The organism is Vitreimonas sp., assembly GCF_036392335.1.
In the GTDB taxonomy this organism is placed as follows: domain Bacteria; phylum Pseudomonadota; class Alphaproteobacteria; order Caulobacterales; family Aquidulcibacteraceae; genus Vitreimonas.
Genome location: NZ_DASVYD010000021.1, coordinates 55071 through 109084, shown reverse-complemented (window position 1 = coordinate 109084; position 54014 = coordinate 55071). Strand labels below are relative to the sequence as shown.

Below are 54014 nucleotides of genomic sequence, written 5' to 3'. Positions count from 1 at the left end.
CGGCGCGGCGCAGCCCGGCCAACCCATCGGCGGCGACACAGTCATATATTTCGAACCGCGCGATTGGACCGCGGCCGAAGCAAAACTCGAACAGGCCGGCATCGCGTTCCTGCATCCGGCGCAAGTGCTGCAACACGCCCCGGGCCGCGAACTCGCATTGCGCGCGTTCAAAGACCCGGAAGGCCACTCTCTCGCGCTATTGGGCTGGCGTGCAATTTAGCGGTTCGCGCGAGCCGGTGGTTCAGTTCCATTTGGTTCCGGAAAAGATCACGGCGAGCAAGAACACGCCATAGAGCGCGCCGGGCGCTGCAAGGATTAGGAGCGGTACGCATGCCCAGGCAGTGTACCCCGCGCCGTGCAGTAAGTGCGCGCTCACGAGGATCCCGCTGACCGACACGAGAATGACGAACCAAATGCCGGCGTTGAAATCGGCGATCGAGCGTTTCGCCAAGCCGGAAATGAAGAAGTAGCCGATAACGGCCGCCAACACTAAATCGAAAACCCAGAGAATGTTGAAGATCATCCGCTGAACTCCGCGCGCGCGTTATCCCTTCGCCTTACGGCCAAACAGGCTCGACACGCTGAGTTGGTTCACAACACCGGCGCGGAAGATTTGCGACGCTAGCAGCAGGATCACAATAACGGCGCCAAACATCAACGCACCCATGCCAGCGATTTCGCTCCATGGCAGCCCGGCTGGGGCGCGGATCAGCAGCAGGAACGGCGTAAAGATCGGCACCCAGGAGGCCATCTCGATGATCGGCGCGTTGGGGTTATCGAGCGCTGGTGTGATTAGCATCATCGGCATGGCCAGTACGAGCGCGACAGGGCCGAGCAAGGTCTGCGCTTCCTGGATGGATTCACAGAGCGAGCCGAGCGCCAGGAAGATCGCGCCATACATCAGATAGCCGGCGACGAAGCCGATCGCGAAGGCGGCGATCAAGCGCGGCTCGATGAAGGCGGCGGCGATTTGGCCGACGAAGGAATCCGCCATGCTGGTCGCGGCCATCGACAGCAAGGTGCCGCCGAGCGCGCCCCAAAACAGGAAGAGCGTGGCGCTGACGCCGGCGACGCCAAGCAATTTGCCAATCAGCATTTGTAGCGGCGTGACGCTCGTCAGCAACGTGTCGAGGATCTTGTTCGACTTCTCTTCGATCACGCCGGTCAGCAGCATGTTCGCGACAGAGAAAACAACGCTCCAGAGAACGAACGCGAGCGCGAGTGCGGCAAAGCTTGGCGCGCGCTGACGCAGCGTGACTTCGCCCGTGCCGGCGCTGGGACGCGGATCAAGTTGTGCGACGCTCGGATCTAGCGCCTGCAGGCGCTCCGCCTCGCGCGGATCGACGCCCTGCGCCGTCAATGCTTCGCGCTGCATCTCCAGTCGCAGCGCGCGGCGTGCGATGTTGGACGGCTCGTCGTGACTGAGATTGACGCTCCAGTATTCAATACGCGGTGCGCCATCGACGCGGCGCAAATTGAGCGCGCCATAGAGTGTACGGCCGTCCGCGAGCCCCTGCCGGCCATCGAGATACGGCCGCATCGCCTCGATATCGGTCACGGGCGGGTCCACCAGAAGATAGCGCGGCGACGGGTTCGGAAACGCCGCCAGCGCGCGCGGGGCGCGCATCGACACGATATGCCGTGCGGCCTGTATGGCGGCGGCGCGGTTGGGTGCGCCGTCGAAGGCCGCCATCGCTTCATTTGCGATCGCGGGCGTCGCCGCTTGGACGTAGGCGTTCACCTCACGGCGCGCGTCGTCATACGCCATCGTATCAAACGCACGCGTCACCGCGCCGCTATCCTCGACGCGCTCGGCGAGCACCGTCAGCACCCGTGGCGGCTCAGCCCGCGCCAGCAGAATTGGCGCGAACATCAATATGGCGATGATCAGGGGCGCGGTGATCAGCGAGAGCCAAAAGCCCCAGGCGCCGACATAGGCGAGATAATCACGGCGAGCGACGAGAAGGATTTGGGACATAGCGCCTATTCCCCCGCGCCCGGCATGGCTTTGTCGCCGACCAAAGACACGAACGCTTCGTGCAGACTCGCCCGCGCCGGCTCGAACAAGGAAAGCGGGGCGCCAGCTTCGACGCAGGCGGCGAGCAATTGGCGCGAGCCCTTGCCGTTCTCCAACCGCGCGCGCCAGCGCTTGTTGCCGTGTTCCACGCCATCGAATTCAATATTGAAGCCGCGCGGAGCAAGAGCGGCTGCCAGATCGAATTCGCCATCCGTCTCCAACATCGCGACACTCGGCGCCAGCGCCAACGCTTCCGACACCGTGCCCTCGAATGCCTTCTGGCCGTGCGCGATCAACAGGATGCGATCGCAGAGTCGCTCAGCATGCTCCATCACGTGAGTGGAGAACAGGATTGTGCGCCCCGCCGCTGCTTGCGCGCGGATAGTGTCCTCGAGCACGCGCTGGTTCACTGGGTCCAAGCCCGAGAACGGCTCGTCGAAGATGATGAAGTCCGGCTCGTGTGCGATCGACGCCAGCACTTGGACCTTCTGCGCCATACCTTTCGACAGTGTCTTGATCTTCTTGTGCCGCATCTTGCCGAGGCCATGCGCCTCAAGCAGCGCGTCGGCGCGCTTGTAGGCCACGCTGGCGGGCGTACCCTTGAGACGGGCGAGATAGGCGATGGCGCCGCGCGCCGTCATAGAGCGGTAGAGGCCGCGTTCCTCGGGGAGGTAGCCCACGTGCTGCAGAGTCTGGCGCGAGATCGGACCGCCAAGCAGCGTGATTTTGCCGGCCGTCGGTCGCAACACGCCGACCAGCATGCGCAGAGTGGACGATTTGCCCGCGCCGTTCGGCCCAAGCACGCCATAGATCGCCCCTTGCGGGACGCTGAATGACAAATCCTGGACCGCGGTGCGCGCGCCGTAGCGCTTGACCAGGCCTTCTGCTTCAAGCGCGGCGTTCATGCCGGCCCGGTGTACGGGGCCGGCCTGGGTCAGATCAAGCCGGCTTCACCCTGGAGGTGCATCCGCCGCGCCAACATTTCCGTGACGGGAGCCGCGCGGGTTTTGGTAGCCATGCGTCATCGGGTCATTACATTGCCGCACAGCGATTTGCGGAGCCCTCATGGCCTATTGGTTGATCAAGAGCGAGCCGGACACATGGTCCTGGGATCAGCACGTGAAGAAGGGCGCGGACGCCTGGACAGGCGTGCGCAATCACCAAGCCAAGGCGCATCTGAACGCGATGAAGAAGGGCGACAAGGCGTTCTTCTATCATTCCAATGAAGGCAAGGCGATCGTGGGCGTGAGCGAAGTGGTAAAGGAGGCTTATCCCGATCCGACGGATAAGACCGGCGCGTTCGTGTGCGTGGATTTCCAAGCGGTGGAACCGGTGAAAACGCCGGTGACGCTGGCGACCGTGAAGGCGGAGCTGCCGGACATGGTGCTAGCAAAAAACTCGCGCCTTTCGGTGCAGCCAGTGACGGCGGACGAATGGAAGAAGGTGCGCAAGATGGCGGGGCTGAAATGACGAAACTTGATCCAGCACTCTTCTCTAACGACGCGATCCCGCCGGAAACGCGCAGTCTCAACGAAGCCATCGTCGCGGCCATGAGCAACATGGTCGAGTGGTGGGAGGTTGGTGCTCATGTTGTGCGCGAGGCGCGGGCGCGCGGTGAAGGTGTATTCCCTGCGCCGGCGAAATCGGAACGCGCACGCTGGATCGAGATCGACGGGCCGGCGGGAAAAATAAAACTGCGCGTGGTCGCGCCCGAAAAATCGCGCGGCGTGTATTTGCACATCCATGGCGGCGGGCACGTATTAGGCGCAGCGGATCAGCAGGATCGCCTGCTTGAGCATTTCGCCGACAGCACGCAGCTCACCGCCATTAGCGTGGACTATCGCCTGGCGCCGGAAAATCCTTACCCCGCTGGCCCCGATGATTGCGAGGCGGCTGCGCTTTGGGTGGCGGATCACCTCGGCGATTTTGGCGCCAAGCTCGCCATCGGCGGTGAGAGCGCCGGCGCGCACCTTTCGGCCGTCACCATGCTACGTCTGCGCGATAAGCACGGCCGCATGCCGTTCCACGCCGCCAACCTTGTCTTCGGCGTCTTTGATCTCGGCATGACGCCGAGTGCGCGCGCCTTTGGGGGCGAGCGCCTGGTATTGCGCACGATCGATATCGAGAAGTTCGGCGACGCGTTCCTGCCAGGGACAAGTCGCGAGGATCGCCGCGCGCCCCACCTCTCGCCGCTTTACGCCGATCTGCGCGGGCTGTGCCCGGCGCTCTTCACGATCGGCACGCGCGACGCATTGCTGGACGACAGCTTGTTCATGCACAGCCGCTGGGTCGCCGCCGGCAATGAAGGCGAACTCGCGATCTATCCCGGCGCCTGCCACGGCTTCGTCGCCTTTCCCTGCCCGCAGACGCTGCAATCGCTGCAGCAGCAGGCGGCGTTCCTCAACGCGGCGCTGGGCTGAGCCTGCGATACCCCAACACACAAAGCACGAGAAAGATCAGGTTGCCTGCCGCGTCGAGCAGGATCAGTTCATTGAACACCGGCTCGACAAAATAGAAGTAATAATTGAAGCCGAAGAACGGCAGCACGGCGACGCCGTAAGCAAGAAACGTCGCGCGTGTGAAGATCGAGAATGCGGCGAACAATCCGGCGAGACAGGCTTGCGCGCCAAAGCAGCCGACCAAGAGCGGTGCGATCGCATCGTCCGGACGATAGTCCGGACGGACAGTCAAATCGATCACGCTCTGTGGCGCGATCAAGCACCAGCCGCCCAACACGAAGAACACAGCCGCGATGGCGTATTGAATAGTTCGTGGTGTCATGCGCGATCCTCCGCGTGAGGCGTTCAACGCGTGCGCGTGTCGCCTCGTCTCAACCACATTGATTGCACGCGCGCGCTGAGGCGTCATGGCGACAAATACGCCAGCGCGTGATGCATGGCGGTCGCATCCCCCACCCGCGCGACCGCCCACTTGCACCACGCGACGGTTGGAGAGCGCGGGCGCCGAACCCCCAAAACCGGCCCGCGCTCTCGCTACCGGTTCATTGTGCGCCGAGCTCCGCAAGCAAGGCGCTCATACCGTAGACGTCGGCAAGCGCCATGCGAATTGCGGTCGCGGCCACGGTGACGGAGCGATTGAGGTCTTCGTCGTAGAAATACTCGCCGCCCAGCGAATGGATGTTGCCGTCAAACACGGCGCCGACGACGCGACCCTCGCGATCCAACAGCGGGCTGCCGGAATTGCCGCCGATCACGTCATTGCTGGTGGAGACGTTGAAAATGGTAGTCGTGTCGAGGCGCGCGCGTGCGTCGATCCATCGCTGACTGAGCGCAAACGGCGCGTGGCCGGTGGCGCGTTCGAACAAGCCGCCCGCATAGGTGAACGCTGGCACAATGCGGCCGCCTGGTTCCGTCCACCCCTCGACTTGGCCGTAGGAGACGCGCGGACTCATGGTTGCGTCTGGATATTGCTCTAGACCGAAAGCGCGGAAACGTGCGCGGGCAATGCGCTCATGGGCGCGCGCCACAGGCCCTTCGATCTGCGTCACGTAACGCTCGCGCACGCTGCGCGCGTCGGCATCCCATGTGCGAACGAAGACGATCATGGGATCGTCCGACGCAGCGACAGCGTCGGCGCCGCCTTCCCACAATTCGCGGCGATAGGCTGGATCGGCCAAGCGCGAACGCGACAATCGCTCCACCAAGACCTCAGGGCTTTCGTTGCCGAGTATGCGGCGTGCAACGGGGTCGTCGACGGTGAGATGCTCACGCAATTTCGACAGCCAGAACGCGAGGTGGATTTCCTCGAAATCCGGACTGACAGGGCGGCTGGCGGTGAGGCCTTGCACGACGCTGGCGAGCCGCGCCTCGGTGAAGCGCTGCAGCCGTTCCGCGTCGGGCCTCTGGCGCTCGGCGGCGCCGCGGACGATATCGCGCGCCCAGCCAAACAGCAGCGAGCGCTCGCCGGCGCGCGCTTCAAGATATTGGTAGTGATGGAATATGCCGCGATACGTTGATTGCGCCGCCGCGATCTCGCCCCAGGCGTTGCCGATCTCGCGCTGCGCGGCGCGATTACGGCGCACGCGCTGCTGCAGATCTTGCTCCGCGGCCGTGACTCGCCCGAAGCCCTCCGCGTCGGCCAAGGCCTGCCGGCGCCCAGACAGCGCCTTATAGGCGTTCTCCACGCTCTGCAGTGTGCTCGACGCGATGCGCGCCTGCTCTGGCCCCTCCGCCGCGTAGGCGATCAGCTGACCGCGGATTTCGGCGAGCGACGAGATTTGCCAGGGCAAATTGATATCGCGCTCAAACGACAATTCCGCGCTCGTGCGCAGACGCGACGTACGTCCCGGATTGCCGGCGATGAGGACGATTTCTTCTTCCTCGAGCGGGCGAAAGCTCATCGTCAGGTGGTTGGGCGTGGCCGCCGGGCGGCCGTTCTCATAGAGCCGCAAGAACGAGAAATCGAGGCAATAGCGTGGGAAGTTGAAATTGTCCGGATCGCCGCCAAACGCGGCCATGCGGTGCTCGGGCGCGAACACGAGGCGTACGTCGTCATAACGCTTGAAGCGATGCAGCGCATAACGGCCGCCTTGATAGAGCGTCACCACTTCGCAGCGCTGCGATCCTTGCGTGCATTCCGCTTCGATGCGTGCGATTTCGGCGTCGCGCGCGCGGGCGAAGCCCTCGACTGCCGCGCCGGCCGTCGCCGTGTTGATGCGCTCGGTGACATCGCTGATGCCCTGCAGCACTTGCACGCTCATGTTCGGGCACTGCCGCTCCTCCTCGCGATTGCGCGCGCCGAAGCCGTACTCGATGAAATTGTGCTCGTTGCTCGAGAGCGCGTTCACGCACGCGATGACGCAATGGTGGTTGGTGAGCACGAGGCCCTGGGCGCTTACGTTCGAAGCCGAACAGCCGGGCAGCCGTGCTGTGCCGGCCATGACCCGATCAAGCCAAGCTTGATCCGGCGCCCAACCGAGCTCGCTTTGCATGCGCGCGGCGGGGAAATTGTCGAAGGTCCACATGCCTTCCTTGGCTTGCGCCGTGGGCGCCGCAGCCAAACCGAGGATTCCAAAAGCGGCCGCAGCCGCGCGCACATTCTGGCGCATCTTGCCCCCAAATGATTCGATGTGCGCGCAGGAAACGCAAAGCCGCGCGCTGGGGCAAGCGCGCGGCGCCGCTTGGAACCTATTGTGCGGCGGCGGCGTCCGCCGGCGGCAAATTCAGCTCCGCCAGCAGCTGCGCACGCACCTCGCTGGAGAGTTCGTCCTGCTCCGCAATGAAGTCGCGCACGGCGTCGGCGTCGGCGCCGGTAATGCGGACATAAGCGCGGTCGTCGGCTTCGCCGGGGCCGCCTTCGTCGGCGTCAACGAGCACCCGCTGACCGGTTTCCCCGCCGACGGAGATGCGCACTTGGCCATTTTCGCCGTCAGCATCGTTGTTGTCGCCGGCGACGCGCATCTCAAAGCCTGGGAGGCGGATCGACATTTGCTCGGGCATTTCCTCGCTTTGGGGCGGGGGTACGGCGGCCAGGGCCTGGGCGCGGTTGCTGTCCATCAGCGCGGAGGCGCCATCGGCGGCGCGGGCGCCTACGGTGCGACCGTCGGGGGTCGTGATCAGATAGGTCTGTTGGTTCTCGCTGGCGCGGATTTCCATGGTGTAGCCGCCAGCTGCGCCGGATTGGTCGCCGCCCGAATTCACCGCGACACTGCAACCCGCCAGGCCCAAAGCCAAAACCCCAAGCAACCAACGCATCCTTGACCTCCCGTCCGGCCTGCACGGCCAGCGCTCGCGCGCCCATTCCTGAAAGAGATGCGCCCCCACCCCCAAATGGATGCGCCCAGTCGCAGTGTTGCAGCCGCGCACCGTATCCACAAGAACATTGGCCTATCCCCCAAACGAGGTCGCGGTCCGGCGACAGCGGCGTACACTCGCCGCCGCGAGAGACCCGCGCGTCAGGCGCACACAGGGGATTGGCCATGAAAAAATTGCTTGGGATCGCGAGCTTGGCGGCAATGATGGCGGGGGCGGCGTTCGCACCTGCGAACGCGCAAATGTATGTCGAAGGCAGCGCCGGCATCACCACGCAAGACTCGCTCGACTGGAACGGCGGCGCATACGACATGGACGACGGCTGGAACGCCGCCGTTTCGGTTGGCACGTCGATGTGGACCAATTGGGACGTCGAGGCGGAATTTTCCTATGACGAAATGGAATATTCCTGCTGCGCCCCCAACAACACGCATGAGTACCGGCTGATGGCGAACGCCACGCGCAATTTCGCGCTGGGCGGCTTTACGCCTTATGTGGGCGGCGGGCTTGGTCTGGCTTGGGTCACGTACGAGAATAGCGGCGGCGAAAGCGAAGGCGACGCGCAAGCCGCTTACCAGCTGATCGGCGGCGTGCGCGTGCCGCTGGGCGACCGCTTCTCGATTTTTGGCGAATATCGCTACCAAGATCTGTTCGAGGACGCCTCGGGCGATGGCGACGAATGGGAGCACAGCGGCCACAATTGGGCGCTGGGCGCACGTCTGAATCTGAACTGATTGCAGCGGCCAGATCGCGCATCGAGCCCCGCGATGAAAGTCGCGGGGCTTTTTGCTGCTAGCGGGTGCGTTCGAAGCGGATGACCTTTTGGTCGCGGTCGACGTAGGCGACGCGATAACCGGCGCGCATCCAAGAACGGGCGTGGCTGTGGTGATCCTGATTGTCATTGGCCCAGAACGAGCGGTGCTTGACCGCGCTCTGCGGCAGCGGTGCGCCAATGATTTGCTCAATGTCTTCGAAGGTGAGCATCTCGGGGCGCCCATTGCGCCGGCTGAGATGAGATTGCAGCGCCGCGTACTTGCGCATGTCCTTCCTCTCCCGCAGCGCATCGCGCGTATCGGCAACGCAACGATGCTAACGGAAGCAAACGATGGACTGATTTGCGACTTATGCACAGGGGGCGCGCAACGAGTCTTGCAGTCGCGCCAGCTCATCCTTCGGGATGATTGCGCATGCGCAAAGACCAGCCCAGATAGGAGCCCAGAGGAGCTCGCCCCATGAGAAATGTCGCCATCGTCAGTTATTGCCGCACCGGGATCGCGAAGGCGCAACGTGGCGCGCTGAACCAGACCCACGGCATTCCCCTCGCCGCGCACGTGATGAAGGAAGCGGTCGCGCGCGCGAAGATCGAGGCGGGCGAGATCGAGGACGTGGTGTTGGGCTGCGGCCTGCCCGAGGGCGCGACCGGCCACAACATCGCGCGCAATGCAGCACTCCATGCGGGCTTTGGCGTGGGCGTACCCGGCATCACCGTGAACCGCTATTGCGGCTCGGGGCTGAGTGCGGCGTCTTTCGTGGCGAACGCGATCGCGCGGGGCGAGATTGCGTGCGGGCTTGCCGGCGGCGTGGAGAGCATCTCGCTGGTGCAGTTCAATCTGAACTTCAACGGCTTCTTCTACGAGCCGCTGCAGCAGATGATGCCGGCCGTGTGGTGGACGATGAACCAGACGGCGGATTTCGTCGCCGAGAAATACAAGATCAGCCGCACCGACCTCGATGAATACGTGGTGATGAGCCAGGGCCGCGTCGCCGCCGCGCAAGCGCGTGGCGTTTATGCCGAGGAGATCGTTCCCATCACCACGAAGATGAAAGTGACGGATAAGGCGAGCGGCGAGAGCAAGATCGTTGACGTCACACTTGATCACGACGAAGGCCCGCGCCCGGATACGAGTCTGGAAAGGCTTGCGTCGCTGAAGCCGGTCTATGAGGGCGGGACGACGACGGCGGGCAATGCGTCGCAACTCTCCGATGGCGCGGCGGCTGTGGTGATGATGGATGCGGATTTGGCCGCGCAACGCGGCTTGCCGATCCTCGGGCTTTGGCGCGGGTTTGCGCTGGGCTCGGTGCACCCGGAAGAAATGAGCATCGCGATTACGCCGGCGATCCAGAAGCTGATGAAGCAGAATGCGGTGAACGCGGGCGATGTGGATCTGTGGGAGCTGCACGAAGCCTATGCGGTGACGACGCTCTACAATCAGCGCCAGCTCAACACGCCGTGGGAGCGCACCAATGTGAATGGCGGCGCGATCGCGCTGGGCCATCCTTATGGCATGAGCGGCATTCGCTATCTGGGCTCGACCTTGATGGAATTGGGCCGGCGCGATGCGAAGCGCGCGATAATCGGCGTGTGCACCGCAGGCGGCATGGCGACGGCGGCGCTGCTGGAGCGCTGAGACGCTCTTCTCGCTCTGTCGCATTTGCCCCACCCTCGCTCCCTCCTCCGCGCGATGCGCCGGGCGAGAGAGGCATGCGTCGCGAGCGGCGCGCTCCTTTCGCTGTGTTGACTGGCCCGCCTGCTCGCTAGTGGAATAGCGCGCGATCTATCCACGAAATCGCCGCCGATCTCCCCTTCTCCCTCGCGGAGAAGGGGCCGGGGGATGAGGGGCGACGACACAAATGCGCGGCGTGAAAGTTCGCGCGATCAAGGGTAACGACGCGCTAGCGGAACGCCCCTCACCCTACCCCCTCTCCGCCTCGGGATCGCGAAGCGATCCCGGCATCCTTGGATTCGCCGGTCGCGAAGCGGCCGGTGGGGAGAGAGGAAACGGCGCTCTTGCTACTTGCGCGCGCAGGTTGTTAGCTGGGCGCGGGTATCGGGAGGAAGTCATGGCGCTTACGGACGCGCAACGCGAAGCGATTTATCGGCTGCGGCTGAAAAAGCCGAACGCGAACGGGCTCTTCAAGCATCTGGCTGAAATGCAGCAGAGACGAAGCAAGACCTCGGTGAGTGTCGTTGAGGATTCTTCGGGTCTCAACCGGGCGCTGTCGCTGGAATTGATGCGCGAGATTGCGGAGACGGGTGTGGCCGCGATCCACGGCGGTGGCGGCGGCCAAGAAAGCTATCTGGAATGGGCCGACGGCGTCGATTGCCGCGAGATCGGCAAGGATACGGACACGCCGCTGCGCTAAGTCGCGTCCCGAAAACGGTGCATCTATGAAAGCGCTACTGCATTGGTTTTGGACCCCCGTTCGAGAAAACGAAAACTGGGCTCAAACTCTTGTCCGCGTAGGCGGTAATCTCTTTCGATCTTTACTCACCCTAGTTGTTCTTGGGGGACTAGCGATCGCGGCATCCATGCGCCTCAATCAAGAGGCACAGGAAGAAATAACGGATCAGCGCGAACGGATTAGCGTCACAGCGAATACGGACGCGACCAATCCATATTATCAGTGCAATGAAGAGTACCCGGTCTCGATCGCTGTCGTGAACAATTCAAATCAGACTTTGATGGGAATGGATATCGACATCAGTGCTCGAACCAGAAGCACCTCCACCAATATTCTTCCTTACAGCAATCGCACTCTTAGATGGGACCACATCGTTCCACCACAACACGCATTAGCCATGTGCTATAGGCTGGGCGACGCCATCGCACCCGGCATTGTTGTTACGGCCAGCGCACAACTTTATTCGATTGAACTCCGCCGAACCGAAGACTGGATGCTCTCGGAAACGAGCGCCTCTGTGCTGGCCCCGACCTGCACCAATGGATCAGCGAATTGTCCCCCTTGGGAGCGCGATTGGAGCGATAGCGCGCCGAGCGAAGGCGTGCACGTCACGGACGATAGCAAAATGCTTCTGGAGGCGCCGTAGTCTAACGCCCAAACTTCTGAAACTTCACCCGGCTTGGATGATCTCCGTCATCATTTTGTTCGTGCCGTAGCGGATCAATTTAGTCACCTGCACACCGAACAAAGAAGCTCTCGATACGCCCTAATTCTTCGGACGTAGCGGGTCGGAAGATGGTTGCTGGGTCGCCAGCGGCCAGAATGCCGGTGCGCCTGAATTCCTGCAACACCGGCGCAGACAGCGGCACACGAGCCTCCGCTTTCACGCCGGAATAAATGTCTTCATTGCGATGAGGCGTCGCCTCGAACTCGTTGCGCACTCGTTCGGATGAGAGGACGAGCCTTGTACCTTCTCCTTGAAAATCGAACGCCTCGGCATTGAGTTCGCCGTCGTTGGGCCGACATTCAAAATGCACGTAGATATTGTCGGATTCATCCGGCCCGAAATACAGCCAAGCTCTGCCGTCGCCCCCTGCTCCGGTGAGCCATTCGAAATTCGCCGGCCATTGTTCGGCCTGGGGCTGCTCGACTTCAGGAGTCGAAGGCGAAGGAGCCGATGGCACGTCGGGCGAGCACGCAGCGAGCCCGACGATTGCAACGGCCGCACGCCACATCAGACTAACGCCCAAACTTCTGAAACTTCACCCGGCTCGGAATAATCTCCGTCACGCCAAGTCTCCGCATCTTGTCCGCTTCGTAGCTGTCGAAATCGCCTTCGAACCATTCGACATGGCTATCGCCTTCAAAGGCGAGGATGTGCGTCGCCAGGCGGTTCAGGAACCAGCGATCGTGGCTGATGACGACGGCGCAGCCGGCGAAATCCTCGAGCGCGGCTTCGAGCGATTGCAGCGTTTCGACGTCGAGATCGTTGGTCGGTTCGTCGAGCAGCAGCACGTTGGCGCCGGTGAGCAGCGTCTTGGCGAGGTGGACGCGATTGCGTTCACCGCCCGAGAGCAGGCCGACTTTCTTCTGCTGATCCGAGCCTTTGAAATTGAAGCTCGATACGTAAGCGCGCGACGGCACATCGCGGCCATTGATGGTGAGAATGTCGAGGCCGCCTGAGATTTCCTCCCAGATCGTCTTCTTGTCATCGAGCGCATCGCGCGATTGATCGACGAAGCCGAGCTTCACGCTCTCGCCAATCGTGATCGAACCTTCGTCCGGCTTTTCCTGGCCGGTGATCATGCGGAAGAGCGTCGACTTGCCAGCGCCGTTCGGGCCGATAATGCCGACGATGCCGCCCGGCGGCAGCTTGAAGGTAAGCCCGTCGATCAGCAGCTTGTCGCCAAAGCCCTTCTTCAGCCCGTCAAATTGAATGACATTTTGACCCAAGCGCGGGCCCGGCGGGATTTGGATGGTGGCGAAGGTTTGCTTTTCGCGCTCGGCCTCGGCGGCCATTTCCTCGTAGCGCGCCAAGCGCGCTTTCGACTTGGCTTGGCGGGCCTTCGGCGATTGGCGCACCCATTCGAGTTCGCGCGCCAGCGCCTTCTTGCGTTCGGCGCTTTCGCTTTGCTCCTGCTCGGCGCGCTTGGCCTTGGCTTCGAGCCAAGCCGAATAATTGCCCTCGTACGGATTGCCCTTGCCGCGATCGAGTTCGAGCGTCCATTTCGTGACTTGATCGAGGAAGTAGCGGTCGTGGGTGACGAGGATCACGCAGCCTGGAAACGCTTCGAGGTGATGCTGCAGCCAGGCGACGCTTTCGGCGTCGAGGTGGTTGGTCGGTTCGTCCAGCAGCAACATGTCCGGCTTCGACAGCAGCAGACGGCAGAGCGCGACGCGGCGGCGTTCACCGCCTGAGAGCTTTTCCACGCCGCTATCGTCCGGCGGGCAGCGCAGCGCATCCATCGCCATGTCGATTTTGGAATCGATGTCCCAGGCGTCGGCGGCGTCGATCTGCTCTTGGAGCTTGGTCATCTCCTCCATGAGCTCGTCGGTGTAATTTTCGCCGACTTCCATGCTCACTTCGTTGAAGCGGGTGACGAGCTTCTTTTCCGCGCACCAGCTTTCGACATTTTCGCGCACATTGAGCTTCGGATCGAGCTGCGGCTCCTGCTCCAGATAGCCCATCTTGGTGCCGGCGAGCGGCTTGGCTTCGCCGGTGAAGTCCTTGTCGAGGCCCGCCATGATCTTGAGCAGCGTCGACTTACCCGAGCCGTTGACGCCGACGACGCCGATCTTCGCGTCCGGGAAGAACGACAGCCAGATGTTCTCGAACACCTTCTTGCCGCCCGGATAGGCCTTGGTGAGGCCCTGCATCGAGAAAATGTATTGCGCCGGCTGTTGCGCCATGGGTTCGCGGTCCTGTGGGAAATGAGAGCGCGGGATATAGCGACGCGCTTGGCGGGCGTCGAGGCGTAATTGCGGGCGATTCTTAACAGGAACTGGAACGGCGCAGTCGCGGTTAGGCCCTTACGCCCACGGAGGAAAAGATGGCCACACCGCAGACCCAATCCCGTAAATCCGCCCGCAAGACCGAAGCCGCGCCGGACGCGATCACCTTGCTCAAGAACGACCACCGCGAGGTCGAGGGCTGGTTCGACGAATTCGAGGAAACCAATAGCGGCGCCAAAAAAGGTAAGCTCGCGCGCCAGATCTGCATCGCCCTGAAGGTGCACACGCAGATCGAAGAAGAGATCTTCTATCCCGCCTGCCGCGCCGCCGGCGTCGAAGACGACATGATGGACGAAGCGGACGTCGAACACGACGGGGCCAAGAAGCTGATCGATGAGATCGAAGCCGGCAAGCCGGGCGACGACCATTGGGACGCGCGCGTGAAGGTGCTGTCGGAGATGATCAAGCACCACGTCAAAGAAGAAGAACAGCGCGACGGCATGTTCGCCAAGGCGAAGAAGGCCGATCTGGATTTGGAGGAACTCGGCGCGCAATTGCAGGCGCGCAAGGAAGAGCTGATGGCGCGCATGTAGACGCAAACAAAAAAGGCCGGCGATTGCGCGCCGGCCTTTCAGGTTTGTTTTTTGGCCGCTTAACGCGGCGTGCCAATATTCTCATCGAGGAACGTGTTCAGCTCACGCAGCATCTGCGTGCGCGTTTCCGCGTTCGAGAGCCAGTGGTCGTCGCCCTGCATTTCGACAAAGCGATGCGGCTTACCGGCCGCGCGCAGACGCTCGACCATCAGCCGCGATTGCTCAACCGGCACGACGGTGTCGTCGACGCCATGCAGCAGAAGGATCGGCACACGCACATCGGCCGCGCGGTTCGCGGGCGAGATCGAGCGCAGACGCTCAAGATCGTTGCGGCGGTCGCCGATCGACAGGCGCCACCAATCCGACGTCGAACTGCGCGTGCTGCCTGTTCTGGCGGTGGTGTCGTCCAGCATGCGGACGACATCGGACACGCCGGCGATCGACGCCGCGCAGCGATAGCGGTCCGGCGTGATCGTCGCGCCGGCGAGCGCCGCGTAGCCGCCATACGAGGCGCCGACAATGCAGACACGCTCGCGGTCCGCGATGCCGGCGCGGACCAGCGCATCGACGCCGTCTTCGACGTCGGTTTGCATGACGCCGTCGCCCCAGCCGCCGCGACCAGAATCGAACCACGCGTGACCGTATCCGGTCGAGCCGCGGAAGTTCGGTTGCAGCACGGCGTAGCCGCGTGAGGCGAGGAAGCTCGCCCACCAATCGAACGCGAAATTGTCCCGTGCGTGCGGCCCGCCATGGACGAGAAGCACGAGCGGGAGATTGCGCTGCGTGCCTTCCGGCAGCGTCAAATAGGCCGGGATCGACTGACCATCGCGCGCGCGGTAATTGATCGCTTGACGCACGCCAAGCGCCGCCGCGCCACGCAGCTCCGGGTAGGTTTGCGCCACGGCGCGCAAGCGATTGGCCTGGGGCTCGTAGATATAATAGGCGCCCGCGTCCGTGCTGGTTTCACCAAACACGACGAACCGGCTGCGATCGCGCGACCAGCTGGTGATGACCGCATAACCGTCCGAGAATTGCGCCGCCATGCGATCATGGACAGCTTGCATCTCCGGCTCAAAGAAACGCTGCTGCGGGAAGTCCTCCGTCCAAGCCGCGCCGATCACACGATGGGACCACGGATCGCGAATGGAGCGGCCGACATCGTATCGATCATGCTGAACAAGCACTTCGGTCGAGCCGTCGCGATTGACCGCATAGACGCGCGACCGCGGATCGTCGTTCAAGCGGTCGGCAATAACGAGGCGACCGTCTTGCAGGAAGCCAGACATATTTGGCGGTTCGCCAATGTCCGTGCTGCCCTGCATGACCTGCCGCGGCGCGCCCCCCTCATACACGAACAGGCGCCAAACATTAGTGCGCTCGTCGGCGTCCATGCGTGCGCCGAACGAGCCCGAATCGTTGAGCACGATGTCCCTCGTTTCCGGCGAACCAGAAGCGACCAACGTGTCGCGCCCTGTGTCCAAATGCACGCGATAGATGGCTTGGCGCGGCGAATCCGGCTGGCTCCAGCTGATGATGCGCGCGGAGTTTGGATCGCCCTCAATTGGCGCGGTGATGTTGGTCAGACCGACGCGAAACGCCGCGTAACGGTCGTCGCCAACGTTCAAGTATTGCACATTGCCGTTGCGCAGCGCGAGCACGCCCACACGCCAATATTCGATTAGCGCGGTGCGTAGCGCGCCTGCGGTGTGGGCGCCGGCCATGGTGTTGGGATTGCGGGTTTCGCTGGTAAAGAAGAAGGCGTGCTCGTCGCTGCCCCAGCCCACGCCGCGCAGCTTGTTGCCTTCGGGCGCCGCGAGCGTGTGCTCGACCGCGCCGGTTTCCAGATTGACGATGCGGAAGAAGCTGCGCCCTTCCGAGAAGCCTGATAGCGCGATGCGCTGACCGTTCGGCGAAATCGCGACGTCGCTGACGGCCGGCAACCGGCCGTACGCCTCGACAGGCGCCGGCGCCGTCACCGTGATCGGCGCGTTTTGCGCGGTCGCACTCACCGGCAAAAACGCCGCGACCGCCCACACGAGCGCCGTGTACCAAATTCCACGCATGTGAACCCCCACATTTATGCCCGGACCCTACGGGGCGGAGCCGCAAAATCAATCCCTGGCTGCAGGGTCGCAGGCGGAGCGCCCACGATGCAGACGCGCGGGCGCTGGGATTGCGGCCTAAACGAGAAGGGCCGGCGCGAGGCCGGCCCTTCCGCAATGGCTTGACCCGTTCGTCTTACGCCGGAACCCACGCACCGTTGGGCGTGCGGCAGAAGGTTTCCGGCGGCAATTGTTGATTGCCGTATTGCGGATCGCTGACGGTGGCGCTGACACGCCGGCATTCCGCGCCATAGCCCGGCGCCGCTTGCGGCGCGCTGACTTGCAGCGAGCGCGCTTGGCCTTGATCCGATTGCCAGGAATCGTTCACACCCTGCCCGCTATTGAGCGACTGATAATAGGCGTTCTCCACGCGCTGCTGTTCGCGCGCGGTGAGATAGCGGCACACGCCATAGGTGCCTGCGCCGACCACGGCCGCGCCCAAGGCGGCGTTTTCGGCGCGATTTTCGCGCGGACCTTGGGTGGCGCCCACAACCGCGCCGATGCCGGCGCCAATCAGGGCATTGCGCATGCATTGCGACAATTGCGTGCGACCGCTGCTGCCGTAACCACCGCCGTAGCCGCCCGTGGTTTCACACGACGCCAACAGCATCGCGCCAGCGAACACAGCGGCCATCATCTTTGTACGCATTATAAATCTCCGTTCATGTCGCAGCCGCCCCTCCAGGCCGCGCGCAACATATGGCTCAGACATTCACTTAGCAGATTGCGCGGCCGCGCGCAGCTATGGCGCAACGACCGTGCAAACCGCCTCGGCGGCGCCTGGCCTGTTCCAATATACCTCATTCGAACGGCCACGCAGCTCCATGCCGTTCGCCGAATAACGGAAGCCCGCGCCAATAATGCGCGCGGGCAATTCGACGGTTGTGTAGCCCTCTTGTGACACGCGTGCGACATCGGGGGCGCGAAGGAAGGTGACGCTCAGATCCGATCCGTCCTCGCAATGGAATTGGCGCGTCACCGGGCCGGTGTCCGGCGCGGGGCACGGGGTCTGACACGCCGCTAAGGCGAAAACGGCAAGAAGTACGGCGACGCGCATGCGAGAACTCCCAGACATCGTCGCTTCTTACGCCAGTTCCGCGCACGAGCGAAAGCCGCGCGAGCGCTTTGGCTTGCTCCGCGCGGCGCGTACACCCTAAGTTCCGCCAGTTTCCCGGGGGAGCGCGCATGTCGAATGGCTTTTTGATCGTGGCGGAAGCCGACCGGGCGGCCGCCTACGACCTCAGCGACGGATTTGGCCTCGATGTGATCGGCGCCGCCACACTGGGCGATCTCGACGCCACACTCGCCGCGCTCGCGCACGCCCCCAATGTGGGTATCGTGCTCTCCCACGCCGCGGCGCAGGAGGCCAACTTTGTGGCGTTGCTTCAAGCGCTGGCGCAACGCTTAGGCGGCGCGCAATTGATTGTCGTTGAGCCGGACGCGCGCGCCGCGTTTGCGTTCCTGCCCAGCGGGTGGCCGGAGATGAGTTTCGCGCTTGCGCATGAGCGCGCCAGCGAGCTCATGCGCCGCCGTCAAGCCAGCGACGGCGCGACCGAACCGCCGCATGCCGCGCCACTGCCGCCCACGCCGCCGCCGGAAGCGCCGCCGCCGGCTGTCGAGCCGGAGCCGATTATCGAGCCGGAAGCGGCGGCGCACGAACCTGCGCCGGAGCCTGAGCACTTTGAGCAACAACAACAGCAGCAAGAACAAGTCGCGCCAGTTGAGGAAGCAGCGCAAGACTCTGCGCCTCCACTAGCGGATGAGATTGAAGCAAAGAGTGAAGCGCCGGCGCCGGCTGACGAACCCGCGTCGGACGCAGAGGCGCTTGATCAGCTTGAACCATCGGGCGGCGATGATGCGGGGCTCGTCGGCGCGCCAGAACCTCAGGGCGAGCCTGAGGTGACGCGCGGCGGCTTCGAGGCTGAGGCGCCGGCAGAGCTGGAGCCTGAGGCGCCGGTCGCTGCTGGCGCGCCGCCGGTTTTGGTTGAAGAACCAGTGGCGGCCGCGCCGCCGCCAGCGCTGGAGGACGCGCCGCCAGAGCGGCCCGCGCCCGCGCCGGCCGCGCCGATCCCCGCGCCGCCGCAGCATTCCGCACCGTCGGCGGCGGACGCACCGCCCCCGCTGCAATCGCGCGCACCGGAAGAAAACGACGCCGCCGCGCCGCCGCAGAAAAAAAGCGCGCCTGCTGCGCGCAGCCGCGCAGCGGCCGCCTCCGCACCCGCCGACGCCACCGCATTCGCGCCGAAGAAAGTGCGTCGCGGCACGCCGGAATTGGTGCGCGTCGCCATCCACCAGCCAAAAGATTTGAAAGCAGTGATCAAAGCCGCACGGCAAATCGATCCGCGCACCGAGCCTGCGCCGCAAGGCATGAGCATCGGCGATGTCGCGTTGGGCGCAAGCGTCGGCGTGTCGCTTGAGGTGCGCGGCGCGGCGTGCGACGGCGCGGTGCAGCGGCGCACCTGGCGCGGCGATCCGATCGATTTCAATTTCTCGGTCGAAGCCGACGCCGATGTGAAGCAAATCGTCGTTCTAGCGCGCGTGTTCGTGGACGATGCGCAGATCGGCGTGCTGGCGTTCACGCGCCCGGTGATCGGGGCCGACAAGAAAGCGCAAGGCGACGGCGACAAGGTGCGCCTGAAACGCCACAAGCGTGTCTTCCTCTCCTATTCCAGTACGGACCGCGAAACGGTCGCCGCAATCGCCACCGCCTACGCGTCCGCCGGCGTCGAGCACTTCTGGGACCGCACGTCGCTGAAGTCGGGCGAGGAATGGAGCCCGCGCCTGCGCAAGGAGATCGAACGCGCCGATCTCTTCCATCTCTGCTGGTCGAAATCGGCGGCGACATCGGAATGGGTGGAAAAAGAGGCGACCTACGCGCTAACGCGCCGCCGCCGGGCCAAAAAGCCCGAGATCACGGTGCAGATGCTCGACGGCCCGCCCTGGGCCAAGCACCCAGACAGTCTCGACAGCATCAATTTCGACGATTTTGTCCGCGCGGCGATCGTCGGCTATGCGCGTGGCGACGGCGAGGCTTGACGGCGGCGCCAACCGCACGCACATGCGCGTCACGCATTGGGGCCTGTAGCTCAATGGTTAGAGCCGGCCGCTCATAACGGTCTGGTTGCAGGTTCGAGTCCTGCCGGGCCCACCATTGCCTCATGATCGCTGACGTGTAGCCCCACTGAGCCCCCTCAGTTTGCGGCGCGAACGCGCCTAGCCCTCAGCGAACACGGCGCGACGCGGGCCCATATAGCCGAACAGGAAGGCGCCGACTTTGCGCATCTGAATCTCTTCGGAGCCTTCGGTGATGCGATAGCGGCGATGGTGGCGATAGATGTGCTCGAACGGCTTGTGGCGCGAATAGCCGATGCCGCCGTGTACTTGCATGGCGCGGTCGGCGGCCTCGCAGCAGAGCCGGTTCGCCCAATAATTGCACATCGAAACTTTGTCCGAGAGTTCGTGCTCGATCTGCTTGTGCGGCATGCGATCCATTTCCCACGCGGTCTTGCGGATCAGCAGACGCAGCATCTCGGCTTGTGTCGCGAGTTCGATGAGCGGCCATTGGATCGCCTGGTTCTCGGAGAGCGGCTGGCCAAACGGCTTGCGATGGCGCGCATATTTCACGCTCTCTTCGATACAATAGACCGCCGCCCCCAGGGATGACGCCGCTTGGCGAATGCGGTTCTGGTGGACGAAACTTTGGCCCAGGCGCAGACCGCCGCCGATCTGGCCCCAATAGGCGTCTTCCGGCACCCACACATTGGTAAGCGATACACGCGGGTGATCGGTCGGCATGTTGAAGGTCCAAAGATATTCCTCGACCTTCACACCGGGCGTATCGGCCGGCACGATGAACGTAGTGATGCCCTTGGAATCGCCGTCCTTGCCGCTGGTGCGGGCGAAGGTGAGGATGTGGGTGGCGACATGCATCCCCGTCGTCCACATTTTCTCACCGTTGATCAGCCAGCCCTTCTTGCCGTCCTTCTCGTGCGGCACGGCGCGGGTCTCCATGTGCGTCGCGTCAGAACCGTGATTGGGTTCGGTGAGGCCGAACGCCGTGATCATTTTGTGATTGAGCAGCTTCTCTGAATCGCGCGCGTATTGCTCCGGCGTCGCGAATTCCTTGAACATCACCACGAACGGATTGTTGCTGACGATCGAGTGCTCGTTCTGCAGATCGTTATGCAGGCCCAAGCCCTTGGCGGCCAGGTGTTCGCGGATCACGGCCAGCCAAAGCTGCGAGCCGTCCTTGCCGCCCAATTCTTTCGGCCAGGCAAAGCGCAGATGCCCAGCCTTGTCGGCGCGGCGGCGCGCTTCGGCCAGCAGCGCTTCCCATTCGTGCTTCGGCAGCCCGCCCTTCTCCCAATCGGTGCGCTCGTACTCGCGGCGATGGTCGAAATATTTGATGTTGTCGTTCTCGTTTTCGAGCGGCTTGATCTCCGCGTCGATGAAACGGTCGAGTTCGCCCAAATAGGCGATCAGCTCCGGCGGCAGATCAAAATCCATCGCGATACTCCCTAGTCCTTATTTTGCGTGGCGCGGCGATAGGCCGAATAGGTAGGCTGATCGACCGCGAGTTTTTCAAGCGCGGTGGCGCGAAGGTGTGCAGCCAGCCCAGGCGTCGCCAAATCCATCTCGCCTGATTCAATGCGGGCGCAGAGTGCGCGGTTGAGCCCGTAGAGATCGCCCGCTTCGCCAAGCAGCGCCTCCAGGCGCGCGCGTTCGGCCGCGTCACTCTCCGGCGTCAGCGCGAGCGTGCGCCGCACCAGCTGCAGCGCATTGAGGGTCACGCGCATGTCGAACGCGGCGCGGCCCTTCAAATCGGGCAGAGTGATGTCGCGCAGATGGGCGATGGCGATGTCGAGCACGGCGATGGCGGAGGGGTGATCCTGCATCAGGCGGCGCCTTCCAACAAATTGAGCAGATCGAGTTCAGTTTCCGAGGCGCGCCGCGCGATCATCGGCCGCTCGATTGTGAACGGCCCCTCGCCGCGCAGAAGCACACCAGACATCGTGCAGATCACGCCCCAGCGTAGCGTGCCGACAATCTCCCAAAACCGAACGCGCTCTGGATCGACCTTGGCGCCGCTCACCGCCTCGTAGCCCACGAACAAATCCTCGCGTGCGCCGAAGCCGCCCACGGGTTTGTCCATCACGCCAAAACGCCACGAATTCACACAAATCCAGCCGAGGTCTTCCATCGGATCGCCGGCATGGGCCAATTCCCAATCGAGCACGGCGCGGACGCCCTCCGACCCCATCAGCAAATTGCCATTGCGGAAATCGCCATGGACGATGGCCGGCGCGGCCGGCGCTAGCATGTTTTGGCGCAGCCAGCGGAACGCAAGCGAGAATACAGGCCGCGGCCAATCCTCGGCGCGGTACGCCTGTTCCAATTCATCGATGACGCGTGCGGTGTCCTTCATTGGAAACTCGGACACGGACGCAAGCGGCAGCTTGTGGATGCGCGCCAATATCTCTCCGCACTGACGCGCCAAATGCGGACGCACGGCGGCGAAGGCGTCGTCGCGCACGATGCGCCCGCCGAGCGCTTCGCCTTCGACGAAGCTCATGAAGAATCCGGCGCCAAGTCCGTCCGTGGCCGAGAGCGTGTGCAGCACGCGCGGCGACGGCACGCCGGCGTCGTGCGCCAAGCCAATCAATTGCGCCTCGGTTTCGATGGGGATCGCCAGCTCACTCGCAGCGCGCATCGGCGGTTTGCGGCGCAGCACGGTGCGCAGCTTGCCTTCGGGCGTCTCCAGCACAACCAGCCACAATTCCTGGCTGGCGCCGCCGGACAATTGCCGGGTCTCGGCAACGCCGGTCGCGCCGGGCGCCAGCTGCGGCGCAAGCTTCGCCAATGCGTCGAGATCGAGAGAAGGCGTGCTCATCGCCGCCACATTCCGACGTTTGTTTTCGCCCTGCAACTGCACGCCGCGCCATGCCGTGGCGGAACCGCGCGCACTTGCGAAAGCCTATCACATCTCACAGGACACAACGCGCTGGGTCAGGCGCGAACACGTGGTATGCTGCTTATATGGTCAACGACCCGAAAAAGCGCTCACCGCTCGATATGGATTCGTATCTCGGTTGGAAGATCGATTTCGCCAACCCGTCGGGCGCGCCGGCTTTGCTCGGCCCGGATTCGGTCCATTGGCGCATTTACAAAAACCCCATCGCGCTCGGCATTGGCGGTGTGGCCGCTGTATTGCTCGAGTTCGCCGACGCGCGCATCCGCTCCGGCGTTTGGGATCACTCGATCTACAAAGTCGACCCGATTGGCCGCTCGCAACGCACCGGCATGGCGGCCATGGTCGGCGTCTATGGCCCCGCCGCCGCCGCGCGCCGGGTGATCCAGGGCGTCACCAACATGCATGCGCGCGTCGAAGGCAAGACGCCAAGCGGCGAAAGCTATAAGGCGCTCGACGTCGAATTACTCGATTGGGTGAGCGCTACGGCGGGCTATGGATTTCTTACCGCGTATGATCGCTTCGTGAGCCCGGTCTCGGCGGCGGACAAGCTGCGCTTCTACGAAGAGGCGGCGCCGGTCGCACGGCTCTATGGCGTGCAGAACACGCCAAAATCCGACGCGGATTTTCTGGCCATGATGGAAAAGCTCGCGCCGCGCTTTGAGCCGCATCCGATTGTGGGTGAGTTTTTGTCGATCGTGGAATCCGGGCCGGGCGCAATTGGCTTGCCGACATCAGTACGCTGCGCCATGGCGCGTGCGTCTGTCGCCATTCTGCCGCCGCTGGTGCGCGAGAAGCTGCAACTCGGCGCCGCGTATGACCTGAGCCCCCTTGATAATCTGATGATCCGCGGGCTCGGCGCACTTGCTGAGCGCGTGCCCATCGCCAAAGCCCCGCCCGCGCAGGCTTGCCTTCGCCTCGGCCTGCCGGCGAACTTTCTCTATCGCAGTCGCGCCGCGCAAGCGCGCTTGCTTGCCGATTGGTCGCCGCCTGCGCCTGCGGCAGCCGTCGCCGCGGAATGATCAGCGCCGCTTGGCGCGCGTCGGCGTGAACGAACCCGCCAAGTGATAGGATTCACCAGCGAACGTCTGCACCACATGCGTGATCGCCACGCCATTGCGCCAGGTGCGCCGCTCTAGGCGGAGGCACGCGGCATGCGGATCGATCGCGAGCGCACCGGACACCTTTGCGTCCGCATTCACCGCCGAGACACGATGTTCGGCTTGCGTCCAGGGCACGTGATCGAGCAACCACGCGCCCGGGGCGATATGGGCGAAATCCGCTTCGGCGGCGCTCGGCACGGCCTTCAACGCGATCAGCCGCCGCTCCAGCGCAAACGGCCGCTTGTTGGCGCTGTGCAGGCACTCGACCGCGAGCAATGCACCGCCATCCGCCAAAGCCTGCTCGTCGGCATTGCCACGCGCCGGCTTGCGCACCGCGCGCGAGATCAACTTGTACGAATAATCCTGCCCACGCTGACGGATTTCAGCCTGGATGTCCGGAATATCCAAAATCGACAAATGCACCGGCGGCTGCGCCACGAACGACCCGGCGCGGCGGCGGCGCACGACAAGTCCCGCACTCACCAATTCCGCGATCGCCTTGTTCACGGTCATGCGCGAGCATTGGTATTTCTCCATCAGCTCATGTTCGAACGGAATCCGATCGCCCGGCTTCCAAGCGCCGGAGAGGATTTTCCGCTCGATGTTCGAACGAATGCGCGCGTGCAGCGTATTGGTATCGGGGCGCTTGCTCACGCGAGGATGCGCCCTAGGGCTTGCGTGTAGCGTTGCTGAATAGCGTCCCGCGCGAGGTGGCGGCCGTCCTGCACGATCTTGCGGCCACGGCGCCAGACGTCTTTCACCAAGCGCTTGCCGCCGGCGAACACCCACGAATCCAAATGCGCGTCGCCGCTGCGGTGCGCGAGCAAGGATGAGGCGCCGTCCAGGCTGACGATATCCGCCGGCGCGCCAATCTTTAGACCACCCTGGCTTTGCGTGGCGCGTTGGCCACCCGCGAGCGCCCGGCGGAAGAGCTCGCCGCCGGTGCTGCCTTCGGCTTGCGCCAATACGGAGCGCTTCCGGCGCGTGAGCCGCTGCGCGTATTCCATCGTCCGCAATTCTTCACCGGCATCGATCAGCACATTGGAATCAGTGCCGATCCCGAACGCGCCGCCTGCTTCGAAATATTCGACGGCGGGAAACACACCGTCGCCGAGATTGGCCTCGGTGATCGGGCATAGGCCAACGACGGCGCCGCTTTGCGCCATGGCGCGCGTTTCCTCTGGCGTGACATGCGTTGCATGGATCAGGCACCAGCGTTGATCGACCGGCGCGTTCTCCATCAACCACTGCACGGGCCGCTTGCCGGACCAGGCCACGCAATCATCGACCTCGCGCGTTTGCTCAGCGACGTGGATGTGGATCGGCCGGTCGCCGGCGATGGCGACCAGATCGCGCAGCTCTTCGGGCGTCACCGCGCGCAACGAATGCGGCGCCACGCCGACATTCGCGTCCGGCAAATCGCGCACCATCCGCCCGCAGGCTTCGACCATCCTGGCGAAGCTTCCGACATCAGAGATAAAGCGACGCTGCCCGCTCACGAACGGCTTTCCAGCGAAATTCGCGTGCGCGTAAAACACCGGCAGCATCGTCAGCGCGATACCGGTGTCGCGCGCTGCGTTGACGATATGCGCGGAAATCTCGGCCGGGTCTGCATAAGCGTCGCCGCGTTCGTCATTGTGCAAATAGTGGAATTCGGCGACGCGGGTGAAACCACCTTCGAGCATTTCCATGAACGCCAACGCGGTGATGGCCTCGATCTCCTCGGCGCCGCCGCGATCGAGGAAGCGGTACATCAATTCGCGCCAAGACCAAAAATCGTCGGCGCTTGGCCCGCGTCGTTCCGTGAGCCCAGCCATCGCGCGCTGGAAGGCGTGGCTATGCACATTGACGAGCCCCGGCAGCGCCACCGCGCCGCCCTCTTCGCCCGAAGCGCGCGCTACATCTGCTTCGATGCCGACGATGGCGCCATCGCGCAACTGGAGCCGCACGCCCGGCGCCCAGCCCGTCTCCAACAAGGCTTCCGCGAACCAAAGGCTCGTGCCGTCATTGCTCACTGGACAACCTCGCCGCTTCGTCTTTATGTATAGACATATTCCAGGCGAAGGAAAAGGCCGCATGCAGTGCGATCGAGTTTGGCGCGACGCCCGCCTGGCGACGATGCGCGAAGACCTGCCCGGCCTTGGCGTGATCGAAGACGGCGTGGTTGCGGCGCAGGGCGATCGGATTGTTTTCGCCGGCCCGGCCAGCGAAGCGCCTACACTCAACGCCAGCGAAACGATCCGCTGCGACGGCCGCTGGATCACGCCTGGCCTGATCGATTGCCACACGCACCTCGTTCATGCCGGCAATCGCGCGCACGAGTTCGAGTTGCGCTTGAATGGCGCCACCTACGAGGAAATCGCCCGCGCCGGCGGCGGTATCATTTCGACAGTGAACGCGACCCGCGCGGCGAGCGAACATGAATTGATCGCGGCGTCGCTGCCTCGGCTCGATGCGCTGATCGCCGAGGGCGTGACCACGATCGAGATCAAATCCGGCTACGGCCTCTCGCGCGAACACGAGCTGAAGCAATTGAAGGCCGCGCGCCGCCTAAGCGAAGAACGCCCGATCAGTGTCTCACCGACCTTGCTGGCCGCCCACGCCCTGCCGCCGGAATTCGCCGACGACGCCGATGGCTATATCGATGAGATTTGCGCCAACATTATCCCGGCTGCAGTCGGCGTCGCGGACGCCGTCGATGCGTTCTGCGAGAACATTGCTTTTACGCGCGAACAGACCGAGCGCGTGTTCCGCGCCGCACGCGGCTGCGGCTTGCCAGTGAAGCTGCACGCCGAACAGCTTTCCAACCAAAACGGCGCGGCGCTTGCGGCCCGCTATGGCGCGCTCTCCGCCGACCACCTCGAATATCTCGACGAAGCCGGCGTCGCCGCGATGAAGCGCGCCGGCATGGCGGCCGTGATGTTGCCCGGTGCGTTCTATTTTCTGCGCGACACGCATCTTCCGCCGATCGCGCAACTGCGCGAAGCCGGCGTGCCGATGGCGCTGGCGACGGATTACAATCCCGGCACCTCGCCGCTGACATCGCTGCTGCTGGCGATGAACATGGGCGCGACGCTGTTTCGGCTGACACCGGAGGAATGCCTGCTCGGCGTCACGCGTCACGCCGCCCAAGCGCTCGGCCGCGGCGGTGACGTCGGCGCACTCGAAACCGGCAAACGCTGCGATCTTGCGATCTGGAACATCGAACGGCCGGCGGAACTGGTTTACCGGATGGGCTTCAACCCATTGCACGCGCGCGTTTGGGGCGGCGAATGAACGAGATCATCTTGCATCCGACGAAGGCTACGCTGGCCGATTGGCGCGCAATCTATAGCGGCGCCAGCGCACGCTTGGACGATTCCACCACGCCTGCGATTGAAGCAAGCGCCGCCGCCATCGATCGCATCCTCGCGCGCGGCGAGCCGATCTACGGCATCAATACCGGCTTCGGCAAACTCGCTGGCGTCCGCGTCGCCGATGCGGACCTCGCGCAGCTTCAGCGCAACATCGTGCTGTCGCACGCTGCCGGCGTCGGTGAACCCATGCCGGCGCAAATCGTGCGGCTGATGTTGGCGCTCAAACTCAACAGTTTGGGTCAAGGCGCATCTGGCGTACGGCCGCAAACCATCGCGCTCATGGAAGCGATGCTCGCGAAGCGGCTTTATCCGGTGATCCCAGCGCAAGGCTCGGTCGGCGCCTCGGGCGATCTCGCGCCGCTCGCGCACATGGCCTGTGCGATGATCGGCGTCGGCGAGATCATCACAGATCGCGGTGTGAAACCCGCCGCCACGGCACTGGGCGAAGCTGGATTGAAGCCGCTTGAGCTCGCCCCGAAAGAAGGCCTCGCTCTTCTCAACGGCACGCAATTCTCCACGGCCTACGCCCTCGCCGGCCTCTTCGAGGCCGAACGCCTCTACCAATCCGCGCTTGTCACCGGCGCGCTGTCGACGGAAGCGGCCAAAGGCTCCGACACGCCGTTCGATCCCCGCATTCATACGCTGCGCGGCCATCGTGGGCAGATCGAAACGGCGGGGGCGTTGCGGACGCTTATGTCAGACTCGGCCATAAGAGCGTCGCACTTGGCCGGCGACGAGCGCGTGCAGGACCCCTATTGCTTGCGTTGCCAGCCGCAAGTGATGGGCGCAGTGCTCGACATGCTGCGCCAAGCTGCGACCACGCTCGAAATCGAAGCGCGGGGCGTCTCTGACAATCCGCTGATCTTTGCGGATACCGACGAGGCGCTCTCAGGTGGCAATTTCCACGCCGAGCCTGTCGCTTTCGCCGCCGACATGATCGCCATTGCGCTCTGCGAAATCGGCTCGATCGCCGAGCGCCGCATCGCCATGCTGGTCGACCCCGCGCTCTCAGGCCTGCCCGCGTTTCTGACGCCGCGCCCGGGACTGAATTCGGGCTTCATGATCCCGCAAGTGACAGCGGCGGCGCTGGTTTCCGAAAACAAGCAGCGCGCTTATCCCGCGAGCGTGGATTCCATCCCGACTTCGGCCAACCAGGAGGATCACGTCTCGATGGCCGCGCATGGCGCGCGTCGCTTGCTCGGCATGGCCGCGAACGTGGATGAGATCATCGCCATTGAATTGCTCGCCGCGGCGCAAGGCTGCGACTTCCATGCGCCTCTGACATCGAGCCCAGCGCTCGAACGCGTCCGCACGCGCATCCGCCAGGATGCGCCGACACTCGCAGACGATCCGCATTTCAGGCCGCTGATGCAAGCCAGCGCCGCGATCGTGCGGGCGGGCGACGTGATCCGGGCCGCCGACGTCGAATTGCCAGGCGTCGCCACATGAGCGATTGGCTGCATGTCCACGAGGGCCACGCGCCGCTGATCGTCGCCATGCCGCATGTCGGCACGGAGATTCCGCCGTCGATCGAACCGCGCCTGATCGATCCGTGGCGCGCGCGCAAGGATGCGGATTGGTGGATCGAAAAGCTCTACGCGTTCGCCGCCGGTCTTGGCGCCACCATCGTTCGCACCACAATCTCGCGCACTGTGATTGACCTCAATCGCGACCCTTCCGGCGCCTCGCTCTATCCGGGCCAAGCCACCACGACACTTTGCCCTACGGACACGTTTGACGGCGAACCGCTTTATCAGCCGGGCCAAGAGCCCGACGCCGCCGAGATCGCACATCGTCGCGCGACTTGGTTTGATCCGTACCACGCTTCGCTGCGCGTTCAGATCGAACGCTTGCGCCATACGCACGGAAGCGTGGTGCTTTACGATGCGCACTCGATCCGCTCGCGCGTGCCGCGCTTGTTCGAGGGCGAGTTACCGCATTTCAATATCGGCACCAATAACGGCGCGACATGCGCGCAAGCTTTGAGCGATGCGGTCGCCGCCGCGTGCGCGAACACGCCATTCTCCAGCGTCGTCAACGGCCGCTTCCGCGGCGGCTGGACGACGCGTCATTACGGCGAGCCCGCACGCGGCGTGCACGCGATCCAAATGGAGCTCGCCTGCCGCGGCTACATGGATGAGCCGAGCGCGCCCTTCACCGCCGCCAATTGGCCTACACCATTCGACGCCGCACGCGCCGCGCCCATGCAAGCGGCGCTCTCAAACGTACTGCAAGCCTGCATCGCCTTCGCCCAAGAGGAAAAGCCATGAGCCGTCACGACAATACGCGCGTGATCCGCGCCCCGCGCGGGTCCGAACTCTCGGCGAAATCCTGGCTCACCGAAGCGCCGATGCGCATGCTGATGAACAATCTCGATCCGGACGTCGCCGAGCGCCCGGAGGATTTGGTCGTCTATGGCGGCATCGGCCGCGCAGCGCGCAATTGGGAGAGCTTCGATCAGATCGTCGCTACGCTGAAGCGCCTGGAAGACAACGAAACGCTCTTGATCCAATCGGGCAAGCCCGTCGGCGTTTTCCGCACGCACGCGGATGCGCCGCGTGTGTTGCTGGCGAACTCCAATCTCGTGCCGCGCTGGGCGACTTGGGATCATTTCCACGAACTCGATCGCAAGGGCCTGATGATGTACGGCCAGATGACGGCCGGGTCGTGGATCTATATCGGCGCACAGGGCATCGTGCAGGGCACGTACGAGACGTTCGCTGAGATGGGTCGTCGCCACTATGGCGGCGATCTCTCGGGCCGCTGGCTGCTCACCGCAGGTCTCGGCGGCATGGGCGGCGCGCAACCGCTCGCGTCCGTATTCGCTGGCGCATCGTGCTTAGCGATCGAATGCCAACCCTCACGCATCGATATGCGCGTGCGCACCGGCTATCTCGACGTGGTCGCCAAGGACATCGACGATGCGCTCGCGAAGATTGAGCAAAGTTGCAAGGAACGGCGTCCGATTTCTGTCGGTCTGCTCGGCAACGCCGCCGAAGTGCTGCCCGAATTGCTGCGCCGCGGCGTGAAACCCGATCTGCTGACAGATCAAACCTCCGCGCATGACCCGGTGAACGGCTATCTGCCGAAAGGCTGGACGCTCGCGGAATGGGAAGATTCGCGTAAATCCGATCCGCGCAGAGTCGAAGCCGCCGCGCGCGCGTCGATGGCCGAACATGTCCAAGCCATGCTCGAATTCCAAAAGCGCGGCGTGCCGACCGTCGATTACGGCAACAACATTCGGCAGATGGCCAAGGAGGAAGGCGTCGCCAACGCGTTCGACATTCCGGGCTTCGTGCCAGCCTATATTCGCCCGCTCTTCTGCGAAGGCATTGGCCCCTTCCGTTGGGCCGCGCTCTCCGGCGACCCGGAAGACATTTATCGCACCGACGAAATGGTGAAGCGTCTGCTGCCGGACAACCGACATCTGCACAATTGGCTCGACATGGCCAAGGCGCGCATCAAATTCCAAGGCCTGCCGGCGCGCATTTGCTGGGTGGGCCTTGGCGATCGCCATCGCTTGGGGCTCGCGTTCAACGAGATGGTGGCCAAGGGCGAATTGAAAGCACCGATCGTGATCGGTCGCGATCATTTGGATTCAGGCTCCGTCGCCTCGCCCAATCGCGAGACCGAAGCGATGCAGGACGGTTCGGACGCCGTCTCCGATTGGCCGCTGCTCAACGCGCTGCTGAATTGCGCGTCGGGCGCGACCTGGGTGTCGCTGCATCATGGCGGCGGCGTTGGCATGGGCTTTTCGCAACACGCCGGCATGGTGATCGTTTGCGACGGCACGCAGGCCGCCGCCGAGCGCATTGGCCGCGTGTTGTGGAACGATCCCGCGAGCGGGGTCATGCGCCATGCGGACGCCGGCTATGACATCGCCATCGCCAGCGCGCAAAAACACAAGCTCGATCTGCCGAGCCTCAAACGCTGAGGCTGAGCTCCGGGGCCGGCAGCGTGCAGGACGTACGCAACAGCGCCGCGCCGGAATGATCATACGCCGAAAACGACATCCGCGTTTGCCCGGCCGCATCGCGCCCGCGCGTCCAGATCACTTCGCAACGGGGCATGTCTTCGCCCCACGCCGCGCGGAGCGCGTCCTCTGCCTCGAGCAGCGCGCCGTATTGATCGTAAGCGTGCAAGACCACTTCGATACGCTGACACACATCCTGCAGCTTGGTGCGCCGCAAGGCGCGCACGAACGCTTCCGCGCCGCCTTGCGTGGCGCGCAAACTGGGATCGCGCTGGCGATGATAGGTCTCTGCACTGGCTAACATGGGTCTGCTCCTCGGATTGAAGCCGACCAGCGCGCACAACAAAAAACCCCGCTCCTTCGAGCGGGGTTTCGGGTCTTGCGAACCGATCGGCGTGGCTTAAAGCGCGCGCCTTCCCCCCGCTTGGGACGGAAGAATAATGCTTACGATAATCGAGACGTTCTGGGCGCGCGTGCGGGCGCCGGCGTCGATCGCCGTAAGCTCCACACGTTTTTTAAGACCATTCAGGCCCATAAAGCGCAACCCTTCCGTTTTAGCCTAGTGACACAGCGTTTTGCGTCGCGCAAGCGGGCCAGAACAAGCTGCCTGGCGCCTGTGCTCCCCGCGCAACGGCGGCTACCAGCGATTATGCACCTTTTCCGCAAACCCGATCAGGTCGCGCACCTCAAGCTTGGCGCCGTCGTCCAGCACGACCGCACCGGTGAAGCGGCCGAACACCTGATGCTGATCGGATTCGATCGGCCCAACATTCGCATGCGAGGCGCGATCGACGATCGGCGCGAAATTCATCTCGAAACGACCATCATTGCTGCTGAAGCGCCAAGGCGAGCCGTCGAGCTTGCCTTCCGGCAAATGGAACGTGACTTGATCGAGCTTGTGCGCACGGCCATCGACGAACACCATGTTCTCGCTCGCGGCCGAGGTGTCGCCAAAGCCATAGCCGATGTTGAAGCCGAACGCGCGGCCATCGACGACGCCGGAGGCCGAGCCCCAATACCACGTGTTGTCATACGTCCAGACGCCGCGGCCCCAATCGAGCACGCCCATCGATGTCTCGGGCATGAAAGCAAAGCGCTCGCCGCCGACGGTCACTTCGCCGCTGGCCCGCAGGCAATTGATTTTTTGGTTGTAGTAGAAGGCGCGCGGCGCGTTCGGGAACGGCGTCGCGATCACCATCCGGTCCATTGCCGGCTGCGCCAGGAAGAGCTCGCCTTTCAGCCCACGACCTTTGTCGAAGCCGGGCGCCTCAACTGAAATCACGCGGCCGCCAGGCGCATGGCGATAAGCGATGCGCACGCCGCCTGACCCAAACGCGACATCGCCCGTGTCCGCGCTCTCCGGCAGCTTCATCTTGCCCATCGGAAACGGAACCATGGCTTCCACCGTGGTGGCGGAGGCCGCGCGAAAATCGAACCAGGTCGCGGCAAGGAAGCCGAGATAGTCATTATCCGCCATCGTCAGCGCGAGACCGTACGCGTCGTTCAAGACGCAGTAATAATCCCATTCCTTGATCTTGAGCGGCCCGGCCTTGATCGCGCTGCGCTTGTAGCGGCGTGCTTCTTCAGTCGCCCAGCCGCGCTCGACGAGACGGCCCTTGGCGTCCAGCAGATCGCCCCTGCCCATTCGGTTTTGCATGTTTCCCCCCGTTCGCCGCCAATCTCAGCGGGCGCGACTCAGTGTCAACCTACGCCTTAACGGCACTGGCCAAGGCGCGCGGCGTTGCTTACCTAGAGAGTTGGGAGATACCCATGCTTTGGTTCATTCTTGTCTCGGCCGTCGCCATTATCGGCATCTCGGTGTTTGTTGGTCGGGCCATCTCCAAGCCGCGCGGCAAGCAAATGACCAATCAGGAGAAGGTGACGGCGCTCAAAGCCTCGGGAGCGCTGCAGCACCGCAAGTCCAACCGGCCGACGCGCTGATGGCCGAAACCGCCCGCGCCCCACTGCCGACGGAGAAGGCGGCCGCTTACGCGGCGCTGCGCGCGGAAATCGCCGCCGTGGTCGCGGGTGAGCCAAGTCGCACCGCCCGCTACGCCACAGCGGCGTCATTGCTCGCCAACGCCTTCCCCGACCGCTTCTTTTGGACCGGCTTCTATCTGGTCGATGAAGCCAAAGGCGATGAACTCGTCGTCGGCCCCTACCAGGGCACGCTCGGCTGCCTGCGCATCCCATTCGGCAAAGGCGTCTGCGGCGCGGCCGCCGCCAAGGGTGAGACCATCCTGGTGCCGGACGTCCACGCCTTCCCCGGCCACATCGCCTGCGACAGCCGTTCCAATTCCGAGATCGTTGTCCCGGTGTTTGACCAGGCCGGCAAGCTCGCCGCCGTCCTGGACGTCGACTCCACCCAGTTCGACGCCTTCGACGCCGTCGACCGGGCCGGCCTCGAAGGCATCTGCGCCGACCTGCTGAAAACGCCATAAAAGCCCGGTTGGCCCAAGCCCCGGCGGGGCCTATGACAGCCCCAAAATCAGCTTTGGGGCCACCTTTGACCACCAACACCACCGGCTTGATCCTCAGCCAGATCGCGCAGACCTCGACCGAGGCGGCGGCCATCGCCAGCGCCAAGCTCCGCGGCTACGGCCGCAAGAACGACGCCGACCAGGCGGCGGTCGACGCCATGCGCCGCGTGTTTCAGACCGCGCCCTTTTGCGGCAAGGTCGTGATCGGCGAAGGCGAGATCGACGAAGCGCCGATGCTCTATATCGGCGAGGAACTCGGCGCTGGCGGTCTGCGGGCCGATATCGCCGTCGATCCACTCGAAGGCACCAAGCTCTGCGCTTCCGATGCGCCGAACGCGATGACTGTCGTGGCGCTCGCGCTCGAAGGTGGTTTGCTGCACGCACCGGACATGTACATGGACAAGCTCGCCATCGGCCCAGGCTACCCCGCCGGCCTGATCGACCTTGATCTCTCCCCGACCGAGAATGTGATGCGCCTCGCCAAGGCCAAAGGCGTGCCGGTGAGCGCCATCCGGGCGTGTCTGTTGGACCGTCCGCGTCACGCGCACATCATCGAGGAGCTGCGCAGCGCCGGCGCGGGCATTCGCCTGATCCCGGACGGCGATGTCGCCGGCGTGTTCTGGACCACGGAATTCGCGCGCTCCGGCGTCGACATCTATTTCGGCTCCGGCGGCGCGCCCGAAGGCGTGCTGGCCGCCGCGGCGATCCGCTGCGCCGGCGGCCAGATGCAGGCGCGCTTGATGCCGGAAAACGAGCAGGAGGAAGCCCGCGCCCGCGCGATGGGCCGCGACGTGCACGCAAAGCTTACGTTGGACGACATGGTGCCCGGCGATGTGGTGTTCGCCGCGTCCGGCGTGACGCATGGGTCGATGTTTGAGGGCGTGCATTTCGAACACGGCCACGCGCATGTCGAGACGCTGGTGTGGGACAGCTTCTCCAAGCGCAAAAGCCGCGTCCGCTCGATCTGGCCTGAGCTCTAATTCCGCGTTTCGCCCGGCGATTCACCGGGAACGAACACATCGACAGCACCGCCCGCGCCATCGCCGGGCGCGATTTCCGCAGGCGGCTCTTGCACGGCCGGCGGCGCAATGCGGCGCGCAAACGCCGACAAGCCCGGCACGTTCACGGCGCCGTCGAACACATGGATCGCCGCCCCTTCGAACGCAGCCCCGACGGGCTCCACGCGTCCGCCGAGGCAATCGCCGAGGAAGTGTTCGAGCACCGCGAGATAGGAAAGCCGGTTCGGCTGACGCACCAGGTCGCGACCTTCTTCGGGAAACGACAGATAGGTAAGCGCCCCGCGCGCGCGGATCGCGGCGGCCAGCTGATCGCTCTCACCGCGCGGCGTACGCGGATCGCGCGCGCCGAGCGCGAGCAAGAACGGGGTGCGGATTTGCGTGGCGCGAAAATAGGGCGAGCGCTCGCGCAGAAGCTGACGTCCTTCCGGCGTGCGCGGGTCGCCGATGCGCACATACAATTCGTCACGCGCATACGCTGGCGCACGATCGAGCAATGACAGCAAATTCGACTGCGCGCCGTAGCTCGCGCCGCAGCGGAATTGCTCGGCTGCGCCAGAAAGGCCCGACAACGCCGCGTAACCACCGAACCCTGCGCCCACGACGGCCACGCGATTGGGTTGGGCAATGCCGTTGGCGACCGCCCATTGTACGGCGTCGAGCAGATCTTCCTGCATGCGCCCGCCCCACTCGCGATTGCCCGCATTGAGGAAGGCTTTGCCGAAGCCATTGGAGCCGCGGAAATTCACGCTCAGAACCGCATAACCGCGGTTCGCAAGCCATTGGTGCAGCGCGTTGAAGCCGTACGAGTCACGCGACCACGGCCCATCGTGCACGGCCAGGACGAGTGGCTGCGGCTCTTCCGGCCGCGCGTCGCCATTGGCGTCCGAGCCAATCGGCAACGTGAGATAGGATACGAGCGTCAAGCCGTCGCGCGCTTCGATCTCGACTGGCGTCATCGGCTGCAGCGGCGCCTGGTCAAGCGCCGGGCGGTGCCGGAACAGCAACGTGAGGCGGCGTCCGGCGCGATCATAGAGATGCGAACGCGCCGCGATCGTCGGGCCTTCCTCAACGACAATCCAACGTCCATTGTCGGCGCTGCGCGAGACAATGGAAAAGTCGCCCGCAAGATTGCGATCGAGGAATTCGATATCCGCTTGCGTCTCGGGATTGAGCGAGCGCCATTCGCGACGGAGATATTCGGTGGCAAACGCCTCAGCCGCATTATTCGCCGGATTGAGCCATACATCGACGACATCGGCGCGCGCGCTTTCGCCGATCACCGTCTTGACGCCGGTCTCCGCATCGACGCGCACCAAGGCGGTGCGATCGCGGCCGGTGGAATCCAGCATCAGGAAGTTGCGGCCATCCGCTTCGAACGCGATCGGCGTCGCCGACATGGTGTCTTCGAGCGGGATGGCAAACAGCGTCGTCGCCCGACCGCGTTCGTCGAAGCGCACCAATTCAGCGCTGCCGTCCGCCAAGGGCCGCACGCCCAGTCTTACGCGGCCCTCGCGATCCAGCACGAAGCGGGCAAAACCACGCGGCCCTGTATTGCGCAGCAAGACCGAGCGCTCGCCCGAGCGCACGTCTACGCGCACCACGTCGGCCCATGCCGCGTCGCGCTGGTTCAGACTGATGACAACGCCGCTCGGATCGTTGGCGCTGACGCCGAGGATTTCGGCGCGCGCGCCGGCCGGCGTCAACGCCCGTGGCGCACCGCCCGCGACATCGACCGAATAGAGCTGGAAATTCTCATCGCCGCGCTCGTCCTGCAGATAGAGCAAGGTCGCGCCATCGGCGGCCCAGGCGAAGGAACGGATGCCGCGCACGCGGTCGTCGGTGACCGGCCGGGCTTGATCCATGGCGTCAACGGAAAGAACCCAGAGGTTCGTCACCCCATCGCGCGGCGCCAAGAACGCGACCATATCGCCGCGCGGCGAGAGCTGGCCGCCGTTGCGCACCGGGTCGCCGAACAGATCGGCGCGGGAAATCGAAGGCTGCACGACCTCGGGCGTAGGCGCGCGCACGCCGTCCCGGCCGCACGCCGCGACGGCGAAAGCGAGCCCCAAGGCGGCGATGGCCCCGGCCCAAAATCTGGTCGCTCTCGTCCCCACACCCAAACCTTACAAGGCCGTCATCCACCGTCCAACTCACATGGCTGACAGGAAGTTCACCTTTGCGGCAGGGATGGGGCGAGGGCTGCGGCGGAAGGGCATTCTTCCCCAGATAGGGGACTGAAAGCCACGCTTTGACACCCCGCCCGGCGCACCCTATTCCACTGCCGCTTTGACAAAATCGACTCATCCCCCCGCCGCCCATACCGGCGCACTCGTGCTCGCCGATGGAACCGTTTTTCTGGGCCAGGGTCTGGGGGCCGAAGGGGCCGCCGATGGCGAGGTGTGCTTCAACACCGCCATGACGGGCTATCAGGAGATCCTGACCGACCCCTCTTACGCGGCCCAGATCGTCGCCTTCACCTTCCCGCACATCGGCAATGTCGGCGCCAACGTGCAGGACACCGAGACGTCTTCGCCCGCCGCTGCGGCCGCCGCGCGCGGCGCCGTGTTTCGCACCAATCCGACAGCGCCCTCGAACTGGCGTTCGGAAGATGATCTCAATGCTTGGCTGAAGAAGCGCAACATTATCGGCCTCGCCGGTCTCGACACGCGCGCCCTCACGCGCCGCATTCGCGAGCATGGCATGCCGAACGCCGTCATCGCGCATGCGCCCGACGGCAAGTTCGATCTCGAAGCGTTGCACAAGCGCGCACAAGCTTGGCACGGCCTTGACGGTCTCGATCTCGCGAAAGAAGTGACGACCGCGCAAAGCTACGTCGTCAACGAAAGCTTGTGGCAATGGCCGCTCGGCGTGCCGGAAGTGCAGAAGCCAAAATTCACCGTCGTCGTCATGGATTACGGCGTGAAGCGCAACATCCTCCGTTCACTCGGTGAGATCGGCGCCAAGACGATCGTGCTGCCCGCCACCGCGACCGCCGAAGAAGCGCTCGCGCACAAGCCGGACGGCATCCTGCTTTCAAACGGCCCCGGCGATCCGGCCGCGACCGGCAAATACGCCGCGCCCGAAATCAAGAAGCTCGTCGACAGCGGCACGCCGGTGATGGGCGTGTGCTTGGGCCACCAGATGCTCGGCCTCGCGCTTGGCGCCAAAACTTTGAAAATGCCGCAAGGCCATCACGGCGCGAACCATCCGGTGCAAGACAAAAGCACCGGCAAAGTCGAGATCGTGTCGATGAACCACGGCTTCGCCATCGATCGCGACACGCTGCCGAAAGGCGTGAAGGAAACCCACGTCTCGCTGTTCGACGGCTCCAATTGCGGCATCGCGCTTGAAGGCAAGCCCGTCTTCTCGGTGCAATATCACCCCGAAGCGAGCCCCGGCCCGCAAGATAGCCACTATCTCTTTGAGCACTTCGCGAAACTGATGAAGAAGAGCGGCAAGGCGGCTTGAGCAGCGGGCGCACATATCTCGCGCCCGTCCGCCGCCCGCTTACACCAGCCGAACGTCGTTGGCTGAACGGTTTTATCAAACGCAATGAAGAGCGCAGCCACGATTCCATGCGGACGCGCGTGGTCGTCGGTGTGATCACCGCGTCGCTTTGGTTGGCGACACTCCTGACATCTACCGTACCGGCTATTTGGGTAACGCTTGTTTGGGCGGCCGGCGGCGCAACCTTCTATTTTTGGGCCCGGCGCGACTTTGTGAAGGAAGCTAGTGCGCGTATCGCCTGCGCCAAATCGGTTCTGCGCAGCGACGCAGTTGATACTTTCCGTATCCAATCACGCGCATTCGCTGAATTGGTCGAGTTTGAACATGAAATCGACTTCTATGCCTTTGAGACAGAAGACGAGCGCATCATCTTCGTGGCCGCCCAAGACATTCGCCATCGACGAGGTTTTCCGAGCCTGGATTTCACCATAGCGCACATCCTGGATGAAGCGGGCACGGTGGTAGAAAAGAGAACGATCCGGAATGCGCCACGCGCAGGTTCCGCGCGAATTCTGCGGGCCGATAAGCTAAGGTGGCCAATCGATCACCTTGAGGTCATACAAGCTCGCCTTGATACCCTTGAGGCTGCTTCCCCTGATCAAGCATAGCCAACACGTGTTCACTCCCCATTTCACCGCCCCCCTCGTTTCCCTCGCGCCTATGGCCGGCGTGACGGACATTCCGTTTCGCCGGCAGGTGAAGGCCTTTGGTGGGCGCTATTGCGTGTCGGAGATGGTGGCGTCCGAGCAGCTCGCGCGCGATCGCGTCGACATGGCGCGTCGCGCCGCCGGCTTCGGCGTGATTGCGCCGCTCGTCATCCAACTTGCCGGCCGCGAAGCGCATTGGATGGCCGAAGGCGCACGCCTTGCCGAAGATGCCGGCGCCGATGTCATCGACATCAATATGGGCTGCCCCTCGAAGAGCGTGACTTCCGGCCTCTGCGGCTCGGCGCTGATGCGCGATCCCGACATGGCGTTGAAATTGATCGAAGCGACGGTCTCCGCCACCAAACTTCCCGTCACGCTGAAAATGCGTCTCGGCTGGGACCATGCCAATCTCAACGCGCCCGAGATCGCCAAGCGAGCCGAGAATGCTGGCGTGCGCATGATCACCATCCACGGCCGCACGCGCCAGCAATTCTACACGGGAATCGCCGACTGGGCTGCGATCGCGCCCGTCGTTGATGCGGTGCGCATTCCAATCATCGCCAATGGCGACATCAGCAACGCCGCCGATGCCCGCCGCGCGCTCGCACTCTCGGGCGCGGCGGGCGTCATGATAGGCCGCGCCGCGCAAGGCAAACCCTGGCTGCCCGGCGCGATCGAACACGCGCTCACGCACGGCGGCGAGATCGCAGCGCCCGCGCGCGAAATCCTGCTCGCATCCCTGCTGGCGCTCTACGAAGACACGCTCGCCTTCTACGACGAAGGCTTGGGCCTCCGCATCGCGCGCAAACACATCGCCTGGAGCATCGACGCCGTGCTCGGCCCAAGCGCCCGCGAACACCGCAAAGCCATCTGCACGCTCACCGACCCCGCCCGCGTCCGCGAAGAACTGATCGCTTTGTTCGCGCAAGAGCCGGAATTGGCGGCGGCTTAGCATTCCCCTCGCCCCGCAAAGCGGGGGAGGGGTTAGGGGTGGGGGATACACGTCTGCGCACCGGAGTATGTCCCCCTCCCGTCGCTTCGCGACACCCTCCCCCGCTACGCGGGGCGAGGGTTGATTGCGGCGCATTCCCCGTCACACTGCACGCATGACCAAACCCGCCCTCCTCGTTCATCCCCCGCTCGGCCTCTTCGAAATGCGCTTGGCCGAGTACGACATCGTCCGCTGGCCGACGGATCGCACAGACGTGCGCGCCGCCGTGACGATCGGCCATGTGGGTCTCACCAATGAGATGATCGATGCGCTGCCGGAGCTGAAATGCATCGTCTGTTTCGGCGTCGGCGTGGACGGGCTTGATCTCGCTTATTGCGCAAAGCGCGGCGTCGCTGTCACGCATGGGCGCCACATCAATCACGAAGACGTCGCCGACGTCGCCATCGGCCTGATGATCGCGCGGCTGCGCTTCTTCACCGAAGGCGAGCGCGTGTTGCGCGGCGGCACGTGGACGCCGCCGCTTGCGGTGCCGCCGCAGAAGCGTTTGCGCGGGCGCAAGCTTGGGATTGTCGGCATGGGCGCCATCGGCGAAGCGATTGCGGCGCGCGCTGAAGCGTTTGGGCTGGAGATCAAATGGTACGGCCCGCGCGCGAAGCCCGCGATCAAGCACGCTTACGAACCCGATCTGCCGAAGCTCGCCGATTGGGCCGAAGTGCTGATCGTCGCCGCGCGCGGCGATAAGACCACCGAGGGCCTCATCAACGCAGATGTGATCAAAGCGCTCGGCAGCGACGGCGTGCTCATCAACATCTCACGCGGCAACGTCATCGATGAGGACGCACTGATCGCCGCGCTCAAAAGCGGCGCGCTTGGCGGCGCAGGCCTCGACGTGTTCGTCGAAGAACCCACGCCCGTCTCACGCTGGGCCGACGTCCCCAACACCACGCTCACGCCGCACCTCGGCGGCGGCACCCGCGAAGCCCTTTGGGAAGGCTCGCAAAACGTGCTGGAAAATCTGCGCCGGTTTTATGCGGGCGAAGAGCTGCTTTCGCTGGTGGAGCACTAAGCGGCGGCGACACCAAGCGGCAGGTAAAGCAGCGGCTGCCAGCGTCGCACATCTTCGTTGCAGTCCTGCTCCCAAGGGAACAGGCGCTGTTGCTTTCCGGGCCAGAAGATTTGAAACGCCTTTAACCCTTCCGCAGACCCCAGTTGGCGATGCCGATACCAACCAGCAAACCCTAAATATTCTGGCATTTGAGTTTCGTGGACGGGACGCACAACGCAATCAAATCCTTCGATGAGATCGCGCACGCGTAATCCGTCGGCGAGCTTTAGGCCCGCCGATACCTGCCTATAAACCTCCCACAACATTGAGTGCTGCAGGTTCTTCGGCAAGCCAAAGACGATGCACTCTGGCGCTTGAGCTGCCGCCCACCATCCGATCGAGTAGGAAAAATTTGGCTCTCCGCTGCGTCCTTCACCGACGTGCATGCAGGACCAGCCGTGCTCGCCGATATTGTCCAGCACCTTCTGGTCCGCGGCACTGAGCGCCATCTAAGCCCGCCCGTACGGCGTCGAGTTGAAAATCCCCATCTCTTCTTCGCTCATGTCCGCGCCGATATCGGCGAAGAGCGGCGTGGAGAGATAGCGTTCGCCCGTATCGGCCATCATCGCCAAGATGTTAGCGCCGGCGGGCGCTGTCTTCGCAATTTCCAAGGCGCCGGCGAGATTGGCGCCGGACGTGATGCCGACGAATATCCCTTCCTTCGCCGCGAGGTCTTGCGAGCAGCGCATGGCGTCCGCATTGGCGATCTGCACCACTTTGTGAACGCGCGAGAGATCGACGTCGCCGGTGATCTTCGGGATGAAATCCGGCGTCCAGCCCTGCATCGGGTGCGGCTTGAACGCGGGGTGGCCCGCGGCCGGCGTGCCGTCGGCGTTGCGCTCTTGCGGCAGGCCGCTGGAGAGCAGCGGCGCGTCCGCCGGTTCGCAGACGATGATCTTGGTGTCCGGCAATTCCTTGTTGAGCACGCGCGCGACGCCGTTCAGCGTGCCGCCCGTGCCATAGCCCGTCACCCAATAATCGAGCTTCACATCGCGGAAATCATCGACGATCTCGCGCGCCGTCGTCTTCACGTGCATTTCGGGGTTCGCGTCGTTCTCGAATTGGCGCGTCCAATACCAGCCGTGCGTCTTCGCAAGCTCCATCGCCTTTTGCACCATGCCGGTGCCGCGCAGCGCCGCCGGCGTCGTCACCACTTTGGCGCCGAGGAAACGCATCAGCTTGCGGCGCTCCACGGAGAAGCTCTCGGCCATCGTCACCACGAGCGGATAGCCCTTCGCCGCGCACACCATCGCGAGGCCGATGCCGGTGTTACCGCTGGTGGCTTCCACCACCGTCATGCCCGGCTTCAGCTCGCCCGACCGCTCCGCCGCTTCGATCACGCCCAGCGCCAAGCGATCCTTCACCGAGCCCAGCGGATTGAACGCCTCGACCTTCACGTAGAGATTCACGCCCGCCGGCGCGATGCGATTGAGCTTCACCACCGGCGTGCGGCCGACGGTTTCGAGAATAGAATTGTAGCGGGCCATGCGCGCGCCTCCTCAGATAAATCGAGACGCACCCTTTACCGCCCCGCGCTTCGCCACGCGAGTGCTTTCGGTCACACATGCGCGGGCGCTCACGCGCTGAATGCGCCGCAGGGCTGGTCGCGCATCAGCTTGCGCCAATCGCCCGCCGACATGTGCACCAGCGTCTTGTGATCGCCGCCCTCGAAATAGATGTCGTCGGCGTCGAGCAAGCTCTCGTCCATAACAGTCTCGAGGTTGAACGCTTCGCCGATCGGCGGAATGGCGCCCAGGTCGCAGTCGCTGAACAGCGACGCGCTCTCCTCTTCCTCCGCCAAGCGCACGGGGCGCCCGAGCCAGTGCTGCAAGCGATCGAAGCGCACTTGGCGCGACGCCGGCACGACGGCGAGCATGTAATCCTCGCCGACGCGCACCAGCACGGCTTTCGCCATCAGGTCATCGTCAATGTGCGCCACATGCGCCGCCTGCGCCGCGCTCTTGGCGCGCGCATGCGGAATTTCCTCAAATCGACATCCTCTGCGGTCGAGATAGGAGCGTAACCGCGGCGAAATCGACATCATCGCCTCCTTGTTCAATGAGGAAGCGCGAGGATTCGGATGCGTCGAGCGGGGCGCTGCCCTGGGCCTCGCGCCAATGCCTGTGATCCTAATCTGGAACTTTGCTGACGCCAATCGCCATTGGCTGTGGCGCCGACGCGCGGAACCACCGTGGGCGCCGTCTGTTCTTCTTGCAGTCATTCAAGAGGAGAATGTGCAATGGCTGAGAGAGAAAGCGGCGGCGGTTCCTCGCCTTGGGTCGCGTTTCTGGCGGGCATCTTCCTGGTCGCCATCATTGCCGTAGGCGTCGTCGCCTATAATGGCGGCTTACAGCGCCAAGAGACGGCGCAGCTTGAGATCAATGTGCCGGACGTGAAGGTCGATCCGCCTGAGATCGACATGCCGGAATTACCCGCGCCGCAATCGCCGCCTACGGCGGACGCGCCGGCCCCGGCTTCTGAAACCCCGTAACGCAAAAAGGGCGGTCCCAACGGACCGCCCTTTCTCAATGCGTCGCGAACCCTTAGCGCAATTCGAACGTCACGCTCACGCTCGCCCGCGTTTCGATTTCGCCGGGCGCGATCGGCGTGGCGACGGCGTCGGCTTCCATGCGCGCGGCCATCGGCACGGGGTAGGGTTGCGCATATCCCCCGCCCTCGCTGACAGCGACGACGCGGTGCACGCGCATGCCCAGCGCACTCGCATACAATTCCGCGCGCCGGCGCGCCTCGGTGATGGCTGCGCGACGCGCGGCGTCCAATTGCGCGTCGGGATCGGCGTGTGAGAACGAGACGCCATGAATGGTATTGCCCCCGGCCGCGACCGCGGCGTCGATGACGCGTCCGACATTGTTCACGTTGCGGATCTTCGCCGTCACCGTGTTGTTGGCTTGGTAGCCGGTGATGAGTGGCGGCTGGTTCTCGCGATATTGCTGCTGCGGGAACACGGACACGTTTGACGTCTGGATATCGCGCTCGGCGATGCCGGCGCGACGCAGCGCCTGCGTCAGCGCGCTCATGCGGCGCGCATTCTCTTGCAGCGCGGCCTGCGCGGTCTGTCCCTCGGTGGTGACGCCCAAATTGATCGTCGCCATGTCCGGACGTGCTTCGGACGTGCCGTCAGCGCTGACGCTCAGCAACGTGCCCTGGACGCCGGGCGTCCCGTGCTCAGCGGGCGCGGTCTGCGCGACAGCGGCATTGGGAACCGCGACCGTCGCCATAATGGCGAACGCGGCGGCGGCTTTGATGAAACGCATGTTTTTCTCCTCCAGATCCCCTCTGGCTCGCTCTCTTCCACGCGCGTGTGGCGCCCGAATTACGGCAAGGTCAGGTTTTTTCGACGCCTAGCGAAAATGTGAGCCGGCAACCTTTGTTCCGGTCGGCGCGTTTCTGCCGGCAAGAGGAGATGACGTGATGGAGAAGAACATCCAGCCCCCGAAAAAACCGAACCCGCCGCCGAAGCCGAAAAAGGTGCGCGACGCTGGCCCCGACGCCATGGAAAATCCACCCAAACGCTGGGACGAAGCCGACGAGGCTTCAGACGAAAGCTTCCCCGCGAGCGACCCGCCGGCGAAATACTGAGTGCTGCAGTCGGGATAATTGTTCCGCAACCGCAGCGGACGCCAGTTTCGGGTAACCGAATCACGTAAACTCGGCTTTTCAGCCCGGTTGATGATTTGCGCTTCTCAGACGCCTTCCTGCGCCAAGTGCGCGACCGCGTATCCATCGCGGATTACGCCGGGCGGCGCTTAAGCTGGCACAAGCAAAAATCCCGCCCGAGCGCCGGCGATTATTGGGCCTGCTGCCCCTTCCACCAAGAGAAGAGCCCCTCCTTCCACGTCCTCGACACCAAGGGCGTGTTCAAATGCTTTGGCTGCGGAGAGAAGGGCGACGTCTTTACCCTCGCGATGAAGCTCGAAGGGCTCTCCTTCCCCGAAGCCGTGTCGCAAATGGCCGAACGCGCCGGCATGGAAATGCCGAAGGACGATTACGAAGATCGCGGCGACACTGATCGCCGCAAGCGGCTCTATCAGATCACTGCGCGCACCGCGAAACTCTACGCCGACGCGCTGCGCTCCTCCGGCGGCGCAGACGCGCGCAAATATCTGCAAGGTCGCGGCCTTGGTCCCGACGAATGGGAGCGCTTCGGCATTGGCCTCGCGCCCGACGAATGGACCTGGGCGCTCGATAAACTGAAAGCCGAAGGCTTCACGCAAGAAGAGATCGTCGCCGCAGGCGTTGCGCGCGAAGGTGAAGAGGGCAAGCGCGCCATTGATACGTTCCGTGGCCGCGTCACCTTCGAAATCACCGATCCAGCCGGGAAAATCATTGGTTTTGGCGGCCGCGCGCTGGCGAAGGACGCGAAAGCTAAATACATCAACTCGCCCGAAACGGCGCTCTATTCGAAGAGCCGCGTGCTTTATCGGCTGAAGCAAGCGCGCGAAATGTTGGCGCGTACGAAAGCCGAGGGCCTCGTCGTCGGCGAAGGCTATCTCGACGTGATCGCGTTCGAGCGCGCCGGCATCGCCGCTGTGGCGCCTTGCGGCACAGCACTCACCGAAGATCAGCTGCAATTGCTCTGGCGTTCCGGCAGCGAGCCGGTGATCTGTCTTGACGGCGACAGCGCCGGCCAACGCGCCGCCGAACGCGCGCTCGATCTCGCGCTGCCGCATTTGTCGCCCGCACACACGCTGCGCTTCGCGCACGCGCCGGCGGGCCAGGACCCGGACGATATTTTCCGCAGCGGCGGCGCCGAGGCGCTGCACGATCTGATCGCCAACGCCACGCCTGCCGTCGATGCGCTGTTCGAGCGTGAGAAGAACAAGCGCGAACTCAGCACGCCGGAAGCGCGCGCGGCCTTCCAGGCGGGGCTTAAGGAAGCGATCGCCAAGATTGCCGATCGCGACACCCAGCGGCTCTATTTCTCCGAACTGATGAGCCGGGCGAACGCGCACCTGCGCAGCCTTCGCCCGCCCTTCGTCCCGTTCGCGCCCCGCCAGCCTGGCCAACCCGGCGCCGGCCCCTACAAACGCGGCCAGCCGCCCCCGGCGCCGGCCACGGCCGAGCTCAAGGCCATCGCCGGCGTCGAGCGCCCCCGCCCAGCCGCCGAGGGCCTGCTCCGGGCCGCGGTGGACCAACCCGAAGTGCTATCGCGCTATGCCGACTGGATCGAGCGCCTGGAAATCCACGATCCGGACCTCGAAGCCATCCGCGACGCCCTCCTAACGCTCGCCGATGAGGCCTCCCATGCCGAAAATGACGCTCTATCCATTGACCGCGCGACCCTTAGCCTCCATTTGACCCGATCGGGTCAGGAGCGCGCCGCAGCCCGCATTGAGCGTTGGAAGCACGAAGAGAAGCCCCCCGGTCGCAAGGCTGAGCCGAATACCGGCCCCGATGCGAACCCGAGCGAGTGGCTTGCCTTAGTGACACGCCAAGTGGTGCTGCCGGCGATCAGGGAGGAATTGTCTGAGTTGCAGGCGGCAGCCGCCGAGGGCGACGACGACGCGTTCGTTCGCTTCCAGGCGCTGAGCCGCGAGGCTCGTCTAATCGAGGCCCGCGCCCGCGAAGCAAAGCAAGAAGACGCTGCCGCTGATAACGACGACGCCGATGGGCTGGTCGCCTGACCGCCCCGAACCTATTTCGAATGGATAGAGCCGAGTACTGATGAGCAAGACCGAAGAGACCGCGACGGAAGAAAAGGAAGCGCCGGACGGCCCGATCCTCGACCTCTCCGACGCCGCCGTGAAAAAGATGATCAAGGCCGCGAAAGCGCGCGGCTTCGTCACGCACGAGGAACTCAATAAGGTCCTGCCGTCGGAAGAATTCTCCTCCGAGCAAATCGAAGACGTGATGTCCCAGCTCAACGAGATGGGCATCAATGTCGTCGACAATGAGGAAGAAGGCGAAGCCGCCGAGGACGAGGGCGCCAAGGCCGTCGTCACGCGCGACGAGAACGCCAAGCCCGCCGTCACCAACACCCGCGAAGACGCTGACCGCACCGACGACCCCGTGCGCATGTATCTGCGCGAAATGGGCAGCGTCGAACTGCTCTCACGCGAAGGCGAAATCGCCATCGCCAAACGCATCGAAGCCGGCCGCGACGCGATGATCCGTGGGCTTTGCGAAAGCCCGCTCACGTTCGAAGCCATCATGGTGTGGCGCGACGAATTGCGTGAGCAGAAGATTCTGCTGCGCGACATCATCGACCTTGAAGCCACGTACGGCGCCGAGATGGGCATCGTCCCGCAATCGGCGCCCGGCGTGAACGCCGACGGCCTGGTCGATCCCGAGCAAGCCAAGATCGAAATCGCCGAAGCCGAGCGCAAGAAGGCCGAAGCCCTCGCCGCGCGCAACGCGCCCAAGCCCGCGCGCAGCGAGGACGATGACGGCGAAGAGAAAGACCCCGGCGAGGCCGCCGCCGAAGCCGATGCCGACGGCGAGTTTGACGATGAAGCCGCCATCTCGATGTCGGCGATGGAAGCCGAACTCAAGGAAGGCGTGATGTCGACCCTCGACACCATCGCCGAAGCGTTCGGACAATTCCGCAAGCTGCAGGAAAAGCGCATCGAGCTGCGCCTGCAGGGCAAGGCCCTGCCCGGCGCCAAGAACGAAGCCTACGAGACCGCGCAAAACACGATCATCGAAGAGCTGAAGAAGCTGAAGCTCAACAACGCGCGGATCGAAAGCCTCGTCGAGCAGCTCTACGCCATCAATCGCAAGCTCATTCAGCTTGAAGGCAAGCTGATGCGCCTCGCCGATTCAAACGGCGTGCCGCGCGGCCAATTCCTCGAAGCCTATCAAGGCAGCGAACTCGATCCGAAATGGACTGAGAAGGTCGCCGCCAAATCGAAGGCCTGGGCCAAGTTCGTCGCGCAAGAAGCCGACGATATCGCCGACATCCGCAGCGAAATCGGCGTGCTCGCCCAAGAAACCGGCGTGCCGATCGACGAATACCGCCGCATCGTCCACGCCGTGCAAAAAGGCGAACGCGAAGCGCGCCAAGCCAAGAAGGAAATGGTCGAAGCGAACCTGCGCCTCGTCATCTCCATCGCCAAGAAATACACCAATCGCGGCCTGCAATTCCTGGATCTGATCCAGGAAGGCAATATCGGCCTGATGAAGGCCGTCGATAAGTTCGAGTATCGCCGCGGCTACAAATTCTCCACGTACGCGACGTGGTGGATTCGCCAAGCCATCACCCGTTCGATCGCCGACCAAGCGCGCACCATCCGCATCCCGGTGCACATGATCGAGACGATCAACAAGCTCGTGCGCACCAGCCGTCAGATGCTGCACGAAATCGGCCGCGAACCGACCCCGGAAGAGCTGGCTGAAAAGCTCGGCTTGCCGCTCGAGAAGGTCCGCAAGGTGATGAAGATCGCCAAGGAGCCGATCTCGCTCGAAACCCCGATCGGCGACGAAGAGGATTCACACCTCGGCGATTTCATCGAGGACAAGAACGCGATCCTGCCCGTCGACGCTGCGATCCAATCGAACCTGCGCGAAACCACCACGCGCGTGCTCGCCTCGCTCACGCCGCGCGAAGAACGCGTGCTGCGCATGCGCTTCGGCATCGGCATGAACACCGACCACACGCTGGAAGAAGTCGGCCAGCAATTCAGCGTGACGCGCGAACGCATCCGTCAGATCGAGGCGAAGGCCCTGCGGAAGCTGAAGCACCCGAGTCGCTCGCGGAAGCTACGGAGCTTCTTGGATAACTAGAGTCCTGCCCGAACTTGTTGTCATCGATCTCGAAGCGACGTGCGATGCGGAGCAACGCATCGTGCGCGCCGCGATGGAGATTATCGAGATTGGCGCCGTACGGGTTGATCTCGGCACGCTTGAAATCGTCGATCGCTTCCAATCCTACGTTCGGCCGGCGATCACGCCAACGCTCACCGCGTTCTGCACCGAGCTAACTGGCATCACGCAAGCGCAAGTCGATGTGGCGCCTTGGTTTGGCGAAGCTTGCGCGCAATACAGCGCTTGGCTCGGACAAGCGCGCGACCTCACGACCTGGGGGAATTACGACAAGGGCCAGTTTGAACGCGACTGCGGGCGAACGGGCAGCGTCGATCCTCATACCGCGCTACGCCACCTCAACTTAAAGACCATTTTCGCCAAAACACTCGGCATTCGCAGCTGTGGGCTCGGCTCAGCATACAAATTGCTCAAACAAGAGATGATCGGACGCCACCACTCCGGTCTCGATGATGCAGTCAACATCGCCCGCCTGCTTACTCTGGCGCCGCAGTTTGGCTCCGATACTCGCGGGCTGGCGCTGCAACGCGATCAATAGATATTCGTCATTCCGGACGCGCGTAGCGCGATCCGGAATCCAGGGATCGTAGAGCGCCGCGCGTTGGCCTTGAATTCCGAACTCTTCGCGTGCCGCGAAGCCCCGGAATGACGGGGCGCTCGTCCGGCGCTAGAATGCTCACAGAATGACACGCCATATCGCCGAACAAGCCATTCTGGACGCTCTCGCAAACGCATTCAAAGACGTTGATCACGACGTTTGGAACGGTGCGACGCTGAATTGTGCGCCAACTCGCATCAAAGAGGTGCGCGAGCTACAACGCAAAGGCGTCGACAACTGGACGCCCGAAGACATCGATTGGCTATTTTTCAAAGCGGCCACGACCGTTGGGTCCGAAGAGACAGTGAAGTTCGCGCTTCCGCGTCTTCTCGCCCACCTCATCCGAGACGAAATTTTCGGCTCGGTCAGCGAAGGCGCAATTGCAGGCAAGCTCGACTACGCTGGTTTCTCAAACTGGCCCACAAACCAGCGCACAGCAGCGTTGAACGCGATTGCCTTGCTCGCCGAGCACTGCGCGGACGAAGAGTACCGGCAGACCGTCAGCGAAGGACTACGGGAATTCGTAGCGCGCCAGCGCGCCAACTGAGTCCGTCATTCCGGACGCGCGTAGCGCGATCCGGAATCCAGGGATCGTAGAGCGCTGCGTGTCGGCCCTGGCTTCCGGGCTCGTCGCGTGCCGAGCCCCGGAATGACGAAACCGCCGACTTGTGCTAGTAGTTATCCACTATGCCCGCCGACACGCTCACCATCTCGCTCACCGGCCCGCTCGCGGATGAAGTCCGCGCCGCGGCCGAGGCGCGTGGTCTGACGCCGGAGGAATATGTCCGCCAGCAGATCATCGACGACCTCGCCTTCGAGGCCGAATACAACGATCTGAGCTGGGACGAAGATTTGCGCCGCCTGGAAGAGCCCGGCGAGAACGTCGCCGCCGAAGAGGTCTTCGCCGAAATCCGCGCCCGGCTTGAAGCACGGACGACGCTCCGTAAATGAGGCGGGTCGAGCTGCGCCCCGCCGCGCGCCGCGACCTGCTCCGCTTCGAACGCGACCTCAACCGCCACAGCCCACGTGCGGCGTTGCGCATGTTCGATCTTGTCACCCGCCGCATCCTCTCGCTCGGCGCCGAGCCCTTCAAAGGCGTCGAACGACGCACCGACATGCGCGAGCTTTTCGTGAAGTTCGGCAAGTCCGCCTATGTTGTCCGCTATCGCGTCACCGACGACGCGGTCATCGTCACGCGCGTCTGGAACAGCCGCCAAAACCGACCAGGCTAGCTCCCGTCCTGCACGCTCCGCGCGGCGGACAAGAACTAAACCCCCGCGTTCGGATCGCGCAGCGGTTCACCCGCGCGCAGCGGCGTCGGCGACATCACCACTTCGGCGAAGTCCGGCGCGTAGGCGATGCGTTGCGTCGGCGACCGTTGCTCGATGCGGGCCACATCCCACGCGTCTTCGTCGAGTGCGGCCATGATCGCTGCGCCGCGCGCACGCGTTTGCGGGTTTGCGCCGTCCATCACGACATGCAGCTCGGCATAATCGCAATCAGCCATGTTGCGTTCGGCGATTTCGAGCATCTGCAGGGTTGTGTCGTCCAACGTGGTTTGGCCTTGACCGAAATACACGCGGAACGACGTCGCCTCGCAGCGCGCCGGCGCTTCGGCCATCGCCGGCGCGGTGGTCATCGCGGCCATCACGACACAAGCGGCCAAAACAGTGCGGAACATGGATGCTCTCCCTCAAAACGAAATGATTTCGTGAGGGACAACGTATGGAACCACGATCCCGGCCGCCGTGACCGCAGTCACAAGCGCGCGAGGTTCCCTATTGTTCGTCGCGCGACAATCCCCCGCCCGCATCGACGCGTGCTGTCACGCCCGTGGCGAGCGCCGCCGCCGACACCGGCCAACGTGCCCCCAGCAAACGCGTCTTCGCCACCCGCGCAATGCTCACGCTATTCGACTGATTGCCGCCAAGCACATGATAGGCTTCATCGTCTTCGGCCTCATAGAAGCCGACATGACCTTTGTATCCGTCACGCTTCTCGCGCCAGAATACGAGTACGGCGCCAATTTGCGGCGTCGTCTTCTCGCCGAACTTGCTCCATTGCCGCGCGCCCAGCGGATTGTTCGGCAAGGGCTCGCCCGGCAGCGTCGAGGCCACGCAATGCGCTGTAAACAAACCGCACCACGGCACATCATCGCCCGCATACGCGATGTCGAGATTTTTGGCCCAATCCAGGATTTCTCGATTTGATCCAGCGCCCGCCACCTCGCGCACGCCCATCAGCCGACGCGCTTCCTCGAACCAGACCAAGGCGCTCGTATCGGGCGCCGCACCGGCTTGGCGCTCCAATTCCGCCTCCGTCGCCGCATCGACAATGCCCGTCGCGGCGAGGCCCGCGGCTTCCTGGAAAAGCTTCACCGCGCCGCTCGTGCGCCGCCCCCAAACACCGTCGATGCCGCCCGGATCAAACCCCAGCGCCTTCAACGCCCGCTGTAAGCTTCGCACATTCATTTTGGCCTCCCCACGAAAGGGGAAACGCTATTATCGGAGGTTGCAGAGTCAACGCAGAATAGAAATTACGCGCGCCTACCAGCTATAATTGAAGCTGATGCTTACGCGCGATTTGCGCGCCGCGTTCGCCACCACTTCGTGCCGGAGATAACTCTCCCACATCAGCACATCGCCAGCCTTCGGCGTCACGTACACAAAGGTGCGCTCGTCTTCCGGCGCGTCTTCCAAACGCGGCGGCGCGGCCATCATCATGGCGTGGCGCGGGTCCTCGAGCTTCAGCGCCGAGGCGCCCGCGGGCGTTTCGACATAATAGGTGCCGCTAATTACCGAGTGCGGATGGATGTGCCCCGAATGCACGCCGCCGGGTTCAAGCACGTTGATCCAGATCGAATCCAGCTTCAGCCTCTTGCCGCCGAGATCGAGATGCAGTTCGCGCGCGAATTTCGCGACGTGCTTATCCAACGCCTGTTTGAGTGCGGCTATGCTCGGATCGCGCTTCGGCAAATCGTCGAGCGAGGCGTACGAGGTGTAGCCCCGATACCCCTTCTGCTTGCTCCACGCCTGCCCCGCTTCATCATCCGCCGCGATGGCGCGGCAGGATTTGAGCAGGTCGGCATTCAGCGCGCGCGCATCTTCGAGCTCAGCGCGATAGAGTTTGGTGACGAAGAGGGTTTTGATCTCGGCCATTGCAGAGCTTTAAGAGCCCGCCCCCGCCCCGGTCCACCGGCTTCGCCCAATAAAAAGCTCCCCCGTTTGCACGGGGGAGCAGGAAGGGCGGTCCACGCGGGAGGCGATAGACGCGCAAATGGGCATTGGCTTTAGATTATTGAGCGGACGCCGTTTGCAGCGTCGGCGAGATGGCGACGATGGTCGGCTCCTCGGCGCGCGTGGCGTCGCAGCGGACGTTCTGCAGCTGGCCGTTGCGCCACACGTCGAGATCGACGCGGACGGTCGTGCCGCGCACGCGGGCTTGGTCGAGGCGGACGTCGTCAATGGCGACGCCGGTTTGGCTGGCGACCTCAGCACGGCACGTGCGGATCGCGGCCGCACGGTCGCTGGCGGCGTCGGCCGAGGCCACGCCGGGAACGAACAATACCGCGGTCAGCGCCGCAGCCGTCAAAAACTTCTTCATTGCACCCTCCGGGGAAGAGACTGGCGCCGGCCGTAATATGACGACCGGTCTATTTGTCTGCTATCACTAGACCGACCGTCATACAAGTGCTATTCTGATTACAAATGGCCAAACCGACTTCTGCTCGCGAGGATTTGATCGAAACCGCCGTCGAGCTCTTCCGAGCGCGCGGCTACGAGGGCGTTGGCGTTGCGGAATTGTTGCAGAAGTCCGGCGCGCCGCGCGGCTCGCTGTATTTTCATTTCCCAGGCGGCAAGGAACAAATCGGCGCGGAAGCCGTGGCCCGCGTCGGCGCCGAAGTGGAAGCGCGCTTCCGCGAATTGCGCGAATCCAATGTCGATCTGGACACTTATGTCGACCGCGTCTTCAAATACACCGCCAAGGAAGTGAAGGAGCGCGAATATCACGCCTCCTGCCCCATGGCCGCGATCGCGGCTGAATTTTCCAGCGCCCACGGCCCCAATCTGCACGCGGCCGTGCGCAACGCTTTCAATGCCTGGCAGCGCGAAATCGCACTCGCCGCGCAAGAGCGCGGCATGGCCGCCAAGAATGCCGAAATCTTCGCCTCGGCCATGCTGACGGCGATGGAAGGCGCGTTCATCGTCTCGAAGGCGCAAGTCTCACCGGCGGCGCATCTGAACGCCGCGCGCGCAATCAAGGCGCTGGCGTCGGCCTTGCTCGCCCACTAAGCGCGATGGCCGGAAACGGGCCTTGTGCTAGAGTCGCGCATGCGCCTCAACCAAGTCACCGCCGCCGCACGCGACCTCGATCAATCGATTGCCTTTTACGAGCTGCTCGGTCTGCGGCTCATCGTGAAGAGCCCGCACTACGCGCGCTTTGAACTGCCGCGCGGCGAGACGACCTTTTCACTCCACATCACCGATGGCGAGATTCCGCGCGAGAACGCGCCGCAGCTCTATTTCGAGTGCTTGGACGTGGACTTCGAAGTGCGCCGTCTCAAGCATGCGGGCGTCGCGATCGAGCGCGCGCCCGTTATGCAATCCTGGCTCTGGTATGAAGCTTGGCTGCGCGACCCCGCCGGCAACCAGATCTGTCTGTTCAACGCTGGCGAAAATCGCCGCAATCCGCCCTGGCGCATCAACAAGCCCGCGCTTGCACGAAACCTGCACCTGATCATCCGCGACGGCGCCACCTGGGCGTTGGTAAAACATGATGGCGGCGAAGACGCCTGGCGCCAGCTGCAAGACCGCTACGGCGACTACAAGACGTCGCTCGGCCCGTACGACCTCTACGACCTGCTCGCCGTGCTCGAGCAGCAATGGCCTGAGATTTTCGCCGCGCA

Annotated in this window: 59 protein-coding genes and 1 tRNA gene (2 of these 60 cut by a window edge); 32 read left to right on the top strand and 28 right to left on the bottom strand. The window is 63.8% G+C overall.

The genetic code is table 11. From position 1 onward, the window contains the following. A protein-coding gene (locus tag VF769_RS04930; protein ID WP_331007258.1) for a VOC family protein crosses the window boundary here: on the top strand, positions 1-220 show its 3' portion. It extends 161 nt beyond the left edge of the window; only the last 220 of its 381 coding nucleotides appear in the window; its start codon lies off the left edge, out of view; it ends in the stop codon at positions 218-220. A gap of 21 nt (positions 221-241) precedes the next feature. Here VF769_RS04930 and VF769_RS04925 read toward each other — a convergent pair whose 3' ends face one another. The 3 genes from VF769_RS04925 to VF769_RS04915 are packed head-to-tail and all read right to left on the bottom strand — an operon-like array spanning position 242 to position 2922. After that, positions 242-523, bottom strand: a complete 282-nt coding sequence (locus tag VF769_RS04925) for a hypothetical protein (RefSeq protein WP_331007257.1) — start codon at positions 521-523, stop codon at positions 242-244. 21 nt (positions 524-544) lie between these two features. Next, positions 545-1978 (bottom strand): ABC transporter permease, encoded by a 1434-nt coding sequence (locus VF769_RS04920; RefSeq protein WP_331007256.1) that lies wholly within the window; start codon positions 1976-1978, stop codon positions 545-547. Positions 1979-1983: 5 nt separating this feature from the next. Further along, positions 1984-2922 carry an ABC transporter ATP-binding protein gene (locus VF769_RS04915; protein ID WP_331007255.1) on the bottom strand — a complete coding sequence of 313 codons (939 nt, stop codon included), beginning with the start codon at positions 2920-2922 and terminating at the stop codon, positions 1984-1986. A 160-nt stretch (positions 2923-3082) separates the two neighbouring features. Here VF769_RS04915 and VF769_RS04910 point away from each other — a divergent pair, with 160 nt between their 5' ends. Beyond that, on the top strand, positions 3083-3487 hold the full coding sequence (locus VF769_RS04910) for an EVE domain-containing protein (protein WP_331007254.1): 405 nt from the start codon (positions 3083-3085) through the stop codon (positions 3485-3487). Continuing rightward, positions 3484-4437 (top strand): alpha/beta hydrolase, encoded by a 954-nt coding sequence (locus VF769_RS04905; protein WP_331007253.1) that lies wholly within the window; start codon positions 3484-3486, stop codon positions 4435-4437. The genes VF769_RS04910 and VF769_RS04905 overlap by 4 nt, the downstream gene beginning before the upstream one ends. On the opposite strand, the gene VF769_RS04900 is transcribed toward VF769_RS04905, so the two are convergent. The 3 genes from VF769_RS04900 to VF769_RS04890 form a co-directional block, all read right to left on the bottom strand. Further along, positions 4418-4798: a hypothetical protein gene (locus VF769_RS04900; protein ID WP_331007252.1), complete on the bottom strand. Its 381-nt coding sequence runs from the start codon at positions 4796-4798 to the stop codon at positions 4418-4420. The genes VF769_RS04905 and VF769_RS04900 overlap by 20 nt on opposite strands. Positions 4799-5018: 220 nt before the next feature. After that, positions 5019-7085: a S46 family peptidase gene (locus VF769_RS04895; protein WP_331007251.1), complete on the bottom strand. Its 2067-nt coding sequence runs from the start codon at positions 7083-7085 to the stop codon at positions 5019-5021. Between the two features lie 79 nt (positions 7086-7164). Next, entirely contained in the window at positions 7165-7731 is a 567-nt protein-coding gene (locus tag VF769_RS04890) for a hypothetical protein (RefSeq protein ID WP_331007250.1), read from the bottom strand. Positions 7732-7955: 224 nt separating this feature from the next. Here VF769_RS04890 and VF769_RS04885 point away from each other — a divergent pair, with 224 nt between their 5' ends. Beyond that, positions 7956-8522: an outer membrane protein gene (locus VF769_RS04885; RefSeq protein ID WP_331007249.1), complete on the top strand. Its 567-nt coding sequence runs from the start codon at positions 7956-7958 to the stop codon at positions 8520-8522. 58 nt (positions 8523-8580) lie between these two features. Here the strand turns inward: VF769_RS04885 and VF769_RS04880 are convergent, their stop codons facing one another. Next, positions 8581-8829 (bottom strand): DUF7662 domain-containing protein, encoded by a 249-nt coding sequence (locus VF769_RS04880; protein WP_331007248.1) that lies wholly within the window; start codon positions 8827-8829, stop codon positions 8581-8583. A gap of 191 nt (positions 8830-9020) precedes the next feature. On the opposite strand from VF769_RS04880, the gene VF769_RS04875 reads away from it, so the two are divergent. The 3 genes from VF769_RS04875 to VF769_RS04865 all read left to right on the top strand — a co-directional run bounded on the left by VF769_RS04875 (position 9021) and on the right by VF769_RS04865 (position 11617). Beyond that, on the top strand, positions 9021-10196 hold the full coding sequence (locus VF769_RS04875) for a thiolase family protein (RefSeq protein ID WP_331007247.1): 1176 nt from the start codon (positions 9021-9023) through the stop codon (positions 10194-10196). A 433-nt stretch (positions 10197-10629) separates the two neighbouring features. Next, positions 10630-10932, top strand: a complete 303-nt coding sequence (locus VF769_RS04870) for a hypothetical protein (RefSeq protein ID WP_331007246.1) — start codon at positions 10630-10632, stop codon at positions 10930-10932. A 25-nt stretch (positions 10933-10957) separates the two neighbouring features. Beyond that, positions 10958-11617, top strand: a complete 660-nt coding sequence (locus tag VF769_RS04865; RefSeq protein WP_331007245.1) for a hypothetical protein — start codon at positions 10958-10960, stop codon at positions 11615-11617. Positions 11618-11696: 79 nt separating this feature from the next. Here VF769_RS04865 and VF769_RS04860 read toward each other — a convergent pair whose 3' ends face one another. Together VF769_RS04860 and ettA are read right to left on the bottom strand one after the other, a co-directional pair. Further along, complete coding sequence (locus VF769_RS04860) at positions 11697-12206, bottom strand: hypothetical protein (RefSeq protein ID WP_331007244.1); 510 nt, start codon at positions 12204-12206, stop codon at positions 11697-11699. Positions 12207-12210: 4 nt separating this feature from the next. After that, complete coding sequence (gene ettA / locus VF769_RS04855) at positions 12211-13881, bottom strand: energy-dependent translational throttle protein EttA (protein WP_331007243.1); 1671 nt, start codon at positions 13879-13881, stop codon at positions 12211-12213. A gap of 140 nt (positions 13882-14021) precedes the next feature. Between ettA and VF769_RS04850 the strand changes: the two genes are divergently transcribed. Then, the gene (locus VF769_RS04850; RefSeq protein WP_331007242.1) at positions 14022-14516 is read left to right on the top strand and encodes a hemerythrin domain-containing protein; all 495 of its coding nucleotides are present in this window, start codon (positions 14022-14024) and stop codon (positions 14514-14516) included. A gap of 59 nt (positions 14517-14575) precedes the next feature. On the opposite strand, the gene VF769_RS04845 is transcribed toward VF769_RS04850, so the two are convergent. The 3 genes from VF769_RS04845 to VF769_RS04835 all read right to left on the bottom strand — a co-directional run bounded on the left by VF769_RS04845 (position 14576) and on the right by VF769_RS04835 (position 17675). After that, on the bottom strand, positions 14576-16579 hold the full coding sequence (locus tag VF769_RS04845) for a S9 family peptidase (protein ID WP_331007241.1): 2004 nt from the start codon (positions 16577-16579) through the stop codon (positions 14576-14578). Between the two features lie 175 nt (positions 16580-16754). Continuing rightward, positions 16755-17267, bottom strand: a complete 513-nt coding sequence (locus VF769_RS04840; RefSeq protein WP_331007240.1) for a hypothetical protein — start codon at positions 17265-17267, stop codon at positions 16755-16757. Positions 17268-17360: 93 nt separating this feature from the next. Beyond that, positions 17361-17675 (bottom strand): MliC family protein, encoded by a 315-nt coding sequence (locus VF769_RS04835; RefSeq protein WP_331007239.1) that lies wholly within the window; start codon positions 17673-17675, stop codon positions 17361-17363. A gap of 128 nt (positions 17676-17803) precedes the next feature. Here VF769_RS04835 and VF769_RS04830 point away from each other — a divergent pair, with 128 nt between their 5' ends. Further along, positions 17804-19654: a toll/interleukin-1 receptor domain-containing protein gene (locus tag VF769_RS04830; RefSeq protein ID WP_331007238.1), complete on the top strand. Its 1851-nt coding sequence runs from the start codon at positions 17804-17806 to the stop codon at positions 19652-19654. 39 nt (positions 19655-19693) lie between these two features. Then, a tRNA-Ile gene (locus VF769_RS04825) sits at positions 19694-19769 on the top strand. Between the two features lie 62 nt (positions 19770-19831). Here the strand turns inward: VF769_RS04825 and VF769_RS04820 are convergent. The 3 genes from VF769_RS04820 to VF769_RS04810 are packed head-to-tail and all read right to left on the bottom strand — an operon-like array spanning position 19832 to position 22508. Beyond that, positions 19832-21124 carry an acyl-CoA dehydrogenase gene (locus VF769_RS04820; RefSeq protein WP_331007237.1) on the bottom strand — a complete coding sequence of 431 codons (1293 nt, stop codon included), beginning with the start codon at positions 21122-21124 and terminating at the stop codon, positions 19832-19834. Positions 21125-21135: 11 nt separating this feature from the next. After that, complete coding sequence (locus tag VF769_RS04815) at positions 21136-21513, bottom strand: DUF6285 domain-containing protein (protein ID WP_331007236.1); 378 nt, start codon at positions 21511-21513, stop codon at positions 21136-21138. Further along, positions 21513-22508, bottom strand: coding sequence for a phosphotransferase family protein (locus tag VF769_RS04810; RefSeq protein ID WP_331007235.1), 996 nt, complete (start codon positions 22506-22508; stop codon positions 21513-21515). Before VF769_RS04810 ends, VF769_RS04815 begins: the two co-directional genes overlap by 1 nt. A gap of 146 nt (positions 22509-22654) precedes the next feature. Between VF769_RS04810 and VF769_RS04805 the strand changes: the two genes are divergently transcribed. Next, on the top strand, positions 22655-23608 hold the full coding sequence (locus tag VF769_RS04805) for an oxygenase MpaB family protein (protein WP_331007234.1): 954 nt from the start codon (positions 22655-22657) through the stop codon (positions 23606-23608). On the opposite strand, the gene hutC is transcribed toward VF769_RS04805, so the two are convergent. Then, a complete protein-coding gene (hutC, locus tag VF769_RS04800) occupies positions 23609-24343 on the bottom strand; it encodes a histidine utilization repressor (protein ID WP_331007233.1) in 735 nt (244 codons plus the stop codon). It abuts the gene before it with no gap. Continuing rightward, entirely contained in the window at positions 24340-25704 is a 1365-nt protein-coding gene (locus VF769_RS04795) for a formimidoylglutamate deiminase (protein WP_331007232.1), read from the bottom strand. Before VF769_RS04795 ends, hutC begins: the two co-directional genes overlap by 4 nt. Before the next feature lie 61 nt (positions 25705-25765). Here VF769_RS04795 and hutI point away from each other — a divergent pair, with 61 nt between their 5' ends. From hutI to hutU, 4 genes are read left to right on the top strand one after another with little or no spacing between them, the layout of a single operon-like run. Then, entirely contained in the window at positions 25766-26965 is a 1200-nt protein-coding gene (gene hutI / locus VF769_RS04790) for an imidazolonepropionase (RefSeq protein WP_331007231.1), read from the top strand. After that, complete coding sequence (hutH, locus tag VF769_RS04785) at positions 26962-28494, top strand: histidine ammonia-lyase (RefSeq protein WP_331007230.1); 1533 nt, start codon at positions 26962-26964, stop codon at positions 28492-28494. Before hutI ends, hutH begins: the two co-directional genes overlap by 4 nt. Continuing rightward, complete coding sequence (gene hutG / locus VF769_RS04780) at positions 28491-29315, top strand: N-formylglutamate deformylase (RefSeq protein WP_331007229.1); 825 nt, start codon at positions 28491-28493, stop codon at positions 29313-29315. Before hutH ends, hutG begins: the two co-directional genes overlap by 4 nt. Further along, positions 29312-30979, top strand: coding sequence for a urocanate hydratase (gene hutU, locus VF769_RS04775; protein ID WP_331007228.1), 1668 nt, complete (start codon positions 29312-29314; stop codon positions 30977-30979). Before hutG ends, hutU begins: the two co-directional genes overlap by 4 nt. Here the strand turns inward: hutU and VF769_RS04770 are convergent. After that, the gene (locus tag VF769_RS04770) at positions 30969-31322 is read right to left on the bottom strand and encodes a hypothetical protein (protein ID WP_331007227.1); all 354 of its coding nucleotides are present in this window, start codon (positions 31320-31322) and stop codon (positions 30969-30971) included. The genes hutU and VF769_RS04770 overlap by 11 nt on opposite strands. A gap of 333 nt (positions 31323-31655) precedes the next feature. After that, complete coding sequence (locus VF769_RS04765; RefSeq protein WP_331007226.1) at positions 31656-32675, bottom strand: DUF2804 domain-containing protein; 1020 nt, start codon at positions 32673-32675, stop codon at positions 31656-31658. A 113-nt stretch (positions 32676-32788) separates the two neighbouring features. On the opposite strand from VF769_RS04765, the gene VF769_RS04760 reads away from it, so the two are divergent. From VF769_RS04760 to glpX, 3 genes are all read left to right on the top strand, one after another. Further along, entirely contained in the window at positions 32789-32959 is a 171-nt protein-coding gene (locus VF769_RS04760; RefSeq protein WP_331007225.1) for a hypothetical protein, read from the top strand. After that, positions 32959-33459 carry a GAF domain-containing protein gene (locus VF769_RS04755; RefSeq protein WP_331007224.1) on the top strand — a complete coding sequence of 167 codons (501 nt, stop codon included), beginning with the start codon at positions 32959-32961 and terminating at the stop codon, positions 33457-33459. The genes VF769_RS04760 and VF769_RS04755 overlap by 1 nt, the downstream gene beginning before the upstream one ends. 65 nt (positions 33460-33524) lie before the next feature. After that, a complete protein-coding gene (gene glpX / locus VF769_RS04750; protein WP_331007223.1) occupies positions 33525-34478 on the top strand; it encodes a class II fructose-bisphosphatase in 954 nt (317 codons plus the stop codon). On the opposite strand, the gene VF769_RS04745 is transcribed toward glpX, so the two are convergent. Further along, on the bottom strand, positions 34475-36544 hold the full coding sequence (locus VF769_RS04745; protein WP_331007222.1) for a S9 family peptidase: 2070 nt from the start codon (positions 36542-36544) through the stop codon (positions 34475-34477). The genes glpX and VF769_RS04745 overlap by 4 nt on opposite strands. Before the next feature lie 259 nt (positions 36545-36803). Here VF769_RS04745 and carA point away from each other — a divergent pair, with 259 nt between their 5' ends. From carA to VF769_RS04725, 4 genes are all read left to right on the top strand, one after another. After that, positions 36804-37985, top strand: coding sequence for a glutamine-hydrolyzing carbamoyl-phosphate synthase small subunit (gene carA / locus VF769_RS04740; protein ID WP_349258096.1), 1182 nt, complete (start codon positions 36804-36806; stop codon positions 37983-37985). Continuing rightward, entirely contained in the window at positions 37982-38632 is a 651-nt protein-coding gene (locus VF769_RS04735; RefSeq protein WP_331007220.1) for a hypothetical protein, read from the top strand. The genes carA and VF769_RS04735 overlap by 4 nt, the downstream gene beginning before the upstream one ends. Before the next feature lie 52 nt (positions 38633-38684). Further along, positions 38685-39623, top strand: a complete 939-nt coding sequence (locus tag VF769_RS04730) for a tRNA dihydrouridine synthase (RefSeq protein WP_414731766.1) — start codon at positions 38685-38687, stop codon at positions 39621-39623. A 154-nt stretch (positions 39624-39777) separates the two neighbouring features. Next, a complete protein-coding gene (locus VF769_RS04725; protein ID WP_331007218.1) occupies positions 39778-40689 on the top strand; it encodes a 2-hydroxyacid dehydrogenase in 912 nt (303 codons plus the stop codon). On the opposite strand, the gene VF769_RS04720 is transcribed toward VF769_RS04725, so the two are convergent. The 3 genes from VF769_RS04720 to VF769_RS04710 all read right to left on the bottom strand — a co-directional run bounded on the left by VF769_RS04720 (position 40686) and on the right by VF769_RS04710 (position 42769). Next, positions 40686-41177: a DUF4262 domain-containing protein gene (locus VF769_RS04720; protein WP_331007217.1), complete on the bottom strand. Its 492-nt coding sequence runs from the start codon at positions 41175-41177 to the stop codon at positions 40686-40688. The genes VF769_RS04725 and VF769_RS04720 overlap by 4 nt on opposite strands. Then, positions 41178-42215: a cysteine synthase A gene (gene cysK / locus VF769_RS04715; protein WP_331007216.1), complete on the bottom strand. Its 1038-nt coding sequence runs from the start codon at positions 42213-42215 to the stop codon at positions 41178-41180. 89 nt (positions 42216-42304) lie between these two features. After that, positions 42305-42769, bottom strand: a complete 465-nt coding sequence (locus VF769_RS04710) for a YbaK/EbsC family protein (RefSeq protein ID WP_331007215.1) — start codon at positions 42767-42769, stop codon at positions 42305-42307. A 198-nt stretch (positions 42770-42967) separates the two neighbouring features. On the opposite strand from VF769_RS04710, the gene VF769_RS04705 reads away from it, so the two are divergent. Continuing rightward, entirely contained in the window at positions 42968-43219 is a 252-nt protein-coding gene (locus VF769_RS04705) for a hypothetical protein (RefSeq protein WP_331007214.1), read from the top strand. 52 nt (positions 43220-43271) lie between these two features. Here VF769_RS04705 and VF769_RS04700 read toward each other — a convergent pair whose 3' ends face one another. Next, complete coding sequence (locus tag VF769_RS04700) at positions 43272-44003, bottom strand: SIMPL domain-containing protein (protein ID WP_331007213.1); 732 nt, start codon at positions 44001-44003, stop codon at positions 43272-43274. A gap of 157 nt (positions 44004-44160) precedes the next feature. On the opposite strand from VF769_RS04700, the gene VF769_RS04695 reads away from it, so the two are divergent. The 7 genes from VF769_RS04695 (at position 44161) to VF769_RS04665 (ending at position 50340) form a co-directional block, all read left to right on the top strand. Continuing rightward, positions 44161-44328 (top strand): hypothetical protein, encoded by a 168-nt coding sequence (locus VF769_RS04695; protein ID WP_331007212.1) that lies wholly within the window; start codon positions 44161-44163, stop codon positions 44326-44328. A 95-nt stretch (positions 44329-44423) separates the two neighbouring features. Continuing rightward, entirely contained in the window at positions 44424-46373 is a 1950-nt protein-coding gene (gene dnaG / locus VF769_RS04690) for a DNA primase (protein ID WP_331007211.1), read from the top strand. A gap of 40 nt (positions 46374-46413) precedes the next feature. Further along, positions 46414-48471 carry an RNA polymerase sigma factor RpoD gene (gene rpoD / locus VF769_RS04685; RefSeq protein ID WP_331007210.1) on the top strand — a complete coding sequence of 686 codons (2058 nt, stop codon included), beginning with the start codon at positions 46414-46416 and terminating at the stop codon, positions 48469-48471. After that, the gene (locus VF769_RS04680; protein ID WP_331007342.1) at positions 48464-49048 is read left to right on the top strand and encodes a 3'-5' exonuclease; all 585 of its coding nucleotides are present in this window, start codon (positions 48464-48466) and stop codon (positions 49046-49048) included. Before rpoD ends, VF769_RS04680 begins: the two co-directional genes overlap by 8 nt. A gap of 145 nt (positions 49049-49193) precedes the next feature. Further along, a complete protein-coding gene (locus tag VF769_RS04675; protein ID WP_331007209.1) occupies positions 49194-49655 on the top strand; it encodes a hypothetical protein in 462 nt (153 codons plus the stop codon). Between the two features lie 140 nt (positions 49656-49795). Further along, the gene (locus VF769_RS04670; protein ID WP_331007208.1) at positions 49796-50059 is read left to right on the top strand and encodes a hypothetical protein; all 264 of its coding nucleotides are present in this window, start codon (positions 49796-49798) and stop codon (positions 50057-50059) included. Continuing rightward, the gene (locus VF769_RS04665; protein ID WP_331007207.1) at positions 50056-50340 is read left to right on the top strand and encodes a type II toxin-antitoxin system RelE/ParE family toxin; all 285 of its coding nucleotides are present in this window, start codon (positions 50056-50058) and stop codon (positions 50338-50340) included. Before VF769_RS04670 ends, VF769_RS04665 begins: the two co-directional genes overlap by 4 nt. Positions 50341-50375: 35 nt before the next feature. Here VF769_RS04665 and VF769_RS04660 read toward each other — a convergent pair whose 3' ends face one another. The 4 genes from VF769_RS04660 to VF769_RS04645 form a co-directional block, all read right to left on the bottom strand. Beyond that, on the bottom strand, positions 50376-50789 hold the full coding sequence (locus VF769_RS04660; RefSeq protein WP_331007206.1) for a hypothetical protein: 414 nt from the start codon (positions 50787-50789) through the stop codon (positions 50376-50378). Positions 50790-50886: 97 nt separating this feature from the next. Then, positions 50887-51579: a TIGR02594 family protein gene (locus tag VF769_RS04655; protein ID WP_331007205.1), complete on the bottom strand. Its 693-nt coding sequence runs from the start codon at positions 51577-51579 to the stop codon at positions 50887-50889. 75 nt (positions 51580-51654) lie between these two features. Further along, positions 51655-52266, bottom strand: coding sequence for a TIGR02466 family protein (locus VF769_RS04650; RefSeq protein ID WP_331007204.1), 612 nt, complete (start codon positions 52264-52266; stop codon positions 51655-51657). Positions 52267-52402: 136 nt separating this feature from the next. Then, on the bottom strand, positions 52403-52711 hold the full coding sequence (locus tag VF769_RS04645) for a hypothetical protein (protein WP_331007203.1): 309 nt from the start codon (positions 52709-52711) through the stop codon (positions 52403-52405). Positions 52712-52815: 104 nt separating this feature from the next. Here VF769_RS04645 and VF769_RS04640 point away from each other — a divergent pair, with 104 nt between their 5' ends. Continuing rightward, positions 52816-53400, top strand: coding sequence for a TetR/AcrR family transcriptional regulator (locus VF769_RS04640; RefSeq protein ID WP_331007202.1), 585 nt, complete (start codon positions 52816-52818; stop codon positions 53398-53400). A 39-nt stretch (positions 53401-53439) separates the two neighbouring features. After that, on the top strand, positions 53440-54014 hold the 5' portion of the coding sequence (locus VF769_RS04635; RefSeq protein WP_331007201.1) for a VOC family protein. 55 nt of this gene lie beyond the right edge of the window; 575 of the gene's 630 nt are visible here — the first part of the coding sequence; the start codon lies at positions 53440-53442; its stop codon lies off the right edge, out of view.

What these genes read in the sequence shown, in the direction of transcription:
- VF769_RS04925 (WP_331007257.1), bottom strand. Translation starts at nt 523, where the DNA reads ATGATCTTCAACATTCTCTGGGTTTTCGATTTAGTGTTGGCGGCCGTT.
- VF769_RS04920 (WP_331007256.1), bottom strand. Translation starts at nt 1,978, where the DNA reads ATGTCCCAAATCCTTCTCGTCGCTCGCCGTGATTATCTCGCCTATGTC.
- VF769_RS04915 (WP_331007255.1), bottom strand. Translation starts at nt 2,922, where the DNA reads ATGAACGCCGCGCTTGAAGCAGAAGGCCTGGTCAAGCGCTACGGCGCG.
- VF769_RS04910 (WP_331007254.1), top strand. Translation starts at nt 3,083, where the DNA reads ATGGCCTATTGGTTGATCAAGAGCGAGCCGGACACATGGTCCTGGGAT.
- VF769_RS04905 (WP_331007253.1), top strand. Translation starts at nt 3,484, where the DNA reads ATGACGAAACTTGATCCAGCACTCTTCTCTAACGACGCGATCCCGCCG.
- VF769_RS04900 (WP_331007252.1), bottom strand. Translation starts at nt 4,798, where the DNA reads ATGACACCACGAACTATTCAATACGCCATCGCGGCTGTGTTCTTCGTG.
- VF769_RS04895 (WP_331007251.1), bottom strand. Translation starts at nt 7,085, where the DNA reads ATGCGCCAGAATGTGCGCGCGGCTGCGGCCGCTTTTGGAATCCTCGGT.
- VF769_RS04890 (WP_331007250.1), bottom strand. Translation starts at nt 7,731, where the DNA reads ATGCGTTGGTTGCTTGGGGTTTTGGCTTTGGGCCTGGCGGGTTGCAGT.
- VF769_RS04885 (WP_331007249.1), top strand. Translation starts at nt 7,956, where the DNA reads ATGAAAAAATTGCTTGGGATCGCGAGCTTGGCGGCAATGATGGCGGGG.
- VF769_RS04880 (WP_331007248.1), bottom strand. Translation starts at nt 8,829, where the DNA reads ATGCGCAAGTACGCGGCGCTGCAATCTCATCTCAGCCGGCGCAATGGG.
- VF769_RS04875 (WP_331007247.1), top strand. Translation starts at nt 9,021, where the DNA reads ATGAGAAATGTCGCCATCGTCAGTTATTGCCGCACCGGGATCGCGAAG.
- VF769_RS04870 (WP_331007246.1), top strand. Translation starts at nt 10,630, where the DNA reads ATGGCGCTTACGGACGCGCAACGCGAAGCGATTTATCGGCTGCGGCTG.
- VF769_RS04865 (WP_331007245.1), top strand. Translation starts at nt 10,958, where the DNA reads ATGAAAGCGCTACTGCATTGGTTTTGGACCCCCGTTCGAGAAAACGAA.
- VF769_RS04860 (WP_331007244.1), bottom strand. Translation starts at nt 12,206, where the DNA reads ATGTGGCGTGCGGCCGTTGCAATCGTCGGGCTCGCTGCGTGCTCGCCC.
- ettA (WP_331007243.1), bottom strand. Translation starts at nt 13,881, where the DNA reads ATGGCGCAACAGCCGGCGCAATACATTTTCTCGATGCAGGGCCTCACC.
- VF769_RS04850 (WP_331007242.1), top strand. Translation starts at nt 14,022, where the DNA reads ATGGCCACACCGCAGACCCAATCCCGTAAATCCGCCCGCAAGACCGAA.
- VF769_RS04845 (WP_331007241.1), bottom strand. Translation starts at nt 16,579, where the DNA reads ATGCGTGGAATTTGGTACACGGCGCTCGTGTGGGCGGTCGCGGCGTTT.
- VF769_RS04840 (WP_331007240.1), bottom strand. Translation starts at nt 17,267, where the DNA reads ATGCGTACAAAGATGATGGCCGCTGTGTTCGCTGGCGCGATGCTGTTG.
- VF769_RS04835 (WP_331007239.1), bottom strand. Translation starts at nt 17,675, where the DNA reads ATGCGCGTCGCCGTACTTCTTGCCGTTTTCGCCTTAGCGGCGTGTCAG.
- VF769_RS04830 (WP_331007238.1), top strand. Translation starts at nt 17,804, where the DNA reads ATGTCGAATGGCTTTTTGATCGTGGCGGAAGCCGACCGGGCGGCCGCC.
- VF769_RS04820 (WP_331007237.1), bottom strand. Translation starts at nt 21,124, where the DNA reads ATGGATTTTGATCTGCCGCCGGAGCTGATCGCCTATTTGGGCGAACTC.
- VF769_RS04815 (WP_331007236.1), bottom strand. Translation starts at nt 21,513, where the DNA reads ATGCAGGATCACCCCTCCGCCATCGCCGTGCTCGACATCGCCATCGCC.
- VF769_RS04810 (WP_331007235.1), bottom strand. Translation starts at nt 22,508, where the DNA reads ATGAGCACGCCTTCTCTCGATCTCGACGCATTGGCGAAGCTTGCGCCG.
- VF769_RS04805 (WP_331007234.1), top strand. Translation starts at nt 22,655, where the DNA reads ATGGTCAACGACCCGAAAAAGCGCTCACCGCTCGATATGGATTCGTAT.
- hutI (WP_331007231.1), top strand. Translation starts at nt 25,766, where the DNA reads ATGCAGTGCGATCGAGTTTGGCGCGACGCCCGCCTGGCGACGATGCGC.
- hutH (WP_331007230.1), top strand. Translation starts at nt 26,962, where the DNA reads ATGAACGAGATCATCTTGCATCCGACGAAGGCTACGCTGGCCGATTGG.
- hutG (WP_331007229.1), top strand. Translation starts at nt 28,491, where the DNA reads ATGAGCGATTGGCTGCATGTCCACGAGGGCCACGCGCCGCTGATCGTC.
- hutU (WP_331007228.1), top strand. Translation starts at nt 29,312, where the DNA reads ATGAGCCGTCACGACAATACGCGCGTGATCCGCGCCCCGCGCGGGTCC.
- VF769_RS04770 (WP_331007227.1), bottom strand. Translation starts at nt 31,322, where the DNA reads ATGTTAGCCAGTGCAGAGACCTATCATCGCCAGCGCGATCCCAGTTTG.
- VF769_RS04765 (WP_331007226.1), bottom strand. Translation starts at nt 32,675, where the DNA reads ATGCAAAACCGAATGGGCAGGGGCGATCTGCTGGACGCCAAGGGCCGT.
- VF769_RS04760 (WP_331007225.1), top strand. Translation starts at nt 32,789, where the DNA reads ATGCTTTGGTTCATTCTTGTCTCGGCCGTCGCCATTATCGGCATCTCG.
- VF769_RS04755 (WP_331007224.1), top strand. Translation starts at nt 32,959, where the DNA reads ATGGCCGAAACCGCCCGCGCCCCACTGCCGACGGAGAAGGCGGCCGCT.
- VF769_RS04730 (WP_414731766.1), top strand. Translation starts at nt 38,685, where the DNA reads ATGGCCGGCGTGACGGACATTCCGTTTCGCCGGCAGGTGAAGGCCTTT.
- VF769_RS04725 (WP_331007218.1), top strand. Translation starts at nt 39,778, where the DNA reads ATGACCAAACCCGCCCTCCTCGTTCATCCCCCGCTCGGCCTCTTCGAA.
- VF769_RS04720 (WP_331007217.1), bottom strand. Translation starts at nt 41,177, where the DNA reads ATGGCGCTCAGTGCCGCGGACCAGAAGGTGCTGGACAATATCGGCGAG.
- cysK (WP_331007216.1), bottom strand. Translation starts at nt 42,215, where the DNA reads ATGGCCCGCTACAATTCTATTCTCGAAACCGTCGGCCGCACGCCGGTG.
- VF769_RS04710 (WP_331007215.1), bottom strand. Translation starts at nt 42,769, where the DNA reads ATGTCGATTTCGCCGCGGTTACGCTCCTATCTCGACCGCAGAGGATGT.
- VF769_RS04705 (WP_331007214.1), top strand. Translation starts at nt 42,968, where the DNA reads ATGGCTGAGAGAGAAAGCGGCGGCGGTTCCTCGCCTTGGGTCGCGTTT.
- VF769_RS04700 (WP_331007213.1), bottom strand. Translation starts at nt 44,003, where the DNA reads ATGCGTTTCATCAAAGCCGCCGCCGCGTTCGCCATTATGGCGACGGTC.
- VF769_RS04695 (WP_331007212.1), top strand. Translation starts at nt 44,161, where the DNA reads ATGGAGAAGAACATCCAGCCCCCGAAAAAACCGAACCCGCCGCCGAAG.
- rpoD (WP_331007210.1), top strand. Translation starts at nt 46,414, where the DNA reads ATGAGCAAGACCGAAGAGACCGCGACGGAAGAAAAGGAAGCGCCGGAC.
- VF769_RS04675 (WP_331007209.1), top strand. Translation starts at nt 49,194, where the DNA reads ATGACACGCCATATCGCCGAACAAGCCATTCTGGACGCTCTCGCAAAC.
- VF769_RS04670 (WP_331007208.1), top strand. Translation starts at nt 49,796, where the DNA reads ATGCCCGCCGACACGCTCACCATCTCGCTCACCGGCCCGCTCGCGGAT.
- VF769_RS04665 (WP_331007207.1), top strand. Translation starts at nt 50,056, where the DNA reads ATGAGGCGGGTCGAGCTGCGCCCCGCCGCGCGCCGCGACCTGCTCCGC.
- VF769_RS04660 (WP_331007206.1), bottom strand. Translation starts at nt 50,789, where the DNA reads ATGTTCCGCACTGTTTTGGCCGCTTGTGTCGTGATGGCCGCGATGACC.
- VF769_RS04655 (WP_331007205.1), bottom strand. Translation starts at nt 51,579, where the DNA reads ATGAATGTGCGAAGCTTACAGCGGGCGTTGAAGGCGCTGGGGTTTGAT.
- VF769_RS04650 (WP_331007204.1), bottom strand. Translation starts at nt 52,266, where the DNA reads ATGGCCGAGATCAAAACCCTCTTCGTCACCAAACTCTATCGCGCTGAG.
- VF769_RS04645 (WP_331007203.1), bottom strand. Translation starts at nt 52,711, where the DNA reads ATGAAGAAGTTTTTGACGGCTGCGGCGCTGACCGCGGTATTGTTCGTT.
- VF769_RS04640 (WP_331007202.1), top strand. Translation starts at nt 52,816, where the DNA reads ATGGCCAAACCGACTTCTGCTCGCGAGGATTTGATCGAAACCGCCGTC.